48 protein-coding genes and 7 pseudogenes (1 of these 55 running past the window's edge) are annotated in these 57,671 nt (G+C 38.5%); 36 read left to right on the top strand and 19 right to left on the bottom strand.

What is annotated here, in order from left to right:
* Window positions 1-192 precede the first annotated feature (192 nt).
* The 5 genes and pseudogenes from G6069_RS00865 to G6069_RS00885 all read right to left on the bottom strand — a co-directional run bounded on the left by G6069_RS00865 (window position 193) and on the right by G6069_RS00885 (window position 5,231).
* A complete protein-coding gene (locus G6069_RS00865) occupies window positions 193-1,071 on the bottom strand; it encodes a YihY/virulence factor BrkB family protein (RefSeq protein WP_197293086.1) in 879 nt (292 codons plus the stop codon).
* Entirely contained in the window at window positions 1,071-1,919 is an 849-nt protein-coding gene (locus tag G6069_RS00870; RefSeq protein WP_197293087.1) for a biotin synthase, read from the bottom strand. Before G6069_RS00870 ends, G6069_RS00865 begins: the two co-directional genes overlap by 1 nt.
* 166 nt (window positions 1,920-2,085) lie before the next feature.
* Window positions 2,086-2,510 (bottom strand): annotated as a pseudogene (locus G6069_RS00875) (CAAX protease); the annotation flags it as partial.
* A pseudogene (locus tag G6069_RS00880) lies at window positions 2,498-2,773 on the bottom strand (restriction endonuclease subunit S); the annotation flags it as partial. The pseudogenes G6069_RS00880 and G6069_RS00875, both read right to left, overlap by 13 nt.
* Window positions 2,774-2,780: 7 nt before the next feature.
* Entirely contained in the window at window positions 2,781-5,231 is a 2,451-nt protein-coding gene (locus G6069_RS00885) for a type I restriction-modification system subunit M (RefSeq protein ID WP_197293088.1), read from the bottom strand.
* Window positions 5,232-5,300: 69 nt separating this feature from the next.
* Here G6069_RS00885 and G6069_RS00890 point away from each other — a divergent pair, with 69 nt between their 5' ends.
* Window positions 5,301-8,264 (top strand): type I restriction endonuclease subunit R, encoded by a 2,964-nt coding sequence (locus G6069_RS00890; RefSeq protein ID WP_197293176.1) that lies wholly within the window; start codon window positions 5,301-5,303, stop codon window positions 8,262-8,264.
* Window positions 8,264-8,971, top strand: coding sequence for a YgjP family zinc-dependent metalloprotease (locus tag G6069_RS00895; RefSeq protein WP_197293089.1), 708 nt, complete (start codon window positions 8,264-8,266; stop codon window positions 8,969-8,971). Before G6069_RS00890 ends, G6069_RS00895 begins: the two co-directional genes overlap by 1 nt.
* 91 nt (window positions 8,972-9,062) lie before the next feature.
* Here G6069_RS00895 and G6069_RS00900 read toward each other — a convergent pair whose 3' ends face one another.
* The 3 genes from G6069_RS00900 to G6069_RS00910 form a co-directional block, all read right to left on the bottom strand.
* Entirely contained in the window at window positions 9,063-11,588 is a 2,526-nt protein-coding gene (locus G6069_RS00900) for a TonB-dependent receptor family protein (RefSeq protein ID WP_187232036.1), read from the bottom strand.
* A 349-nt stretch (window positions 11,589-11,937) separates the two neighbouring features.
* Window positions 11,938-12,906: an arginase gene (gene rocF, locus G6069_RS00905; protein WP_197293090.1), complete on the bottom strand. Its 969-nt coding sequence runs from the start codon at window positions 12,904-12,906 to the stop codon at window positions 11,938-11,940.
* Window positions 12,907-12,918: 12 nt separating this feature from the next.
* A complete protein-coding gene (locus G6069_RS00910) occupies window positions 12,919-14,346 on the bottom strand; it encodes an amino acid permease (RefSeq protein WP_197293091.1) in 1,428 nt (475 codons plus the stop codon).
* A gap of 199 nt (window positions 14,347-14,545) precedes the next feature.
* On the opposite strand from G6069_RS00910, the gene G6069_RS00915 reads away from it, so the two are divergent.
* Window positions 14,546-15,688 carry an alanine dehydrogenase gene (locus G6069_RS00915; protein WP_197293092.1) on the top strand — a complete coding sequence of 381 codons (1,143 nt, stop codon included), beginning with the start codon at window positions 14,546-14,548 and terminating at the stop codon, window positions 15,686-15,688.
* Between the two features lie 118 nt (window positions 15,689-15,806).
* On the top strand, window positions 15,807-17,537 hold the full coding sequence (locus G6069_RS00920) for a DUF262 domain-containing protein (protein WP_197293093.1): 1,731 nt from the start codon (window positions 15,807-15,809) through the stop codon (window positions 17,535-17,537).
* A gap of 10 nt (window positions 17,538-17,547) precedes the next feature.
* Here G6069_RS00920 and G6069_RS00925 read toward each other — a convergent pair whose 3' ends face one another.
* On the bottom strand, window positions 17,548-18,276 hold the full coding sequence (locus tag G6069_RS00925; protein WP_197293094.1) for an outer membrane protein: 729 nt from the start codon (window positions 18,274-18,276) through the stop codon (window positions 17,548-17,550).
* A gap of 186 nt (window positions 18,277-18,462) precedes the next feature.
* On the opposite strand from G6069_RS00925, the gene G6069_RS00930 reads away from it, so the two are divergent.
* The 7 genes and pseudogenes from G6069_RS00930 to G6069_RS07905 all read left to right on the top strand — a co-directional run bounded on the left by G6069_RS00930 (window position 18,463) and on the right by G6069_RS07905 (window position 24,053).
* Entirely contained in the window at window positions 18,463-19,317 is an 855-nt protein-coding gene (locus tag G6069_RS00930; RefSeq protein ID WP_231627790.1) for an NAD(+)/NADH kinase, read from the top strand.
* 14 nt (window positions 19,318-19,331) lie between these two features.
* Entirely contained in the window at window positions 19,332-20,906 is a 1,575-nt protein-coding gene (locus G6069_RS00935) for a DNA repair protein RecN (protein ID WP_197293096.1), read from the top strand.
* The gene (locus tag G6069_RS00940) at window positions 20,903-22,210 is read left to right on the top strand and encodes a putative RqcH family protein (protein WP_197293097.1); all 1,308 of its coding nucleotides are present in this window, start codon (window positions 20,903-20,905) and stop codon (window positions 22,208-22,210) included. Before G6069_RS00935 ends, G6069_RS00940 begins: the two co-directional genes overlap by 4 nt.
* An 18-nt stretch (window positions 22,211-22,228) precedes the next feature.
* Window positions 22,229-22,525 (top strand): hypothetical protein, encoded by a 297-nt coding sequence (locus G6069_RS00945; protein ID WP_000539097.1) that lies wholly within the window; start codon window positions 22,229-22,231, stop codon window positions 22,523-22,525.
* A 319-nt stretch (window positions 22,526-22,844) separates the two neighbouring features.
* Window positions 22,845-23,080 (top strand): annotated as a pseudogene (locus G6069_RS00950) (hypothetical protein).
* Window positions 23,070-23,660, top strand: coding sequence for a hypothetical protein (locus G6069_RS00955; protein ID WP_197293098.1), 591 nt, complete (start codon window positions 23,070-23,072; stop codon window positions 23,658-23,660). The pseudogene G6069_RS00950 and the gene G6069_RS00955 overlap by 11 nt, the downstream one beginning before the upstream one ends.
* Before the next feature lie 69 nt (window positions 23,661-23,729).
* Complete coding sequence (locus tag G6069_RS07905; protein ID WP_231627791.1) at window positions 23,730-24,053, top strand: hypothetical protein; 324 nt, start codon at window positions 23,730-23,732, stop codon at window positions 24,051-24,053.
* Between the two features lie 220 nt (window positions 24,054-24,273).
* Here the strand turns inward: G6069_RS07905 and G6069_RS00965 are convergent, their stop codons facing one another.
* Both G6069_RS00965 and rpe read right to left on the bottom strand, forming a co-directional pair.
* On the bottom strand, window positions 24,274-25,137 hold the full coding sequence (locus G6069_RS00965; protein ID WP_187869028.1) for a 3'-5' exonuclease: 864 nt from the start codon (window positions 25,135-25,137) through the stop codon (window positions 24,274-24,276).
* Window positions 25,115-25,768 carry a ribulose-phosphate 3-epimerase gene (gene rpe, locus G6069_RS00970; RefSeq protein ID WP_197293099.1) on the bottom strand — a complete coding sequence of 218 codons (654 nt, stop codon included), beginning with the start codon at window positions 25,766-25,768 and terminating at the stop codon, window positions 25,115-25,117. Before rpe ends, G6069_RS00965 begins: the two co-directional genes overlap by 23 nt.
* A 70-nt stretch (window positions 25,769-25,838) precedes the next feature.
* On the opposite strand from rpe, the gene G6069_RS00975 reads away from it, so the two are divergent.
* The 3 genes and pseudogenes from G6069_RS00975 to G6069_RS07910 all read left to right on the top strand — a co-directional run.
* Window positions 25,839-26,711 carry a class 1 fructose-bisphosphatase gene (locus G6069_RS00975; protein WP_197293100.1) on the top strand — a complete coding sequence of 291 codons (873 nt, stop codon included), beginning with the start codon at window positions 25,839-25,841 and terminating at the stop codon, window positions 26,709-26,711.
* Window positions 26,711-26,914 (top strand): hypothetical protein, encoded by a 204-nt coding sequence (locus G6069_RS00980; protein ID WP_001900028.1) that lies wholly within the window; start codon window positions 26,711-26,713, stop codon window positions 26,912-26,914. Before G6069_RS00975 ends, G6069_RS00980 begins: the two co-directional genes overlap by 1 nt.
* A gap of 12 nt (window positions 26,915-26,926) precedes the next feature.
* A pseudogene (locus G6069_RS07910) lies at window positions 26,927-27,010 on the top strand (type II methylase); the annotation flags it as partial.
* A gap of 7 nt (window positions 27,011-27,017) precedes the next feature.
* Here G6069_RS07910 and G6069_RS08080 read toward each other — a convergent pair.
* A pseudogene (locus G6069_RS08080) lies at window positions 27,018-27,425 on the bottom strand (restriction endonuclease subunit S); the annotation flags it as partial.
* On the opposite strand from G6069_RS08080, the pseudogene G6069_RS00990 reads away from it, so the two are divergent.
* A pseudogene (locus tag G6069_RS00990) lies at window positions 27,388-27,783 on the top strand (DNA/RNA non-specific endonuclease); the annotation flags it as partial. The pseudogenes G6069_RS08080 and G6069_RS00990 sit on opposite strands and share 38 nt — an antisense overlap.
* 356 nt (window positions 27,784-28,139) lie before the next feature.
* Here the strand turns inward: G6069_RS00990 and G6069_RS00995 are convergent.
* The 4 genes from G6069_RS00995 to G6069_RS01010 are packed head-to-tail and all read right to left on the bottom strand — an operon-like array spanning window position 28,140 to window position 32,346.
* Entirely contained in the window at window positions 28,140-28,967 is an 828-nt protein-coding gene (locus G6069_RS00995; protein ID WP_197293101.1) for a prephenate dehydrogenase, read from the bottom strand.
* 8 nt (window positions 28,968-28,975) lie between these two features.
* The gene (gene lon / locus G6069_RS01000) at window positions 28,976-31,465 is read right to left on the bottom strand and encodes an endopeptidase La (RefSeq protein WP_197293102.1); all 2,490 of its coding nucleotides are present in this window, start codon (window positions 31,463-31,465) and stop codon (window positions 28,976-28,978) included.
* Window positions 31,466-31,507: 42 nt separating this feature from the next.
* The gene (locus tag G6069_RS01005; protein ID WP_001237306.1) at window positions 31,508-32,170 is read right to left on the bottom strand and encodes an outer membrane protein assembly factor BamD; all 663 of its coding nucleotides are present in this window, start codon (window positions 32,168-32,170) and stop codon (window positions 31,508-31,510) included.
* Between the two features lie 35 nt (window positions 32,171-32,205).
* On the bottom strand, window positions 32,206-32,346 hold the full coding sequence (locus G6069_RS01010; RefSeq protein WP_000034895.1) for a hypothetical protein: 141 nt from the start codon (window positions 32,344-32,346) through the stop codon (window positions 32,206-32,208).
* Window positions 32,347-32,564: 218 nt separating this feature from the next.
* On the opposite strand from G6069_RS01010, the gene fliW reads away from it, so the two are divergent.
* Window positions 32,565-32,954, top strand: coding sequence for a flagellar assembly protein FliW (fliW, locus tag G6069_RS01015; RefSeq protein ID WP_001880140.1), 390 nt, complete (start codon window positions 32,565-32,567; stop codon window positions 32,952-32,954).
* Here the strand turns inward: fliW and G6069_RS08085 are convergent.
* Window positions 32,915-33,119, bottom strand: a pseudogene (locus tag G6069_RS08085) (flavoprotein oxidoreductase). The gene fliW and the pseudogene G6069_RS08085 sit on opposite strands and share 40 nt — an antisense overlap.
* Window positions 33,120-33,136: 17 nt before the next feature.
* On the opposite strand from G6069_RS08085, the gene fabZ reads away from it, so the two are divergent.
* From fabZ to mreC, 5 genes are read left to right on the top strand one after another with little or no spacing between them, the layout of a single operon-like run.
* Complete coding sequence (fabZ, locus tag G6069_RS01020) at window positions 33,137-33,616, top strand: 3-hydroxyacyl-ACP dehydratase FabZ (protein WP_078265916.1); 480 nt, start codon at window positions 33,137-33,139, stop codon at window positions 33,614-33,616.
* A gap of 3 nt (window positions 33,617-33,619) precedes the next feature.
* The gene (gene lpxA / locus G6069_RS01025) at window positions 33,620-34,432 is read left to right on the top strand and encodes an acyl-ACP--UDP-N-acetylglucosamine O-acyltransferase (protein WP_078271809.1); all 813 of its coding nucleotides are present in this window, start codon (window positions 33,620-33,622) and stop codon (window positions 34,430-34,432) included.
* Between the two features lies 1 nt (window position 34,433).
* The gene (gene clpX, locus G6069_RS01030) at window positions 34,434-35,774 is read left to right on the top strand and encodes an ATP-dependent protease ATP-binding subunit ClpX (RefSeq protein ID WP_001006283.1); all 1,341 of its coding nucleotides are present in this window, start codon (window positions 34,434-34,436) and stop codon (window positions 35,772-35,774) included.
* A gap of 42 nt (window positions 35,775-35,816) precedes the next feature.
* Window positions 35,817-36,860 (top strand): rod shape-determining protein, encoded by a 1,044-nt coding sequence (locus tag G6069_RS01035; protein WP_197293103.1) that lies wholly within the window; start codon window positions 35,817-35,819, stop codon window positions 36,858-36,860.
* A gap of 3 nt (window positions 36,861-36,863) precedes the next feature.
* A complete protein-coding gene (mreC, locus tag G6069_RS01040; RefSeq protein ID WP_197293104.1) occupies window positions 36,864-37,610 on the top strand; it encodes a rod shape-determining protein MreC in 747 nt (248 codons plus the stop codon).
* 31 nt (window positions 37,611-37,641) lie between these two features.
* Here the strand turns inward: mreC and G6069_RS01045 are convergent, their stop codons facing one another.
* Together G6069_RS01045 and G6069_RS01050 are read right to left on the bottom strand one after the other, a co-directional pair.
* Window positions 37,642-40,581: a DEAD/DEAH box helicase family protein gene (locus G6069_RS01045; RefSeq protein WP_197293105.1), complete on the bottom strand. Its 2,940-nt coding sequence runs from the start codon at window positions 40,579-40,581 to the stop codon at window positions 37,642-37,644.
* 9 nt (window positions 40,582-40,590) lie between these two features.
* Window positions 40,591-43,044, bottom strand: a complete 2,454-nt coding sequence (locus G6069_RS01050) for a site-specific DNA-methyltransferase (RefSeq protein ID WP_197293177.1) — start codon at window positions 43,042-43,044, stop codon at window positions 40,591-40,593.
* A 246-nt stretch (window positions 43,045-43,290) separates the two neighbouring features.
* On the opposite strand from G6069_RS01050, the gene G6069_RS01055 reads away from it, so the two are divergent.
* The 15 genes from G6069_RS01055 to G6069_RS01125 all read left to right on the top strand — a co-directional run.
* Entirely contained in the window at window positions 43,291-44,154 is an 864-nt protein-coding gene (locus tag G6069_RS01055) for a DNA-methyltransferase (RefSeq protein ID WP_039088259.1), read from the top strand.
* Entirely contained in the window at window positions 44,141-44,923 is a 783-nt protein-coding gene (locus tag G6069_RS01060) for a DNA methyltransferase (RefSeq protein ID WP_197293106.1), read from the top strand. The genes G6069_RS01055 and G6069_RS01060 overlap by 14 nt, the downstream gene beginning before the upstream one ends.
* 15 nt (window positions 44,924-44,938) lie before the next feature.
* Window positions 44,939-46,210, top strand: coding sequence for a restriction endonuclease subunit R (locus tag G6069_RS01065; RefSeq protein ID WP_197293107.1), 1,272 nt, complete (start codon window positions 44,939-44,941; stop codon window positions 46,208-46,210).
* 82 nt (window positions 46,211-46,292) lie between these two features.
* Window positions 46,293-46,934 carry a copper response regulator transcription factor CrdR gene (gene crdR, locus G6069_RS01070; protein ID WP_197293108.1) on the top strand — a complete coding sequence of 214 codons (642 nt, stop codon included), beginning with the start codon at window positions 46,293-46,295 and terminating at the stop codon, window positions 46,932-46,934.
* Entirely contained in the window at window positions 46,900-48,102 is a 1,203-nt protein-coding gene (gene crdS, locus G6069_RS01075; RefSeq protein WP_197293178.1) for a copper-sensing histidine kinase CrdS, read from the top strand. The genes crdR and crdS overlap by 35 nt, the downstream gene beginning before the upstream one ends.
* A gap of 2 nt (window positions 48,103-48,104) precedes the next feature.
* Window positions 48,105-49,499 (top strand): NAD(P)H-hydrate dehydratase, encoded by a 1,395-nt coding sequence (locus tag G6069_RS01080; protein WP_197293109.1) that lies wholly within the window; start codon window positions 48,105-48,107, stop codon window positions 49,497-49,499.
* A gap of 10 nt (window positions 49,500-49,509) precedes the next feature.
* Window positions 49,510-50,976: a replicative DNA helicase gene (locus tag G6069_RS01085; RefSeq protein WP_197293110.1), complete on the top strand. Its 1,467-nt coding sequence runs from the start codon at window positions 49,510-49,512 to the stop codon at window positions 50,974-50,976.
* Window positions 50,973-52,286, top strand: a complete 1,314-nt coding sequence (locus G6069_RS01090; RefSeq protein ID WP_197293111.1) for a ComEC/Rec2 family competence protein — start codon at window positions 50,973-50,975, stop codon at window positions 52,284-52,286. The genes G6069_RS01085 and G6069_RS01090 overlap by 4 nt, the downstream gene beginning before the upstream one ends.
* A gap of 70 nt (window positions 52,287-52,356) precedes the next feature.
* A complete protein-coding gene (gene mqnP, locus G6069_RS01095; RefSeq protein ID WP_230078011.1) occupies window positions 52,357-53,199 on the top strand; it encodes a menaquinone biosynthesis prenyltransferase MqnP in 843 nt (280 codons plus the stop codon).
* Window positions 53,192-53,686 carry a hypothetical protein gene (locus G6069_RS01100; RefSeq protein WP_197293112.1) on the top strand — a complete coding sequence of 165 codons (495 nt, stop codon included), beginning with the start codon at window positions 53,192-53,194 and terminating at the stop codon, window positions 53,684-53,686. Before mqnP ends, G6069_RS01100 begins: the two co-directional genes overlap by 8 nt.
* A gap of 12 nt (window positions 53,687-53,698) precedes the next feature.
* Window positions 53,699-54,205 (top strand): DUF6115 domain-containing protein, encoded by a 507-nt coding sequence (locus tag G6069_RS01105; protein ID WP_000953115.1) that lies wholly within the window; start codon window positions 53,699-53,701, stop codon window positions 54,203-54,205.
* Window positions 54,199-55,002, top strand: a complete 804-nt coding sequence (locus G6069_RS01110) for a phosphatidylserine decarboxylase (protein ID WP_197293113.1) — start codon at window positions 54,199-54,201, stop codon at window positions 55,000-55,002. Before G6069_RS01105 ends, G6069_RS01110 begins: the two co-directional genes overlap by 7 nt.
* Window positions 54,992-55,996 (top strand): quinolinate synthase NadA, encoded by a 1,005-nt coding sequence (gene nadA / locus G6069_RS01115; RefSeq protein WP_197293114.1) that lies wholly within the window; start codon window positions 54,992-54,994, stop codon window positions 55,994-55,996. The genes G6069_RS01110 and nadA overlap by 11 nt, the downstream gene beginning before the upstream one ends.
* A complete protein-coding gene (gene nadC / locus G6069_RS01120; protein WP_197293115.1) occupies window positions 55,996-56,817 on the top strand; it encodes a carboxylating nicotinate-nucleotide diphosphorylase in 822 nt (273 codons plus the stop codon). Before nadA ends, nadC begins: the two co-directional genes overlap by 1 nt.
* A gap of 24 nt (window positions 56,818-56,841) precedes the next feature.
* Window positions 56,842-57,671: the beginning of a type ISP restriction/modification enzyme gene (locus tag G6069_RS01125; RefSeq protein ID WP_197293116.1), read on the top strand. Its footprint extends 2,632 nt past the window's final position; the window shows 830 of its 3,462 coding nt (coding positions 1-830); the start codon lies at window positions 56,842-56,844; the stop codon falls past the right edge of the window.

A 57,671-nucleotide genomic window follows, 5' to 3' on the forward strand; every position in this document is an offset into this window, starting at 1 on the left:
TATTCTTTATTCTTTATTCTTTATTCTTTATTCTTTATTCTTTATTCTTTATTCTTTATTCTTTATTCTTTATTCTTTATTCTTCCGCTGGTGTTGTTTTTTATTGCTTTTGTTTTTAACTTTTTTAGTTGGGGTTGTTATGGGGTTTGTGTTTTGGATTTTTAGAGCCGATCTAAAAGAAAACTTTTTTCATCAAGTTTCTTTTTTAAAAAAGCCTAAAAATTTCTTAAACACTTCTTTAGGATCGAATGTGTCGCACACCTTGCACCCATACATGCCAATTAAAATCACAAGCCAGCTCACATACACCCAGCTCATCAAAAACCACAAAATAGAAACGCTCCCATAAAGCTCATGGTAAGTGCGGTTATACAGCACATAATAAGTGAAAGCCCATTTTAACACATGCCAAGAAACGCTCGTAAAAAACACCCATAAAAACACCCAAAAATAATGTTTAAACACCTTGTTCGTGGGAATGGTAAAAAGGATCAAAAAAAACGCGTAAGTGCCTATCCATCTTAAAATATGCAACAAATTTGAATCTTTATCTTCAAAAAACACTTGAATCTTAATATCAAAAAACACCACCAAAGGCAGAGCGAATAAAAACACTAAAGTCGTGCCAAAACCCCAAAATAAAAAGATTTCTTTACCCTTAAAATGCGCGTAATCTCTGGGCTTTGCATCAAAAATTTTTGACGCAATGGAGCGGTAATTTTCACAAAAAAGCACCAACGCCACCACAATGGACACCTCTTCAAGCGTGCCTAAAGTCATGTCTGTTTTTTTAAAATTTTCTAAAAAATCCTTAATCGCGCCAATGAGTTTAGGAGCGTTAGGGAAAATCAAGGCTTCCATTTCACCGCTGTGTGCTTGCAAGTAATGAGACACAAAAAGACTAAACACAAACAACAAAATAGGCGATAAAGACAAAATCGTATAAAAACTCAAGCTGGAAGCGTAGTAAAACAATTCGCTCAAGCCCAAAAAGGCGTTTTTCAGATGCTTGGGGAAAATCATTCTAAGAAGGCGCAAAAACCCTCTAACGCTTTTAAAAAGTTCTCTCATTAATGACAGCTTGTCGCCATTGTCAAGCCATAAGAGAGCAGTTTTTCTATATCTTTTTTAGGGGCTTTGCCTTTGGTGGTTAAATAATCCCCCAACACCACCGCATTGATGCCGTATTCAAAAAGCTTGGCTTCCTTTTTGTCGTTATCTTTAAACACCACTTCACGCCCCCCAGCCACCATAAGCCTAGCGTTAGGCAAAAATTCCTTAGCCAAAAGCACGCATTCTAGGGCTTCATCCGCGCTTAAAGTCTCTGCATCAATGGGCAATACCGGGTTTTTAATGAAAAAATTAATCGGCGTGGTGTGCGGGGAGAGCGAAGCTAACGCCATAAGCATTTCAATCCTGTCTTCCCAGCTCTCATTAAGCCCAAAAATCCCCCCACTGCACAAGCCTAACCCCGCCCTTAAAGCGTTTTCGCATGTGATAAACCTTTCTTCCCATGTGTGCGTGGAACAAATTTTAGGGAAGAAATTTTGCGAAGTCTCTAAATTATGGTTATAACTATGAATGCCCGCCTCTCTTAAAAACTCCAGTTGATCTAAATCCGCACGCCCGCAGCATGCGATTAAATGCAGGCCCAATTCTTCTTTGTTGATGGCTTTAGCTAATTTAGCGATGTATTCGCATTTTTCATCGTCTAATTCACGCCCTGAAGTAACCAGACAAAACCCTAAAGCCCCCAATTCCCTTAACGCTCTAGCCTCTTGTAAAACCACTTTTTCATCTTTAAATTTATAGCGCTTGATCGCTCCTTGGTGGTGTGAGCTTTGCGTGCAATAAGCGCAATCTTCCTTGCAATCCCCACTGCGCACATTGGAAATAGAACATAAAAAAATCTCTTGCATAATCATTCCTTTATTTTAAAAAAGTTGGTTTTTTGAGACTGATTATAGCAAAGAAAAAGAAGCGCTTTTGATTTTAAGGGCTTTATTCCATTAAAAAATTTGATTTATTTTGATTTTTGAGTTATAATATGCTTACATTCAATGGGCTAACCGAAAGCCCACCTTTTCACAAACCACTTAAATTTTCCAAGTCTTTATTCCCAATGCTTTTAATTAAATCATCTAAAAACAAGACGATTTTACTTAGTTCTACACTTATATTCATAGGCATTTTTGCCCTATCATTGTCTTTTAACCCAGTGAAATAAGTCGTAATGCGTGGGCGGTTGTTTGGTTTGGTTTTGAGTAAGTTTTCCCAATGATACGTGCGATTTCTAATCGTCCATAGCAAGTTTAAAGCAATATGAACCTTTGAGGCACTAGATAATGGATTTTTTTATTGTTGATAAATAATGCATTTTTATTATTGGGATAATAGGATTTGAAATTGATGCGCTTTAAATCTAATATTACCCCCTCTAATTTATAACAAAAAATAAGCTTAATCACTGCCCCTAAAGACATTTTAGATAAAATCAAAGAATGGCACAATCTCCAATGCTAGCACGACTTGTCAATAAGATTGTTCCTATAGGTAAAAGTTTAGTGCTTGACTTTTTTAACCCTAATGGCGTGATTGTTCGCTGACTTTTATAAACATATTTTGTTATGCCTATTTCTGTAGGCGTAAACCAATTAATACTGCCATTCCAAAATGATGTTATTTGAGTGCTAGGTGTGCCTCCGCCAATAATTTCGGCAATATCCCCAAGCCTCACTCTTTGCCAATTTAAGGGCGTTGTTAACGCGTCCATGCGTTTATCACCCCATTAACCCCAAATCTTTCAAATGCTCTAAAACTTTTGATTCGCTCTCTTTGACTTCTTTGTCTAGTTCTAACAAGCTGTTAGAGTAGCTTGAAATGATTTCATTAAGGGTGCTAGTCAAAGCGTTGATGCGTTTTTGGATCTTGTTTTCTAGGGCGTTTTTCAAGCTGTTAAGCCATTTGTCTTGGATGATGAGATCCTTAATTTCATTGATTTCAAGGTTTTTATACTGGTGGAACGCTTTTAATTCCAGCTCCTCATGGGCTTTATTTTTCATTTTTAGCGCCTTGTTTTTAGCTTCTAGCCATTCTAAAGCGGTTTTTAGGATTTGTTTATCTTCTGGGTCTGTGGCGTTTTTTAACTCTTTTTTCAAAACGCTTTCATTGATTTTCAATCCATCAAAAAGCCCTTCTTCGTTAGAATGCTCTTCTATAAATTCATCTAAAAGAGCCTCTTTTTCATTGAGGGCGTTTTCTAATTCTTCTAATTCTTTCGTTTCTTTTTCAAAAAAGCGTTGTTTGATTAGGTTTTTAGGGATTAGATCGCTTTTATAATAGGTTTTTTGAATGATAAAATCCGGCTCTTCTAAATAGTTGGCTTTTTTGTTCTTGTCTTTTAGGGGGGTTAATTTCCTTAATTCTTTAGCACTTTCAAAGCCATTGAATGAAAGAAGGAACCAATCGTCTTGCAAAACTTCGTTATAGTAATCTTTGAAGAGCTGATACACGCCGTATTTGTCTAAAATTCCCACTTTTTCAAATTCTTTTAAAACCTTTTGACAAACGCTTTCTATGAGGGTTTTTGGGTTAAAACCTGGCTCTAAATCATTAAAAGTTGTGGGTAGTTCCAATCGGTCAAAAGCGCTCAAAACAGAAGCGTGGAAGGTTTGGTATTCTAAGCTTTGGGTGATTAATTCTTTAATGTTTTCGCATTCTGTTTTTAAAGCGTAATAGCCCTCTTTATCGCTCTTTTTAAACAGCGTGTTTTTAAGCTCTTTAAACACTTGAAAATAAGGGGCGTAGGCTTTTATTTCGTTTTTGGGCAAATAACTGGCCTTGTGGCTGTTGATTAAAGCGAACAAGTCTTTTTCCAATTCTTGCTTGGCGGCAATGTAGCGCGGGATATTCAAGTTATAGTCGTTAGCGCTAATTTCTTCTAGGCTCACCATTTTGGAATAATAGGGGATTTCTTTGTAAGCGTTAAAAGTGTCTATCATTTTTTGGACATCTTGATCCCTTAAGCGGTTTTTATTGCCGTCTTTTTTAAAATCCTTGCTCGCATCAATCACAAAAACGCCCTTTCTTGCATGCGCGTTTTCTTTGTCTAAAACGATCACGCATGCAGGAATGGAAGTGCCATAAAAAAGGTTAGGGGCTAGGCCTATCACGCCTTTAATATAGCCTTTTAGTAAAAGATTTTTTCTAATTGCACCCTCAGCATTCCCCCTAAATAGCACCCCATGGGGTAAAATCACTGCCCCTTTGCCTGTGGGGTTTAAGGATTTGATGATATGGAGCAAAAAAGCGAAATCGCCGTTTTTTTCAGGGGGCGTGCCGTCTTCAAAACGATTGAAACGATCGTTAATGACTTGCTTGCTTTTAGGGTCTATGCTCAGCCCGTCAGTCCAGTTTTTCAAGCTAAAGGGAGGGTTAGCCACGACATAATCAAAGGTTTGCAGCATGCCATTTTTAATAAAAAAGGGGTTAGAAAGGGTGCTAGAACCCCCCTTAGCAATATCAGCATCAGCACTATTGTGTAAGATCATATTCATTTTACAAAGGGCTGTGGTGGAAATGTCTTTTTCTTGATCATAGATAGTTAAACCCTTTTTGCCGGCCAAGCTAGAAGCTTTTAATAATAACGAACCGCTCCCGCAAGCGGGATCATAGATGCTTTTATCCTGTCTGGTGTTTTCATCAATGCCAAGCAAAAGGGATAACAAAAGCGAAACTTCGCTAGGGGTGTAAAACTGCCCTTTGGATTTACCGGATTCGCTGGCGAAATGGCGCATTAAATATTCGTATGCATCGCCTAGTAAATCATCGTCTAAAGCCCCATGCGCGCCCAAACTTAAATCCGCAAAGATTTTAACCAAATTAGAAAGGGTGTCGATCATCGCTTTACCCTCGCCTAGCTTGGTGTTATCGTTAAAATCCACGCTGTCAATCACGCCTTTTAAATCGTTTCGCTCTGCGATCTTGGCGATGATTTTATTGAGCTTGTCGCCTATTTCTTTATCGCCCTCTAAAGCGAGAATGTCTTCATAAAAACACCCTTGTGGCACTTCTATTTCGCTAAAGTTATTGTTTCTGGCTTTATCGCTGATGTATTTTAAAAAAAGCAGGTTCAAAACATAGTTTTTATACTCGCTCGCATCCATTCCGCCCCTTAAGCTGTCCGCTCCAGCCCATAAAGAGCTATACAATTCGCTTTTTTTGATCGCCATTTTAACCGCCCTATTTTGTTTTTAGGATTATAATATAAAGCGGTAAAAAGCGTTCTTAAGGGGTTTATGATGAAAACAGAAAAAGAAGTTCAAAATCAAGTCATAGAAACTTTTAAAAGCATGGGCTATGCGTATTTGGGGGATTTAACAAAGAGCGATAATGAAAACATCAATAAAGAAAGCCTGAAAGCATGGCTAATTAAAAATCAAAAAATTGAGCCTGAAAGGTGGCATAAAATTGAGCAGAAAATCCATAACGCTTTAAAAAACGACTTATACGAAGCGAATCAAACATTTTACGATCTTTTGATTTATGGCGTGAAAACTAAAATAAGCCAGAATGAAAACAAACAAACGACTTATCTCATTGATTGGAAAGACGTTTCTAAGAATGAATTTAGCGTGGCTGAAGAAGTGAGCGTTAAAGGGCCAAACATGAAGCAGCCGGACATCGTGCTTTACGTTAATGGGATCGCTTTAGGGGTGCTAGAATTGAAAAAATCCAGCGTGAGCGTGGAAAGCGGTATTAGACAAAATTTAGACAACCAAAAGAAAGAGTTTATTAGAGATTTTTTTAAAACGATCCAATTGGTTATGGCGGGCAATGAAAGTCAAGGGCTAAGATATGGCGTCATAGAGACTGAAGAAAAATACTACCTTTCTTGGAAAGAAGAAGGCGTTCAAAAAAATTTGTTTGAAACGATTGAATGCTTTTTGGATAAAAAAAGGTTTTTAGAATTTATCCAAGATTTTTTGATTTTTGATAAGGGGCAAAAGAAATGCGCCAGGTTCCACCAGTATTTTGCAATTAAAAAAACGCAAGAATTTATCAAAAGAAAAGAAGGGGGGATTATCTGGCACACGCAAGGCAGCGGTAAGAGCCTTACCATGGTGTGGCTTACTCAATGGCTAAGAAAAAATATCCAACAAGCAAGGGTTTTAATCGTTACGGACAGGAGGGAATTAGACGCTCAAATTCAAGGCGTGTTTGAAGGAATAGGCGAGACTATTTATCGCGCAGACAGCAAGAAGGATTTGTTGAGCGTGCTGTTTGAAAATAAGAAATTTTTGGTTGGCTCGCTTGTGCATAAGTTTGATGACAACGACTTAAAACAACCTGTTTTAAAGGAATGGGTTGTTTTAGTGGATGAATGCCACAGAACCCAAAGCGGCAAATTGCATAAAGCCATGAAAAGCCTGCTCCCTAATGCGATTTTTATCGCCTTTAGCGGCACGCCTTTATTGAAGCAAGATAAAAAGACAAGCCAGGAAGTGTTTGGGAATTATATCCATTGCTATAAATTCAATGAAGCCGTTAGCGATAGGGTGGTGCTAGATTTAAATTATGAAGCCAGGAGCGTGGAACAATATGTCAGTAGCCCTGAAAAGCTGGACGAATATTTTGAATTAAAAACCCAAGGCTTGAACGATATAGCTAAAGCAGAGCTTAAAAAGAAATGGGTTAATTTGCAAAAGGTTTTTTCCACTAAAGACAGATTGAAAAATATTGTGCAAGATATTGTATTGGATATGGCAAAACTCCCACGATTAAGGAGTGAAAAAGGGAATGCCATGCTAGTGGCTGAAAGCGTGTATAACGCATGCCAGTATTTTGAACTCTTTTTAGAAACAGAATTAAAGGATAAGGTGGCTGTGATCACAAGCTATGAACCCAATATCGCTGATCTGAAAGATTGCGGGAGTAATGAGAGCGAAGAGAGTTACAAATACCGCGCTTATTGCAAAATGCTGCAAAACTTTTTTAATGAAAAAGATGAGAAAAAAGCCCTTAATCAAATTAAAGAGTTTGAAGAAAAAGTTAAAGAGCGTTTTATTAATGAGCCTAATAGAATGAAGCTGTTGATCGTGGTGAAAAAGCTATTGACCGGTTTTGATGCGCCAAGTCTCACTTATTTATACATGGATAAGGAAATGCAAGATCATGAGCTTTTTCAAGCGGTGTGTAGGGTGAATAGATTAGATAGCGAAGATAAGGATTTTGGCTGTATCATAGACTATAAGGATTTGTTTGATAGCTTACAAAAAGCGCACAGCGATTATACTAATAAAGCGTTTGAAAACTATGAAAGAGAAGACATTCAAGGGTTTATCTCTGACAAATCCCAAAAGATTAAGAAAAGATTAGAAGAAACTAGAGATCAGTTGAAATCGCTTTGTGAAAGCGTGAAAGAGCCAAAAGATGAAATGGATTATATCGCTTATTTTTGTGGGAATGATTTAGAAAAAAACGCTCAAAAAAGGCGGTTGTTTTACCAGCTTGTTGGCGCGTTTTTAAGAATGTTTGTGGAATTGAATAATTTAGAAAAGCCCATTTATTCTAAAGAAGAAATGCAAAAAATCAAACAAGAAGCGGAATTTTACAGGCATTTACAAAAGGTGGTTGGCTTGAGTAGTGGGGATAGCGTGGATTTAAAAAGCTATAGCGAAGACATGCGCCGGATCTTAGACGCTTACATTAAAACCACGGATAGCGAGACGCTAATCCAAATAGAAGATCAAGGGCTGTGCGAAGTTTTAGCCCAAATGAATGTTAATGATTTTAATAAGGCGTTATCTCAAGCGTTTAAAAATGAAAGCTCTATGGCAGAAAGCATCGCTAACAACACTAAAAAACGCATTATAGAAAAAGAAGCGAGCGATCCTAAGTATTACGAAAAATTATCTTCGCTTTTAAACGATTTGATCAACCAGTTTAGGGAAAAGAAATTAACCTATTTAGAATACTTGCAACAAATCCACGACCTAGCCAAAAAAGTTATTGATAAAGAAAATAAAAATTACCCTAAAAAGATCAACACTAACGCTTTAAAAACCCTCTATGATAATTTAAATGAAAATGAAGCCTTAGCCCTAGAAATAGACGCATGCATAAGGGGTAATAAAAAAGATGGTTGGGTGGGGCATAATCAAAAAGAAAAAAACCTTAAAATCGCTTTAAAGGAAATCATAAACGATGAGGTTTTGTTAGAAAATATTTTTAATTTAGCCAAACACATAAAGGAGTATCACTAATGAACGCTTATTGTTTGACTTTAAATAATACCAACATCGCTATAGAAAAAAAGGATATTAAGCATTTACACATTAGCGTTTGCCCGCCTGATGGCTCTGTGCATGTGTCTTGCCCCCTAGCTTTAAATGATGAGAGCCTCAGGCTTTCTTTGATTAAAAGACTCCCTTGGATAAAAGAACAACAACAAAATTTTTTAAACCAAAACAGACAAAGCCAAAGAGGAATGCTAGAAAGAGAAAGCCATTATCTTTTTGGGAAACGCTATTTGTTAAAGATTGAACACACTATAAAAAAACACTTCGTCCTCCAAAGCCCTAAATATTTAATCTTGCATGTCCATCAAAAGACAAGCTTAGAAAACCGCTTAAAAGTGTTAGAAAACTACTGCAGACAAGTTTTAAGAGAAAAAATACAAACCTACATCAACCAATACGAAAAGATTTTAAACGAAAGCATACAAAGCTTTAGAATCCAAAAAATGAAACGGATATGGGGGAGTTGCAACATTGCTAAACGCACCCTACTTTTTAATTTGGAATTGGCTAAAGCACCTAGAAAGGGCATTGAATATGTGGTTGTGCATGAATTATTGCATTTAAAAGTGCACCACCATAACGAATATTTTAGGGATTTGCTGAGTTTGTATTTGCCTGATTGGCAAAGGGCTAAGGCCAGCCTCAAAGAGGCTTATTTGGAATATTCTTAAATGAAGATTTCATTACCTCAATGAAACCGCTAAGCGGCTAACTTTAAGCGGCTCATCATAGCGCAATAATCCCCCCTCCTTTTAAAAGCCTTTAGAAAGTGTAGTTCAAATACGCTGTAACTGATCTTCCAGGCGCGGGTTGCAAGCCTGCAGGGCTAGAGCCAATCCCAGTGAAGTAATACTTCATGTTGAAGATGTTATTGATTTGCAAACTTCCTGTAACTCTGTGTCGTCCGTTTTCCCAGAAAATTTGGCTCACTTGGATATTCCACACCCAATACCAAGGCAAGAGCCCTTCATGCTGGGTCATACACCAAGCTTCGCATTGATAACCGCTATTAAGAACGCTTTCATAGTTGTTCCCCCCACTATAATATTGCATCCCATAATAGCCTCCTGCTGCGCTGTTGCTAATCCCGCTATAAGCGCGGCTGTAAAAATAGCTAGAAATACCAATGGTGGTTTTACGCCAATTGTAACGAGCGTCAAGAATGAACTGGAAAGGGCTTACAAAAGGGAAATGCTTGTTATAGCTAGTCCCTTTTAGCACATCTCCGTTCAAGTCTGTTAAAGGGCCATGGCTAGTTACACGAGTGTCAATGTAGTTGAAAGCGGCATGGAATTGCAACCCTCTAATAGGCCTGTAATACAATTCTAACTCCACGCCTTGAGAATAGCCATTAATGGGGCGCACATTACCTTTCATGGGGCCACTCGTATAGACTGAATACTGCCCGGTGGCAAAATCGCGCGCCCAAATCCTAAAATAGTCCGCATTGAAGCTAAATTTATCCTTATAGGTGTAGCGCGCTCCTGCTTCCACAGTGTCAAAGTGTTGGGTAAAATACTCCGCTCCTCCATAGCTCAAAACATCTAATTGAGGCGGAACAAAAGAGCGTTGGTAGTTAAAGTAGGTAAGCACATTGTGATCGCCTTGCACAGGGATAAATCCAATGTTGGTTGAGGGCATCCAATTGTTCATGTGCTTGATTTTTCTTAAATCCTTCTCAGGGATTTGCGCCCAGTTAGCCGCATTTTCGTTGTTGTATTGCACAAAAGCGTAGCGCAAACCAGGCACAATAAAAAAGCGCCCGTCCCAAGCTTCAATGCGATCGCTCAAATAAACTGCTGTGTAATTGTTACGCCAGTTATTCCAGTTTCTATAAACGCCATGCTTGATGTGGGGTTTCCAACCGCTCATCACGTTAGCGCCCTCACACAAGAAGCCTGCCCCCTCACCGCTCGTTTTGGTGGCGCATTCATTGGTGTTTAAGTATTGGCGCTGTAAAAAAGTGGTGGTCATGAAACGCAAGCCCATGATAAAGGTTTGCTTGACTTTCCCGGTATTGACGATCAGATTCACTTTAGGCTCAAAAGCGTTGTTAATGGAACGCACAGGGTTTTCTACTTCTGCCCAACCATTGTAGTTAGTGGCATAATAAGGCACAGCCAAGTTATACCCTGCCGGAAGTCCTGCCGCCCTGCATGCCGCTTCGCTAAAACAAGTAACCATGTTAGCGCTATTGTAGCTAGAACTCACCTGAAAGTCCCTAGTCATCAACTGCCCATAGTAGGTGAAGCTAAAAGTCCCGCCCACTCTGTCTAAATCCCCGAAGCGGTTTTCATACACAGCCCCAAAGCGTTGTGAGCGCCCGCCTTTTTGGTTTAAGGGGCGCAAATTAGCGAAGCGGTTTATTTTGTAATCTTGCTCGCTGAGTGATCCCGGTTGAGCGATAGCAAAATCGTAGTATTGGTAATAGGCTTTAATCCCATTGCTTTCATTGATGTCATAGATCCCATCTAGCCAATAGTTTGAAATGCTAGAGGGGCTGTTGTCCCTAAAGCCTTGGCCTCTAACCCAGTTAGCTTGCGCTTGGATACCCACATGCTTATTGATCATCCCTCCGCTTCTCACATAGGTGTTATAGAGGAGGTTGTTGCCTAAAGACTTGATAAAAGAAGGATCGCCGGTTTTATCAGGGGGAGCGGCAAACCCGGCGTTTCTAGCCTTAGCCCAATAAGTGATCCTTTCAGCCGCTTGGTTTTCCCATTGAGTAGGGATAGGCTTAGTGATGATATTGACAATACCCCCATAAGTGTTAGGCCCATATTGCACGCTGCCTCCACCCTTAATCACATCAATGCGATCAATGGCTTGGAAGGTAACAGGGAAAATGTCTAGCTCAATGTGGGCGTAGGGGGCCATATAAACAGGAATACCATTAACTAACATGAGCGTCGCATCGCTATGCCCTGAACCCCCCGCTCCAAAGCCACGGATTTGGATAGTAGGCATAGCCCCCACACCTGTCGCATTCCTAATTTGCAGACCGGGGACATTCTGTAAAGCTTCTTCAATGCTTTGGTTAGCTTGTTGGGTGAGCGCTTTATTAGAGATCACCGTGCGGCTTCCTGTGTATTTTTTCACTTCTTCATCTTGCCAACTCTTAGGTGCGGTAATCCCGCTATAACCCAAATTGACCTGCCCAGAATAATCGGATCTATCCTTTTTACCGGCAGTAGAAACCTTGCCCAAAGTGTAGTCTTTTTCCTTAGCGAACAAAGACTCTTGGCAAATCAAGCTGGCAGTTAAAGCCAACAGAACTTTTTTATGCAACACCAACTCCTTGCGTTTTGAGAGATTTAAAAGTTGTTTAAACTTTTTAAGTAAAATCACACCAACGAAAATAGCAGTCGTAGGTAATAAAAACTAAAAAAACTTAATAACATTCAGGATTTTATGATAAAATTCTTAAATTTTTATTAATCCCACCCATGAAAATCTTTTTTTTTTGATTTTGCTGATTTTACTCAATCTCTAGTGAAAAATCCCCATTTCTGACACACGACGAGCCTATATGCGTTCTCAAAACGCACAAGACATTTTTTGACGCTCAAAGCGGTTTAACTTTTCATCTAAACACTGCCCCTTTTTTCAACTTTTTATCGTTTGGTTTGAAAAGCGATCAGTAACTCCTTGCAAAAGATCGCTCCTTGTCTTTAATCTTGCAGCGATTAATGATGAGATCCAAGATTTCTAAAACCTGCCTTTCTTCTTCGTTATTGTGTTTGGTGCTCACCGTGGGGTTGTATTCGGTTACCTCAACGGCCCCTAATCGGTCTTTAAAATTTTCTAAAAGCAAGCCCAGTAATTGCTTTAATTCATCAAAACTCAGTCCGTTATTTTCACGCACGCCGGTAGAAGTGAAAAGCTTGCCATCCATAATGTCTAAATCCAAGCTAAGGTAAATAATATCCACCGCTTTTAACAATTCTTTGGTTTTTTGAACCACTTCTTGCATGTTTTCTCTTATCGCGCCCACGCTAAATAAAGGGATTTGCAATTCCTTAATCACATCTCTTTCGCTCTGTTCGGTGCTTCTTACCCCAAAATACACCAAACATTTAGGATCAATTTCTAACCCTCCCTTTTCTAACCCCAAAGAGCAGAGCTTTTGCCATGCCTTTTCTTCGCTCTCGCTCATGCGATTAACCCCGCTATGGACACGATTTAAAACCATGCCTAAAGGCATGCCGTGAATGTGCTTTGTATCACTGTCATAAGCCGTATGAATATCCGCATGCGCGTCTAAATACAAAATCCCTATTTTTTTGTCTTTATGAACGCTCCTAAAGGCTTGGAAAATCCCAAACATGTTCGCATGCTCTGAGCTTAAAATCAAAGGGAATTCTTTTTTCTCAAACACTTCTTTCATGCAAGGGATCAGATTTTCTTTACAAAAAAGGTAGTAATCTTCAAAATTCTTAGCGTATCTAAACTCCTTATAAAGCACGCACCGCTCTTGAGTGATCGTTTGCATGCCTTTAATCACATCGCCATGCGTTTCGCTCAAAACCTCTCTCAAACGCCTAACCCCTTTATCAGTGCCTCTTTTTGACGCTCCTAATTCCGCTTCCAATCCTACTAAAATCATTTTATAACTCCTTTAAATTCCTTTTTCTTGCTGATAGCCCCATTTGTCCTTACTCAAATAATACGCCCCATAGCAAAGCCCCATAAACACTAGCGTAAGATACCCTCCAATGCGTTCATTCGCATCCATATACGCCCCTATAAGCCCCACCAAGCACCCGCTGATGCCAATGATTTGGATTAAGGGATTAAGGGGGGCTTTATAAGGCAGATCTTTTAAGGATTTCCCCAAAGCCAGATACTCTTTCCTGAAGCGGTATTGCGCTACGCTGATGCTGATCCATACAATAATCACCATAAAACTCACCACATTGATCAAGCTTGCCATGATTTTTTCTGGTGCAAACGCTTCGGTGAGCATGCCAATAAGTGTAACCCCTAAAGATAAATATAAAGCATAAGTGGGCGTGCCAGAGGCGTTAAGTTTAGCAAAAAGAGGGAAAAACATCTTTTTTTGGCTTAAGCCATAAATCATCCTCCCTGAAGCGTATAACCCAGAATTAGCGGTGGATAAAATCGCAGTGACGATGACAAAATTCATAATATCTGCTGCATAAGGGATACCCACGCCCAAAAAGGGTAAGGGGATTTTTTCTAAAGCGCTCACAAAAGGGCTTTGCGTCAAACCGCTATCCGTCATGGGCAAAAACACCGATACCACAAACACCGCCCCTAAAAAGAAAAACACGATCCGCCATAAAGTCGCCTTAATCGCTTTAGGCATGACTTTTTTCGCGTCTTTAGTTTCTCCTGCTGCAACGCCGATAATCTCTGTGCCCGTGTAAGCAAAAATCACCGCTAAAATCGCCCCAAAGAACGCCCCCACTCCTTTAGGGAAAAAGCCTTTTTCTAGCCCTTGAGTCTCCCCATTAAAATAGAAATTAGCAAACACGCCTTCAAATCCATGCAAATAAAACGAATAAACAATGCCAATGCACCCGAGCATGATAAACACAAAGACCGCTAAAACCTTAATGGTGCTGAGCAAAAATTCGCCTGTGGCAAAAATTTTAACCGAAAAGAAATTCAATAGAAATAAAAGCGCAATGCATGCGATGACCCACACATACACAGGAACAGTCGGAAACCATCGTTGCATAAGCAAGCCTATGGCAATGTATTCCACTGCCACGGTTAAAACCCAGCTCAGCCAATACATCCAAAAGACCATATACCCGGTGCTTGGGTTAATGAAACGGCTCGCATAATCCCCAAAACTCCCTGTAGTGGGATACACGCTCGCTAATTCCCCTAAAGATAAAACAATAGAATAGACAATAATCCCTCCAATCAAATACGCTAAAAGCGTGGCTAAAGGGCCCGCACTAGCGATATTCCCCCCTGTGCCTACAAAAAGCCCAGTGCCAATCGTCCCCCCTAAAGCGATCATCATCAATTGGTTGAAGCCAATGTCCCTACTTAAGGTTGTGTTGTCTTTCATAAACGCATCCTTTAATCGTTAAGTGAATTATATTTTAAATCCCAACCAACGATTACAAAATAATAAGAAAATGAATAACAAACAAAATTAATTTCATTGTGTAAAAGAGTAAGACTATTTAGCTTTTTAAAAGAAAGATACCCAATCGTTTAATGGAGTGAGTATAATCATAGCTGACACTACTATTTAAAGGATTAACATGACTATTGGGCTAGTTAAAGAAAGCATGGATTTAGAATCACGAGTGGCTTTGGTGCCTGATGATGTGGCGCTAATCATTCAAAAGGGCGTGGAGGTTTTAGTGGAAAATAAAGCCGGTGCTAATAGCGGTTATAGTAACGAAGCGTATGAAAGCGTGGGGGCTAAAATCGTGGATTCTAAAACAGCGTGGGGGCAGGATTTGGTGGTCAAATGCAAAGAGCCTTTAGAGCATGAATACCCTTTACTAAAAGAAAAAGCGGCTCTGTTTAGTTATTTGGATTTAGCGTATCAAAAAAGCTTGTGCGAAATGTTTATAGATAAAAAAATCACTTCTATTTGCACTGAAACCATTGCCGGGCCTAAAAACGACTACCCTATTTTAGCGCCTATGAGCGTGGTGGCTGGGAGGTTGGCCGCGCATTTAGTCCAGCATTATTTACTGGCTTTAGAGCATGTTAAAGGGTTTATGGGTAAGGGGGTCATGCTAGGGGGTTTATCGGGCACGCAAAGGGCTAAAATTGTCGTGGTTGGGGGCGGTGTGGTTGGTATGGAGAGCGCGAAAGTCTTAAGCCAAATGGGGGCTAAAGTAACGATTTTAGAATTAGACTACGCTAAATTGCAAAACCACCCCTATTACCATTTGTATGATTTAGAAGTTTTAAGCGTGAATGAAGCCAATATCATTCAAGCTTTAAATGGAGCGGTGGGGCTAGTGGGAGCGGTGTTAGTTACAGCGAGCCAAACCCCTAAAGTGATCTTAAGAAGGCATTTAAAATACATGCAAAAACAAGGGGTAGTGATAGATGTGGCTTGCGATTTAGGGGGGTGTATAGAGACCATACGCCAGACAAGCCATTCTGACCCGGTGTATGTGGAAGAGGATTTGTTGCATTATGGCGTGCCGAACATGCCAGGGATTGTCGCTAAAACGAGTTCTACGGCTTATAGCCATGCGAGCGTGCCGTATTTGTTGTATTATTTAGAGCATGGCTTAAAAGGTTTTTTAACAGCCAACGCTAAAATCGTGGCAAACACCCTTGGAGGCTTGAGCGCTTATAACGGCTATATCACTCAAGAAGGCATCGCTAAAACTTTCAATCTGGCGTTCAAATCGCCTTTAGAGATTTTAAAGGAGCTTTGAAGCGAGCTTTAAAAAGAGCATGGCGATAAACCATGCGTCTTAATGTGTGGAAATATTTCAAAAAAAAAAAAACACTTTTTAATGTTATAATCTACCCTAAACAATACAAGGGGTTTTTATGGCAAAAATTGAAAGCAACGATCTCAACCTAAGGGATATTTTAAAAGACGAACTCTACTATCAAATCCCAATCTACCAACGCCCTTATCAATGGACAGAAGAAAACTGCGAAAAGCTTTTAGACGATTTGTTTTTCAATTATGAAGATGACAGAGAAAGCGATTATTTTTGCGGCTCATTAGTTTTAATTCTAATCAGCGAAGATCCTAAAAAAGCCAAAACCTATGATATTGTGGATGGCCAGCAACGCTTAAGCACTTTCATTCTGCTGGCAAAAGTTTTAGCCACCCTCTATTCTGAGCGTTTAACCGAAGAGAGCAAAGACTATTTGCAAGAAAGCTTGATTACTAAGTATGGGAAAAAAGATCGGTTGAATTTTAACGCTATGGGGTTTAATTCTAAAAAAGATTTTCAATACGCCTTAACTTCTTTCAATGATGTTCCCATAAGCAACAATAAGAATAATTACCTAAAAAATGCGATCTGTTTAAAAAACTACCTTAGAAAAAAAGAAATTGAAGACATTAACGATTTCATTGAGTGGTTGTATTTTAAGGTCGTCTTTATCACCATCACTTGCCCCGATGCAGACAAGGCGTTAAGGATTTTTAATGTTTTAAACGCTAGGGGTTTGGCTTTGAATGCGACGGATATTTTTAAGGGGGAATTGTTAAAACACGCTAAAGAGCATGAGCGAGAAGAATTTGTGTCTCGTTGGAATGATCTGCATCAAAAATGCTCGGACAATGATTTAAAGATAGAAACCTTATTCAGCTGGTATTTAACCTATCTCAATCCGGTAACTTCTAAAGAAAAAACGGATAAAAGGCTTGTTACTTGGTTTAACAAGCTTAACAAAACCCCCTTAGAATACCTTAAGGGCGTAGAAGATTTTTACAACGCTTATTGCGAAGTATTGGAAATGCAAGATCGGCATGCTCATTTGCTCTCGTATAAAGACGATGATTATTTATATGTTATTTTGTGTACCAGTTTGTTACACCGCTATAGCGATCAAGACATAAAGGCTTTAAAGGAATTGTTAGTCAAGTTTTACTACCAAGATTGGGTTGCAGGGCAGACAAGCTCCACACGCAGCCAAACTTGTTGCAACATCATTAAAGCCTTAAAAGAGAATGAAAGCGTGGAGAGCATCGCTTCTATTGTAAAAAAATATTTAGATAATAATAATGTAACACAACACTTTAAGGAAAACCTAGAAGATGACCATTTATACACGAAATTCTACTTTATCAATGGTAAAACGGCTAAAAAAAATTCATGGGTCAAACCCATTCTTATTTTAGTGGAATATTTCATGAGCGATAACGCCAACCCCGCTTATATTAAAATGGATGACGATTTGCATGTTGAACGCATTTTGCCCCAAAACCCCGATCCTTCAAGCCAGTGGGTGAAAGACTTTAGCGAAGAAGAAAGAGAATTATACACGCATTCTTTAGCCAACCTCACGCTTTTAGGGGTCAAGAAAAACACCAAAGCTTTAAGCCAAGCTTTAAACCAAGCTTTAAACCAAGATTTCAAAGAGAAAAAAGAAATCTACATGGGGAAAACTATCATGCTAGACAATAAGAAAACTTTTAAGGTGATGACTTGCTATGATATGACTAAAAACGATGTGTGCCGCTACACAGAATGGACGCCCAAAAGCTTAGAAAAAAGAAAAGAAGAGTTGATTCAAAAAATTGAGAGCGTGCTAGCACTCTAGGGATATGCCCCTAGAAAGTGAACACGTAATTCACATACCACGAATACACGCGCCTAAACCCTATATCCAAATTTTTTGCAGTGATATAGGGGTTTTTCTTTAGCATGGGGAATTTCACGCCCGCTTCAATGCTGGAATGTTTTAAGATCCTTAAACGAGCCCCCACATTGAATAAAAATTGGAAAGAAGTGGCTTTTTTACTCACCAAAGCTTGCTCCACTAAAATGCCTTCAAAGCTTGGCGTCGCCATAAGCCATGAATTACCGGCTAATTGCACCCCACCAAAAGCCCCCAAACTCATGATGCCGTTATTGATGACATTAACCATTAAATCCATAGCCCCCCCATAAGTGAGCATGTTTGGCTCAAAGGTTTTAGGATCAGCAAGGCTCGTTAAGCGATTGATTTCTTGTTTCCCAAGAATTTGACCCGCCAATTGCGCCGCTTCACTGTTATAATTAGGGTTTTTAAGCCTAATAGAATTAGCATGAGCGTAGTCAAAAAACCCATAAAGGCGTAAGCCAAAGTATTTCCCAAAGAAAAACTGATACCCTAAAAGCGCATCAAAGCCCTTGATAGTAGCGTTAGTGGCTTGTTTTTGAGAATTAATATCCGCATGCATTTGCGCTTGTCCTTGCAAATAACCCGCTCCTATAAACACGCCATTGCCATCCATGGCTAATAGTGCGTTCATAGAAGCAATCAAAGCTAATAAAGATTGAGAAAAAAATTTTTTCATGTGTGATTCCTTAAAAATAATTTTTTGTTACTTAAAAAGAATACCCAAAAAACAATTAAAAAAGTTTAAAAAATGAAACATTAACCACAATAAAAACTTTTCATGAACTTTACACAAGATGATAAAAAAGCAATTAAAACCCCCTTTTTTAAAATTTTGTTTCAAGCTTTAAGCTACAATATACACATGAAAGATTCACATCAAACTATCGGCGTGTTTGTGCGGCCCACCCATTATCAAAACCCTCTTTTTAACGAGCTAGAGCAGGCTAAAGAATGGGTTTTAAAGCTTTTAGAAGATGAAGGGTTTGAAAGCTTTATGATTGATAGCCTTGATGGGGCAAAAGATGCACGATTGATAGAAAAAGCTGATGCGTTTTTGTGTTTAGGGGGCGATGGCACGATCTTAGGGGCGTTAAGAATGACGCATTCTTACAACAAGCCATGTTTTGGGGTGAGAATTGGGAATTTAGGGTTTTTGAGCGCGGTTGAATTGAACGGTTTGAAAGATTTCTTACAAGATCTCAAGCAAAACAGGATCAAATTAGAAGAGCATCTGGCTTTAGAGGGCCGTATTGGAAAAATCTCTTTTTATGCGATCAATGAAATCGTGATCGCTAAAAAAAAAGCTTTAGGGGTTTTAGACATCAAAGCATGTGCGGGCCATACGCCCTTTAACACCTATAAAGGCGATGGGCTTATCATTGCCACGCCCTTAGGCTCGACCGCTTATAATTTGAGCGCTCATGGGCCTATTGTGCATGCCTTAAGCCAGAGCTATATTTTAACGCCCTTGTGCGATTTTTCTTTAACGCAACGCCCTTTAGTGCTAGGAGCGGAATTTTGCTTGAATTTTTGCGCTCATGAGGACGCTCTTGTAGTCATTGATGGGCAAGCCACCTATGATTTAAAAGCCAACCAACCTCTATACATTCAAAAAAGCCCCACCACCACCAAACTCTTGCAAAAAAATTCAAGGGATTATTTTAAAGTGCTTAAAGAAAAGCTATTATGGGGGGAAAGCCCTAGCAAAAAAAGATAAAAGGGTAAAAAACAATGCGAGATTTCAATAACGCTCAAATCACACGCTTAAAAGTGCGTCAAAACGCTGTTTTTGAAAAATTGGATCTAGAGTTTAAAGATGGCTTGAGCGCGATTAGTGGGGCTAGTGGGGTGGGAAAAAGCGTTCTTATTGCGAGCCTTTTAGGGGCGTTTGGGCTTAAAGAGAGCAACGCTTCAAGCATTGAAGTGGAATTGATCGCGCCTTTTTTAGACACGGAAGAATACGGCATTTTTAGAGAAGATGAGCATGAACCCTTAGTCATCAGCGTGATTAAAAAAGAAAAAACGCGCTATTTTTTAAACCAAACGAGCCTGTCTAAAAACACGCTCAAAGCGTTATTAAAAGGTTTGATCAAACGCTTGTCTAACGACAGATTCAGCCAGAATGAACTCAACGATATTTTAATGCTCTCCTTATTAGATGGCTATATCCAAAACAAAAACAAGGCGTTTAGCCCCCTTTTAGGCGTGCTTGAAGAAAAATTCACCCATTTAGAGAAGCTAGAAAAAGAAAGGCGATCGTTAGAGGATAAAAAGCGTTTCCAAAAGGATTTAGAAGAGCGTTTGAATTTTGAAAAAATGAAATTAGAGAGGCTGGATTTAAAAGAAGATGAATACGAACGCCTTTTAGAGCAGAAAAAATTGCTCTCTAGTAAGGAAAAATTGAACGATAAAATCGCTCTGGCATTAGAGGTGCTAGAAAATACCCACAAAATCACGCATGCTTTAGAGAGCGTGGGCCATAGCGCGGAGTTTTTAAAAAGCGCTTTATTAGAAGCGAGCGCTCTATTGGAAAAAGAGCAGGCTAAATTAGAAGAGTGCGAGCGTTTGGATATTGAAAAAGTGCTAGAAAGGCTTGGCATGCTAAGCGGGATCATTAAGGATTATGGGAGCATTATGCATGCTAAAGAACGATTAGGGCATGTTAAAAACGGATTGCATAACCTAAAAGAAATTGACCATCATTGCGAAACTTACCACAAAGAAATAGAGCGATTGAAAGCCGAATGCTTGAAATTGTGCGAAGAAATAAGCGGCTTTAGAAAAGAGTATTTAGCCGGTTTTAACGCTCTTTTAAGCGCTAAAGCGAAAGATTTGCTCTTAAAAAGCCCTAGTTTGGTTTTAGAAGAAGCTCCCATGAGCGAAAAAGGCGCTCAAAAACTCGTTTTACATTTACAAAATTCCCAATTAGAGACTTTAAGCTCTGGGGAATACAGCCGTTTGAGGCTGGCGTTCATGCTTTTAGAAATGGAGTTTTTAAAGGATTTTAAAGGCGTGTTGGTGTTAGATGAAATGGATTCTAATTTGAGCGGTGAAGAGAGTTTGGCGGTCTCTAAAGCCCTTGAAACCTTGAGTAGCCATTCGCAAATCTTTGCCATTTCGCACCAAGTCCATATCCCAGCGCTCGCTAAAAACCATATTTTGGTGTTTAAAGAAAACCACAAAAGCCTTGCAAAAACCCTTAGTAACGAAGAAAGGGTTTTAGAAATCGCGCGCATGATAGGGGGGAGCGAGAATATAGAGAGCGCAATTTCTTTCGCTAAGGAAAAATTAAAGGCGCAAGAATGAAATTTTTTCTTTTAAAGAAATTCAGCGAATTTTTAAACGCTCAAACGCATTTTAGCCTCAAACGCTTGAATGCGTCTAGCTTTTTATTAGAGACTTTTTCTAAAGAAAAACACGCCTTTGTTGTAGATTTGAATGCGCCTTATATCGGTTTGTCTAAAAAACCCCCAGAGAGCGTTTTAAAAAACACCCTATCGCTAGATTTTTGTTTGAATAAATTCACTAAAAACGCCAAAATTTTACAAGCAAGCATCATTGATAATGATCGGATTTTAGAAATCAAGGGCGTTAAAGATTTAGCCTATAAGAGTGAAAATTTTATTTTGCGTTTAGAAATGATCCCTAAAAAAGCCAATCTCATGATTTTAGATCAAGAAAAATGCGTGATAGAAGCCTTTCGTTTTAATGACAGGGTCGTTAAAAACGATATTTTAGGGGCATTGCCTCCTAATATTTACGAGCATCAAGAAGAGGATTTGGGTTTTAAGGGATTGTTAGACATTTTAGAAAAAGATTTTTTATCCTATCAGCACAAAGAATTAGAACACAAAAAAAATCAAATCATCAAGCGATTAAATATTCAAAAAGAACGCTTGAAAGAAAAATTAGAAAAACTAGAAGATCCTAAAAATTTACAGCTGGAAGCGAAAGAATTGCAAACTCAAGCCTCATTGTTGCTCACTTACCAGCATTTAATCCATAAGCATGAAAGTCGCGTGGTTTTAAAGGATTTTGAAGATAAGGAGTGCGCGATTGAAATTGATAAGAGCATGCCCTTAAACGCTTTTATCAATAAAAAATTCACTCTCAGTAAAAAAAAGAAACAAAAATCGCAATTCTTGTATTTAGAAGAAGAGAATCTAAAAGAAAAAATCGCTTTTAAGGAAAGTCAAATTAATTATGTTAAAGGAGCGCAAGAAGAAAGCGTTTTAGAAATGTTTATGCCCTTTAAAAATTCTAAAATCAAACGCCCGATGAGCGGGTATGAAGTGCTGTATTATAAGGATTTTAAAATCGGTTTAGGGAAAAACCAAAAAGAGAATATCAAGCTTTTACAAGACGCAAGAGCGAATGATTTGTGGATGCATGTAAGAAATATTCCTGGATCGCATTTGATCGTTTTTTGCCAAAAGAATACGCCCAAAGATGAGGTCATTATGGAATTAGCCAAAATGTTGATTAAAATGCAAAAAGACGCATTTAATAGTTACGAAATTGACTACACGCAACGAAAATTTGTCAAAATCATCAAAGGAGCTAATGTCATTTACTCAAAATACCGAACTATTAGTCTAAAGGACACTTAAACACTTAAGGAGGTTAGCATGGGTGTTTCCGCTTTAGGCAATGTAACTTATATCAACCAAAACGCTCCTTTAAATTCTGCTATCCAACAGGGTGCAAGAAGTGATATGTTGGATTTAGCGCAAAGCTTTCAAAGTAAGCTTGAATTAGCCCAAGAAACAAGGGCGTTAGAAAACATGCAAGCCATTAGCGATAAAGACCCTAAAGAAGGCTCTAAAAACCGCTATCCAAACAGCCAAAGGGCTAAGGCGTTTGGCTTGGAAGAAGAAGAAATTGAATTGTGGCATGAAGAGCATTTGCTGGATATTGTGGGGTAGGGTCAAACTAAAGGGTCAAGATAACTTAAGCGGATTTTTCTAATTTGGTTTAAGTAAAACTTGGTGTAGGTTTTACTTAATTATTGTATTTATACTTTTTTTCTGCTATTAAAATAATTTAAACAATAAAAATATTTTTTATGTTGACTTACTATTATATTTATGATATTGTAGAACCTATGTCAATGGAAGCTATAACTTTAAAAGCGTATAGCAAAGGCTCTCTAAAGGGGACTATGAAACGCTCTTTTGGGATAAAAAAGACAGAAATTCAATTGACAATTCCAAATTAAACATACTAGACTTAAAGGATAACAAGATGAAACAAGCGTTACAAGAAAAAAGTATCAGCCCATGTTTAGTGGATGATTATCGCTATCTAAACAAAGGCATACCGAATTTTTTTGATTATAAAAAAGTCAAAGCCGATGAGAGTGAAAAAGGATACGAAAAGAGACACAAGGCAAACGCTATACCGATGTAAATGGATGGGTAAGATTTAGAGATAGCATAAGCCTTGAAAAAAATTTAAAAGGAGTAAAATATGGGATTTAATTTTAATGCAACAACTAACTATAATTGGCATTTTAATTCAGAGATAACTAATAAACCAATCGCAGGTTTCTTAACGCATCAAAAATATTTAGATAATTTACTCACTGCAGTCAATAACACTAGTGAAACTTTACTAGTAGGGCAACCGATAACACTCAAAATCAGTGCCACACTAAAAAGCAGTTTGGCAAGAATAGATCAAGATATATTAGAGATTAGTGAAACGCCTATAGAAACAAATGAGATTCTAAATGGTATTTTTATTGGCAAGCTTGCTACAAATGAAAATGGAACATTGCACCCAACGCAGACAAGCTATGTAGCCGAAATAGGCAGCGGCGTGGAATTATTCTTACCATGCGATTTAAGTTTTCTAGGGCAAGCAAGTAGGCAATTTATCAGTTGGGATAAAACCAATCAGTACTACACTTTAGAAACGACTGGCGTGGAAAGTCTTGGTTCGCAAAAAGTGTCTTTAAGAAGCAATGTAGTGGAGGGCAAGCAGATCGTATTTGATACAAATAATCCAACGCAGACAATCTTTAAAGACTGCTATGTTACGAGCAACCCCCCATGTTAATATGGCTATTTAGGCACTAATTTAGCTTGTGTAGCAAAAGAGAGCAAAACAACAGTGGAGGAGAACGAAATGAAAATTAAAGCGATTTGTTTAGGTTTAGTAGTAATGGGGGCGTTAGCGTTTGCTAGCGATTATATTTTTGGTTATACAACAGAGGGTGAGCCCATTTACAAAAAAACAATTGTTGAGGCCATTATCAATACGGATAAAAGAATAAAAGAGGTAATGAATGCTATGGTAATGATGACCAATGAAATTAAAAAGAACCACGAAATGTCTACACTAAATTCGGTTATGATAAAAGAAAGTGGCGATACTATTTTGGCACTAGTGAAGAAAGTTAAAAAGCTAGAAAAAGAAGTAGCACAGCTAAAAGCCAAGCAAAAGAAGTAGAACCAATAATCCCACACCAACAAGGGCTTATCTTGGTATAATCGTTGCATGAGTATGAAAGATTTAAATAACAATGAAGTCAATGTTATACAAGAATACAAAAAGATATACGATGAGTGCGAAGTAGCCGATAAAGTAAAGATATTAGGCAATATTCAAAAGTATCAAATAGATATACTTAAATTTCGCCCCTAACCAAGCCCCATTAAACAGCTTTCGTTTAACTGGTCGCTTTTATGATATTGAACAAACCCTTTGTCCTTTCAAAAAGAGAAAACGGCGGTGGAGTCTCTTGGTGTCTGGCTCTTGGGGGTCTTTTGATAAGAGTGTTAGCGCATTTGGAAAAATCAATCAAATCCATTGTGGTTTTGATGTAGCTGGGCAAGTTTAACAGGCATATTTCAAAGAGTTTATAACTCGCTAAAGCGTCCGCATAGGCTCTGTGGCTGACTTCTATGCCAAACCCTAAAAGCTCTTTTAAAAAGCTCAAAGAATAACGCATGGACAAAATGGCGCGTTTGGATAAATCCAAAGTGCAAAGCTTTAAATTTAATAAGGGGCAATGCAATTTTTCTACAAAATAACGCCCCAAAAAGTTGTAATCAAAATTAGCGTTGTGGGCCACAAACACGCTATTGCCTAAAAAAAGCCGCAATTCTTGCAAAGCTTCATGCGCGCTTGGGGCGTTTAGGGTGTCTTCATAAGCGATGCCTGTAAGCTCAGCGATATAATCAGGAACGCTTTTGACTTTCACAAGGGTTTCAAAACGATTAATAATTTCCCCCCCCTTCACTTGCACGGCCCCGATTTCTAAGATCTCATGTTTTAGGGGGCAAGAGCCGGTGGTCTCTAAATCAATAAAGGAAAAAACCTCATCTTTAAGGGGGGTTTTAAGGTTTTTGAGCGTGATTAAATTTTCGCTCGTTTCTATGAAATTAAGCCCGCATGCTTTTAAATATTCCAAATTGATTTCATCATAAATAAGGCGAGAGAGCGATTTTTCTAGCATGCCCAAGCTTAAATCCTGGTGCTTTAAGCGAGCGATTAGGGCTTGAATGTCTTTATGCAAGAGATTTATTGGCATTCTGTAAGCCTTTAATAGCCAGCTTACGATCTTTAGATTTAAAAATATAACTCCCTGAAACCACCACATCCACGCCCGCTTGTTGGAGTTCAAAGATATTTTTATCATTCACGCCCCCATCCACTTCTAAAAGGCAGCTCGGGTTGTAGCGTTTGATCAATTCCTTGACTTTCAGGCATTTTTCTAGCACCAGATCTAAAAACTTCTGCCCACCAAAGCCTGGATTCACGCTCATTAAAAGCACTAGCCCCACGCTTTCTAGTAAGTATTTAATACTCTCTTCATGCGTGTGGGGGTTTAGAACAACGCCTGGCGTGATGCCTGAATTTTTAATGAGTTGCAACACCCTGTGGGGGTGTTTTTCATTTTCTGCATGAATGCTGATGATTTGCGGTTTTAAAGGGGCGAATAATCCCACAAAAAAGCTCGCGTTTTCTACCATTAAATGCACGTCTAAAGGCACTTGGCTCATTTGAGTAACATTCTCTAAGATCACAGGCCCCATGGTTAAATTAGGCACATAATGCCCATCCATCACATCCACATGCAAAAAATCAGCGTTACTCACGCTCTCTATCTCTTTGGCTAAATGCATAAAATCAGCGCTCAAAAGGCTCGGAGCTACTTTCAAAATACTTCCCTATTTTCAATGTTTTGAAGTAAAATATTAGCATCTTTAATCAAATCATAAAAGGGTTTTTATGGATTACAAACATTTTAAATGCAAGCATGCGAACATCGTTATAGAAATCATCAATCTTTTAGAAAAAGGGGTTAAAAAAGCCCAAGAGATTTTAGAAAAGCCGGACGCTGGGAGTTACACTAAGTTAGAAAACAGCAGCGGGGATACGCCTATTAAAGCGGATTTAGCCCTGGATAAATTTTTAGAAGAGACCTTTTTGAGTTTAGAGAATGTCAAAAGCGTTTTTAGCGAAGAAAAAGAAATGCCCGTTACTAAAGAAAACGGCTCTTATCTGATCGCTTATGACCCCTTAGATGGGAGTTCAGTCATGGAAGCGAATTTCTTAGTAGGCACGATTATAGGGGTTTATGAAAAGGATTATAAGGCGCAAAATCTAGTCGCAAGCCTTTATGTGGTTTTTGGGCATAAAATAGAATTAGTGGTGGCTTTAGACAAGGTTTATCGTTACGCTTTTTATCAGAACAAGTTCCATTTTATAGAAACCATCGTTTTAGAAAATAAGGGTAAAATCGTCGCTAGCGGAGGCAATCAAAAGGATTTTTCTTTGGGCTTAAAAAAGGCTTTAGAAGGGTTTTTTGCAGAAAATTACCGCTTGCGATATTCAGGATCTATGGTGGCTGATGTCCATCATGTGTTGGTTAAAAAGGGCGGAATGTTTTCCTACCCGCAAAAGAAATTGCGAAAGCTTTTTGAAGTCTTTCCTTTAGCCTTGATCATTGAAAAAGCTAAAGGGGAAGCGTTTTATTTTGATAAGGGGGTTAAAAAGCGTTTGCTAGAACAAAGCGTGGAAAGCTACCATGAAAAAAGCGAATGCTATTTAGCCAGCCCGCATGAAGCTCAGATTTTAGAAAAATATTTAAAGGGAGAATGATGCAAAATAGCGCTAAAAAATTAGAATATGAAGAGCGTTTTAATGACGCTCTTTTGAAATTACAAGCATGCCAAGAAGAAAAGCAAGTAGCGAGTTGCTTGAAATGCGAGAAGGTTTTAAAATGCGAGATCCGCAACAGCTATGTGGATGCGGCTTATGAGAGCATGAGTTTAGGCGAAGCTGGCGGGTTTGATTTCAACTAAAATGGGATTAAAATGGCTAGTAATGCTACCTTGCAAAAGAATTTAGACGCTTTTTACACCCACCCCAAAATCGCGCGATTTTGTTTGGATTTATTAAATAGTTGGCAATATCCCCAAGTCTCACTCTTTGCCAAGCTTGATTGAAGCCTTTCAAGCGTTTTCTTTGGCTCAATAGTTCAAAGCTTAAAGCTTTTTTAACACTCTCTTTTTTAAGAATGAGGGCGTCTAAATTATAAAGATAACGATCCAAATCGCTTAAAATGTTAGCTATAGCGATTTGTTCGTTTAGAGGGGGTAGGGGGATTAATAAATTTTTAATTTTGTTTGGGCTAACTTCTAAAAAAGTGCTACCACTTGCCAACTTTAATAATTTATTTTTTAGTGTTAAAATTAAATAGTATAAAAATTCATTATTGATTTTTTCTAATGGTATTAGCGATTGAAAACCTTGATTTGTTGTAGCTATCTCTTTAAGAATGACTAATATCACCCCTGAAGCCAAAAACACCAACAGGCATTCTGTTTTATTGGTAGAAAAAGAGGGCCGTAATTTGGCTAGGAAATACCATCAAGTTTTAGTAGAAGAACTCACCATCATCAAACAAGGTTATAGGACTTTTAGTTCTAAGAATATCGCTATCCCTAGCGGATTTTGGTACCACTATGATACAAGCCTAACGGATAGCTATGAAAACGCTAAAAGCGAATGCTTTTATATCCCTAATGATAACCAAAACTATCCCTTACAAGAAATGAGAAGAGATTGTAAAGAATATGAGCGGGTTGAAAAGCAAGTGGTTTTTAAGAACAATAAAAACACTGAGTTGAATGAATTGCCTAAGTATCTTAACAACGCTAAGAAGTATTGAAACTGCCCTTAAAATACCAATATAAAATACTCGTAAAAACACCGGTATTTTGGATAAAAGGTTTAAGAAAACAAATTTCTAAACGGCTAAAATTGGTTTTTTATTAGAAGCGATAAGGGTTTTATAGGCGTTGGAGAAATGAGATGAAATTATTATTACAATTATGGCAAACACAACAATAGATCTGGGTTTAAGATGATCTCTTAGGGTTGTTTGCTGGTTTGCTGGGTAAATCCATGCTGTCCATATGAAACAGCCTATAATTGAAACAGCCTATAATCCATAAAAACAATCCAAATACCCCATTTCGCTTCTCGCACCCCTAAAAACAACAATATGCAAAATTTTAAATTATTTTACATGAACTCCTGGAGTTTGTTCGCTTGCGCCATCCATTCTGCAAGGCTTTCATAATCGTTATTTTCTATCCAAGCCTTAGCTTGCGCGATTTCTTTTTCGCATTTTTCAATCGCTTCTAAGACATTGTCTCGGTTTTGTTTGAAAATATCTTTCCACATTAAAGGCGAGCTTTTAGACAGACGGCTCATGCCCCTAAAACCCCCACCCGCTAAAGATAGAATCATCTCTGGATCGTTTTGCTTTAAAACGCTATTGGCTAACGCATAGCTCAAAACATGGGGTAAATGGCTGATATAGGCCACATGGGTGTCATGCTCGCTAGATTTCATTTTAATCAAGCGCGCCTTAATGCCTAAAAAGATTTCTTTAGCGATCTCTACTTGCTTGGTCCCTGAATCTTCTAAATCGCACAATATCACCAAAGCGTTTTCATACAGCCCCTTAACGCTCGCTTTAGGGCCATAAAACTCTGTCCCGCACATGGGGTGCGCGGCGATGAAATTTTGACGGATGCTTTTAGGGATATTGTGAATGATTTGCGCTTTTGCCCCCCCTAAATCAATAATCGTTGCACTTTTTTTAACAGAAGTCATTTTTTTCAAACATTCAATGATGCCCTCAACTGGAATGGCTAAAAAAATCACATCGCATTCTAAAATCTTTTCAAATTCCACGCATTCATCTACAAGCCCCAAAGTCAAAGCCAATTTAGCATGCAAAGCGTTATGATCATAGCCTGTAACGCTTTTAAAACGCCCCCATTCTTGCAAGGCTAGCCCTAAACTCCCCCCCATAAGCCCTAAACCAATAATGCCTGCTTTCATGCCAAATTCTAAAGTAAGGTTTTTTCTAACACTTCAGCGATGTTTTTCACCGCAACGATGTTTAAATTCTCTCGCACTTCATTAGGGATCTCGTCCAAATCCCTTTCGTAATTTTTAACAGGAATGAGAGCGGTTTTAATGCCGGCTTTAAAAGCGGCGATCAATTTTTCTTTCAATCCCCCTATGGGTAAAACTTCCCCGCTCAAAGTCAATTCGCCCGTCATCGCCACTTCGCTTCTTGTAGCTCGGTCGCACAAAATGCTCGCCATCACGCTCGCCATAGCGATCCCAGCGCTTGGGCCGTCTTTAGGCGTAGCCCCCTCAGGGACATGCAAGTGCAAATCATAAGCGTTATAAACTTTCAGCGCTTTTTTCTTTTTCTTATTCTCTGCATCGGCCTCGCTAGGGATTTTGGGTGCTTTTAAGGTTTCGTTATCCAACAAGACTTTGACAACAGAAAAGGCAATAATGGCGGATTCTTTCATCACGTCGCCCAAACTCCCGGTGAGTTTCAATTCCCCCTTACCCCTGATCTTGACCGCTTCAATTTTAAGCACATCACCGCCCACTGGAGTCCATGCCAAACCATTGACGATACCGATTTTATTTTCTTCATCTATGGGGTCAATTTCAAACACCATGCGTTCTAAATACTCTTTAAGGTTATCAGGCGTGATAGAGACGCAAAAATCTTTACTCTCACCTCTTTTTTCGTTTTCTTCATTTCCGCCTTTTTTATCTTCGCTTTTTTTGGTTCGCCCTTTTTTGTGCGGGTTATCTTCTAGGTATTTTAAAGCCACTTTACGCATAATCGTTGCGATCTGTCTTCGTAAATCCCTAACGCCCGCTTCTCTGGTGTATTTTTCAATAATGAGTTTCAAACACTCATGGCTAATATCCACTTCGCTAGGCTTTAAGGCATGCTTTTCTAATTCTTGGGGGATGAGGTAGTTTTTAGCGATCTCTTCTTTTTCGCTAGGCGTGTAGCTGGACACGCTGATAAATTCCATTCTGTCTCTTAAAGGAGCCGGAATCCTGTCAATATTGTTAGCGGTAGCGATAAAAATCACTTGCGACAAATCAATGCTAAAATTCGCGTAATGATCCCTAAAGGCGATATTTTGCTCAGGGTCTAAGATCTCTAATAAAGCACTCGCTGGATCGCCCCTAACGCTCCGATCCACCTTATCAATTTCATCTAAAACCATGACTGGATTCATCTTTTTGGCTTCAATAAGCCCTTGGACAATGCGCCCGGGCATGGAGCCTATATAAGTGCGTCTGTGCCCTCTTAATTCATTCACGTCTTCTAATCCTCCTAAAGCGATCCGAACTAAAGGGCGCTCTATCGCTTTAGCGATGGAATTAGCCAAACTCGTTTTACCCACGCCAGGAGGCCCATAAAAGCATAAAATCGTGCCTTTAGCTTTGTCTTTTTTTTCTGGTTTTTTCTTGTGGCGCATTTCTAAAAGCTGCATGGTGGCAAAGTATTCTACAATACGCTCTTTAGGCCTTTTTAAGGAATAATGATCGTTATCTAGTTGCTCTTTGACATGCTTAATGTCAAGCGCTTTTTTTTCATATTGCCCAAAAGGCACATCTAACATGGTTTCAATGTAATTTTGTAAAGTCGCGCTATCAGAGCTATCCGCATGGGTTCGGCTCAGTCGGTCAATTTGCTTTTTGATTTCCTTAAACGCTTCTTCTTTCAAAAAAGGCTTGATGCTTTCTAGTTTTTGGTAGTATTGGTTTAAATCTTCATCTCGCTGTTTGTCTGTGCCAAGTTCTTTTTGGATTTGTTTGAGCTGCTCTTTTAAGAAATATTCCTTATTGGTTTGCTCCATTTTTTGATGGACTTTGGACTTGATTTCTTTTTGGAGCTTTTGGGTTTTAGTCTCTTCTATCACAATATCAATCAAATCCAACAAGCGCTGTTCGGTGTTGTTGTTGGCAAAAAGAGAATACGCTTGATCTTTTTTTAAATGCAAAGCTGCTGCGATTAAATCAGCGATGCGGTTAGGATCGTCATTGTCTTCTAAAGCCTTAATCAAATCCGGAGGGAAGAGTGAGCTCACATTGGCTAGAGTGATCACCTTTTCTTTTAATACTTCCACGATCGCTTGAATGTTTTCTTTATCGTATTCTAAATATTCAATGGGGCTTATTTGAGCTTCTAAAAAGCCTTGCTCGTTTTCTTTGGCAGGCTCTAAAATACGCCCCTTAGCGATGCCATTAAAGAGCAATTTCACGCGCCCATTAGGCATGTTGGCTTCACGCATGACAGAGCCTATCACCCCCACATCATAATAAGGGGCTTCATTATCGTTCAATTTGTCTTTTTGGCATGCAATAAAGACTAATGATTTGTTGTTTTTAGCGTAAGCCACCGCCTTGATGCTCGCATTATTTTGTAAGAAAATAGGGGCTATCATAAAGGGGTATAAAAAAGTGTCTTCTTCTACCAATAAAGGCAGAATTTTAGGAAAATCTTCAGTCATTTTTCATCTCTCTGTTATAAATTTGTATGGTTTTGAAATATCCTACCAATCAAAAATTAACACATACCAAGGCATGTGCGATGGTTTGGGTTTAGTCTCTTTTTCTAAAGTCTCATCTATCCTTTCTAAATAGCGTTTCACGCCCTCAGGCTTGTGGCGTTTTTTATAGACATTCGCGATCGCGCGATTGAGCTCGTTTTGCCCTAAAATGAATTTGATTTGCATGTATTCCACATAGGGGCGGTAACGGCTGTTAGGGTATTTTTCTATAAATTCGCCTAAACTCACAATAGAATTAGAGATAAATTCCTGGTCTTTAGAATGGTTTTTGAAAGCGTAATAATGCGATTGCAATTTCAAAAAGGTCAAATAATCCACATTGTCTTTCGTCCCAAAGCGCTTGATGTATTCATCAAAGTAAAAAGACGCTAAAACATACTCTTTCTTTTTCATGTGCGCTTGCCCTAAGGCTAGCATCGCCTCTGGGACAAGGGGGGAATTGATGTGTTCGCTCTGTAAAGAAGAATAGTAATTGTCCGCTGTTTCTAAATTAGCAAAAAGGATTTCTCTCAAAATCCCTTGATACCAAAAGATCGCCGGTTTGTTGTATTCGTCTTTTTTTTTCTTTTTGTTCGCACAACCGGTGCCTATCACAATCACCGCCATTGCGATAAAAAGGAATGTCTTAAAATGTTTTAAACGCATGCCGCCTGTCTTATAAAGTTAAATTTTTGAACCACTCATGGTTGTTTTTTCTTATTCTTAGCCCCACCCAATAGCGTAAGCACCATTTCTCCAATCATACACACCGGGCACCACCCATTACTATAATTAGATTTGCTGGGATTGTTTTTCTTGATTTGTGGTTTTATTTTACTCATCTCTCACTCCTTAGTTATATTTTGATAATTATTCAGTTAAACTTTCATCGTTATTCAGTCATTGAATTATACCCAAAACTAGCAAAAATTGATTTTACCAAAATTGTTTGATATAATACAGATTTTTAGTTTAGAAATCATTGAGCGCTGGTTTTAAGGCGGTCTTTTATTCTTTAAGGAGAAGATCTTGTGCTTTTTTAAAGGGAATGCAATCGCCTATGATTTTTGATGTGAAAGCGCCTATCTTAGGGTTTGAAACCATTCATAAAATGCGCTTGCAAAAGATTGATGAAATCTTTTTGCGTTTGAATAGCGCAGAAGATGATTCCGTGGTGTCTTTCACGCTGGTCAATCCCTTTGCTTTAAGAAAATACGAATTTGAAGTGCCTACCCCCTTAAAAATCCTTTTAGAATTAGAGGGAGCCAAGAGCGTTCTGGTCGCTAATATCATGGTCGTTCAAACCCCCATTGAGCTTTCCACCGTGAATTATTTAGCCCCTTTAATTTTCAATTTGGACAAACAGCTCATGGGGCAAGTGGTTTTGGATTCTAACAAATACCCACACTATCATTTAAGAGAGAATATTCTGAGCCACACGCATGAATGATATATGAATAATGCATGAGCGGTGTCTGTGTAAAGCGTTTCTTTAAGCTTATGGCGCAATGCATCGGTGTTTTTGCAAATGCAAGCGAGCGGTTTTCTTATGGTATAATAGCGGTTATTTTTATAGGATAACCAACGCTAAAAATAGCACTTTAGTTGAATCCAAAACAAGGAGTTTATTTTATGGAACAAAGCCATCAAAACTTACAATCTCAATTTTTTATAGAGCATATCTTACAGATTTTACCACACCGCTATCCCATGCTCTTAGTGGATAGAATCATAGAGTTACAAGCCAATCAAAAAATTGCCGCTTATAAGAATATCACTTTTAATGAAGACGTGTTTAACGGGCATTTCCCTAACAAACCCATTTTCCCGGGCGTTTTAATCGTAGAAGGCATGGCGCAAAGCGGAGGGTTTTTGGCTTTCACTAGCTTGTGGGGGTTTGACCCTGAAATAGCCAAAACAAAAATCGTGTATTTCATGACGATTGATAAGGTTAAATTCCGCATTCCTGTAACCCCAGGCGACAGATTAGAATACCATTTAGAAGTCTTAAAGCATAAGGGCATGATCTGGCAAGTGGGCGGCACGGCTCAAGTGGATGGCAAAGTGGTCGCTGAAGCCGAATTAAAAGCCATGATCGCAGAGAGAGATTAGAAAATGAGTAAGATTGCAAAAACAGCCATCATTTCTCCTAAAGCAGAGATTAATAAGGGCGTAGAAATTGGGGAATTTTGCGTGATTGGAGATGGCGTCAAACTAGATGATGGCGTGAAACTCCACAACAATGTAACCTTACAAGGGCATACTTTCATTGGGAAAAACACTGAAATTTTCCCTTTTGCCGTGCTAGGCACACAGCCTCAAGATTTAAAATATAAGGGCGAATACAGCGAACTGATTATTGGAGAAGACAACCTTATTCGTGAATTTTGCATGATAAATCCCGGCACTGAAGGGGGGATTCAAAAAACCCTTATTGGGGATAAAAACCTGCTCATGGCTTATGTGCATGTCGCCCATGATTGCGTGATTGGCAGCCATTGTATTTTGGCTAATGGCGTAACTTTAGCAGGGCATATTGAAATAGGCGATTATGTCAATATTGGCGGTCTTACCGCAATCCATCAGTTTGTGCGTATCGCTAAAGGGTGCATGATAGCCGGTAAGAGCGCTTTAGGCAAAGACGTGCCGCCTTATTGCACCGTAGAGGGCAATCGCGCTTTTATTAGGGGGTTAAACCGCCACCGGATGCGCCAATTATTAGAGAGCAAGGATATTGATTTTATTTATGCACTTTATAAAAGGTTGTTTAGCCCTGTCCCCTCTTTAAGAGAGAGCGCTAAATTAGAGTTAGAAGAGCATGCCAATAACCCTTTTGTGAAAGAGATTTGCTCTTTTATTTTAGAGAGTTCTAGGGGCGTGGCGTATAAGTCAAGCGAATATTCTAGCGAAGAAAAACAAGAGGAATAACATGAACGAAACGCTTTATTGCAGTTTTTGCAAAAAACCAGAATCCAGAGATCCCAAAAAACGCCGCATTATTTTTGCGAGCAACCTGAATAAAGATGTGTGCGTGTGCGAATATTGTATAGATGTGATGCATGGGGAATTGCACAAATACGACAATTCTTTATTAGCGCTCAAAAGAGACCGATTGAGGCGAATGGAATCTAGCGCTTATGAAGAAGAGTTTTTGCTCTCTCACATTCCAGCCCCTAAAGAGCTTAAGGCAGTTTTAGACAATTATGTGATAGGCCAAGAGCAGGCCAAAAAGGTTTTTTCCGTAGCCGTGTATAACCATTACAAACGCTTATCTTTTAAAGAAAAACTCAAAAAACAAGACAACCAAGACAGCAATGTGGAGTTGGAGCATTTAGAAGAAGTGGAGTTGAGCAAGTCTAATATTTTACTGATCGGCCCTACAGGTTCAGGCAAAACTTTAATGGCGCAAACTCTCGCTAAGCATTTGGATATTCCTATCGCTATTAGCGATGCGACTAGCTTGACTGAAGCGGGCTATGTGGGCGAAGATGTGGAAAATATCCTTACAAGATTGTTGCAAGCGAGCGATTGGAATGTCCAAAAAGCCCAAAAAGGCATTGTGTTTATTGATGAAATTGATAAAATCAGCCGTTTGTCAGAAAACCGCTCCATCACTAGAGACGTTTCTGGCGAGGGCGTTCAGCAAGCGTTGTTAAAAATCGTTGAAGGCTCTTTAGTGAATATCCCCCCCAAAGGCGGTAGAAAGCACCCTGAGGGCAATTTCATTCAAATTGACACGAGCGACATTTTATTCATTTGCGCCGGAGCGTTTGATGGGTTAGCTGAAATCATTAAAAAACGCACCACGCAAAACGTGTTGGGTTTCACTCAAGAAAAGATGAGCAAAAAAGAGCAAGAAGCGATCTTGCATTTAGTCCAAACCCATGATTTGGTAACTTATGGGCTTATCCCTGAGCTTATCGGCCGTTTGCCGGTTTTAAGCACGCTAGATAGCATCAGTTTGGAAGCGATGGTGGATATTTTACAAAAACCTAAAAACGCCCTAATCAAGCAATACCAGCAACTTTTCAAAATGGATGAAGTGGATTTGATTTTTGAAGAAGAAGCCATTAAAGAAATCGCTAAACTCGCATTAGAGCGAAAAACCGGGGCTAGGGGACTAAGGGCGATCATTGAAGATTTTTGTTTGGATATTATGTTTGATTTACCCAAGCTTAAGGGATCGGAAGTGCGTATCACTAAAGATTGTGTTTTAAAACAGGCTGAACCTTTGATCATTGCTAAAACGCATTCTAAAATTCTTCCTTAAGGAACACGCTTATAAATTTAACGATAAAGGATTAGAAAGGGCATGATTTTTAGCAAATTGATCGGTTTGTTTTCGCATGATATTGCCATAGATTTAGGCACGGCTAACACGATCGTGTTAGTCAAAGGGCAGGGCATTATTATCAATGAGCCTTCTATTGTGGCGGTGCGCATGGGATTGTTTGATTCTAAAGCTTATGATATTTTGGCAGTGGGGAGCGAGGCTAAGGAAATGCTAGGCAAAACCCCTAACAGCATCAGAGCGATTCGCCCCATGAAAGATGGCGTGATTGCCGATTATGACATTACCGCTAAAATGATCCGTTACTTTATTGAAAAAGCGCACAAACGAAAAACATGGATCCGCCCGCGCATCATGGTGTGCGTGCCTTATGGGCTGACAAGCGTAGAAAGGAATGCGGTTAAAGAGAGCGCTTTAAGCGCTGGGGCTAGAGAAGTCTTTTTGATTGAAGAGCCTATGGCAGCCGCGATCGGGGCAGGCTTACCCGTGAAAGAGCCGCAAGGGAGTTTGATTGTAGATATTGGCGGTGGCACGACTGAAATTGGCGTGATCAGCCTTGGGGGGTTAGTCATTTCTAAAAGCATTAGAGTGGCTGGGGATAAACTGGATCAAAGCATCGTGGAATACATCCGCAAGAAATTCAATTTATTGATAGGGGAGCGCACCGGCGAAGAGATTAAAATTGAAATCGGTTGCGCGATCAAATTGGATCCGCCACTTACGATGGAAGTGTCAGGGAGGGATCAAGTGAGCGGGTTGTTGCACACGATTGAATTGAGCTCTGATGACGTGTTTGAAGCCATTAAAGATCAAGTGAGGGAGATTTCTAGCGCTTTAAGGAGCGTGCTTGAAGAGGTGAAACCGGATTTAGCGAGAGACATTGTGCAAAATGGCGTGGTGCTTACCGGCGGTGGGGCTTTGATTAAGGGCTTAGACAAGTATTTGAGCGATATGGTTAAACTCCCTGTGTATGTGGACGATGAGCCTTTATTGGCGGTAGCCAAAGGCACAGGGGAAGCCATACAAGATTTGGATTTACTCAGCCGTGTGGGTTTTAGTGAATAATGCATGCGTTTTTATTTCAAATTCCTTTGGCTTTTAGGGATTTTTCTTATTTTTTATTTTTTAGACATTAAAGGCAGCTCTTCTTATATCAGCGACCGGATTAAAAACGCCTTGATGAGCGCGAAAAACAGCTTACTGGACAATGTTCAAGCGTATTTTTTTCAAGCCCAAAACATTAAGGAATTTCAAAAAGAACGCCTAGTTTTAGAAGCTTTAAAACTAGAAAACGCCGATTTGAAAGAGCGTTTGAATAGTATTTATCCTTTAGAAAATCCAAAAATGACTTACACCCCCACTTTCATGACTTCATTCATCAGTTTAGAAGACACGCGCAGCGTCTCTCTCAACCCTATTGTGAATTTAGAAGAAAACAAGATTTATGGCCTTGTCTCTCACAACCAAGCCATAGGCATTGCCGTGCTAGAAAAAGGGCGCTTGAACGGGTTTTTGAACGCTCACAAGCGGTGTGCTTATAGCGTGATGGTAGGCCAAAATCAAGTTTTAGGCTTTATAGGGACTAATTTCAAGCAAGAATTAATCGTGGATTTCATTGTCCCAAGCGCTGAAATCAACATAGGCGATCAAGTGCTAACGAGCGGGCTAGACGGGATTTTTGGAGCGGGGGTGTTTGTGGGCGAAGTTTCAAGTATTGAAGATCATTACACTTATAAAAGCGCGGTGTTGAAAAACGCTTTTTTAAGCGAAGCCAAACTTTTAAGGCATGTGTTTTTAAGCGGTGTGAAAAACTAACGCTCTATTCAAGGCTGATTCAAGCGCGTTTTTAACCCCTTTCAATGAAATCAGGCCAATCCTTTAAATCCAGAAAAAAATATTCTAGTTTCCCTTTTTCAATCCAAAGATCCCTGTAACGCTCCCCCACATCATCCTTATCCCCATAAAATTTTAAAACCACTTTGATTTTGAGATTGGGATTGTCTTTTGGGTTAAAAACCTTATCTTTAAAAAGTTCATACGCATCTGCCTTATGTTCGTAATCAGTGTGTTTGCTCCCTTTAGGATCAATGAAGCAAATGATCTGCGTGCCGCCTTTTTGCAGCCAAAAGATAAAATCAGGGAAAAAGCGCCTTTCTGTAGCGTTGTTTATATAAGGGATAAACAAATTGTCTAAATGCTCATCAATCTTGCTGAACGCCCAAAAATCATAGTTTTCTTGCAGCGTTTCGGTAATCTTTAACAATTCTTCTAAAAAATCGCTCTCGCTCTTTACTTTAACCACATGCTTAAGCCAATCGCAGTTTTTGGCTTTAATGAGTGGGGTGTAGTAATGCTCTTTGAGCTTTAACAGCTCTGCATCACCAACTTTGAACGTTCTGTCTTGTTTGTGTTTGTCTGTATCATAAGGATCGATCTCGCCTTGCACGATTTTCATTCTTAGAGTTTCTTTATCCAAAGGCGCATACTCTTTCACTTCTTGGATGGTTTTCATTAATGCTTCTTTTTTACCCGCCTTAACTTGAATCCTTTTAAAATGCACGATTTTCTCATTATCTAGGGCGTTAAACTCGTCTTTAGGCACTTTTTGATTAGGGTATAGCTTGCCTTTAATTTCAGAAATCATGTAATCTAAATCTTTATAATGCCAGGTTGATACCTTTTTAAAATGCGCTGTTTGTATCATGTCTTTTAACAGCTCGTAATCTTTAGGGTTATAAATTTCATGCTTTAAAATAAAATGCTTTTCACTCATTAAATGAAAATGCTCTTTTAAATCCTTAAAATTTTTTTCGCTCATCTTAAACGAAGCACTTGGAGAAATTTTAAGAGCGTTGGTTTGTTCTTTTCGGTAGCAAGGCACGAATAATGCGTGTTTTATGGGCGTTTTTTCTAATTTGATTTCACGCCAAGAACCTCTATTCTCACCCTTATTTTCGCTCTCTTTTTGGAACTTTAAAATCGCTTCAAGGCTTGCATGGTTAGTGGGTATCACAAAAAGCGTTTCCAACATTGCAGCGTGTGGTTTCAAGTCTTTTTTAATAGCTTCATCTATGTCTAAATACGCTAACCTTTGGCGTTGGTTTTTGACGCTTTCAATCCTTACGCCCCTGCCAAAAGATTGTTTCACCAGCTTTTTAGCGTCATCATCAAGCCCTATATTTAAAAATAAAATCACGCTAGGCCTTGTGCTATCCCACCCGGTGTCAAAAGTGCGAGACCCCACTAAAATATTGATACTGCTTTTATCAATCTGACTGAAATAGCTCTCTTCTTTAAAGCTCAAATTCTTGCTCACCACCTTCACGCTCTTTAATTTTTCACAAATCCATTCGGTAATATCGCCAATTTTGATCAAGCAAAAGACTTTGTCGCTCGTGTTGAGCTTGAAAGCGATTTCTTGGTTGTTTTTAGGGTTAATAATCACTTCAATATGCCCATTACTGGCATAAAAAACCTCTTCTTTTAAGACTTTAAAATCCATGCCCTTTAAACCCTCTTCAAAAACCTCAATTTTATATTTTTGATATTTTTGATCTTTATCATCGCTAAAAAGGAATTCCGGATTCTTTAATTCCTCTAATAAATCGTCTTTAGCCTTTGAAAAATCGCTCTCATCGTCATTTTCAATCACGCGCGCTAAAGTTTTAAAAAAGATTTCCGCATCGCTGTTTTTAACATTCACAGAATGCGTGAAAACGAGCATTAAAGGGTCGTAAAAATAGCCTTCTGTTTTATAGCGTTTTTGCATGCCCAAAAGCAATAACGCTTTTAAAAGAGCGATTTCTTTTTCCCTATCGTTTAAATCTTTTAATTCCTTAAAAGCGTTTAAATTGTTTTTCTTCAATAAAACAGACTCTTTACCATAGCCAAGCTTCACCCACTCGCCCACGCTTAAATTATACACCGCAGTGATGAGATCGCTTTCTTCGGTGAAAGTGGCGCTGAAATTGAATAAAAACCCTTTTAAAGACAGCAGACTAAAAATCGCTTGCCTTTTGCTTTCAGACTTGTTCCCCTTATGCGCTTCATCTAAAATCACATAGTTTTCCCCATTATCCCAATAATCCTTATAATTTAAAAGGTTTTCTTTGCTTTCTTCATCATTCATTAAATCCGCGCGGTAATAAAAAAGAGCGATTTTTTCTATGAAAGAATTTTTTGGAGCGTGGTAAAAATCCTTATTGGTAACGCTTTTAAGGCTTTTGAAATCAATTTGTTTAAAATAGTCTTTACTCCGGTTGTATTTTTCAATTTCTTTTTCAAATTGCTTGATTAAATGCTCGTTCGCGCTAAAAAACATGATATTTTTCTTAGGGATTAAACCCATTCTTATAGCCACGCTTAAAAGCTCTACCAGTTTGATAATGACAATCGTTTTACCGCTCCCTGTGGCCATGTAAAAGGCTAAGCGGTTGATAAAATTTTCAAAACTCACGCAATGATTTTCTACCTTAAAATGGCTCTTTAACAAAGGGTTGAGTTTCTTTTTAGCGAAATCGCAATTAGCGAATGAATAATGTTTTTGATAAAACGCGTAAAATTCTTTTTTATTTTCTTTGAAATCCCTAAAATAAGCGACAAGCACTCTAAAAGCGTTAATCAAGGCTTGCTGTTGGTAATCTAAAAGCTCCTTATTATTATCAAAGCTTTTAAAGTCTAGCATTTCTAACGGATCGTTAATTTCGTTAGCGTTCAATTCCTCTTCAGCGAGTTTTTGAGCGACAAAAATTTCATTATCGGTGGTTAAATCTTTTTTCTTTGCCATGATTCTTCCTTACCAAATGAGCGCTTCTTTTAACGCTTTTAAAATTTCTACTTCTTTATCATTCCCTTTAAATTTCACCACTTTTTCATTGAAAAACTCCACTCCAACGCCGTGTAAATTTTCCAAAGTCTCTTTAATATCCACGCCCATTTTTTCTAGCGCTTCAATATTCAGCGTGTAAGACTCGTTTTTACACTCCACTAAATCGCTGTATTGTTCATCATAAGCTAGGGGTTTGTCATTGTCTTCATACTTGATTTTTCTTAAAATCTCTTCATAGCTTTCTAATTCATAAACTTTCACCACCCCACCTCCATCAAATTCTTTAGCCGCACCGCTTTTAAAACCGCCTATAACCTTTTTAAGGCGAGGCAAAATCACGCTCTCAAAATGCTCCCCCATTTCAATACCAATATACTTCCTTTTCAACTTGTGTGCCACCGCGCAAGTCGTCCCGCTTCCGGCAAAAAAATCACACACGAGATCGTTTTCTTGGGTAGAAATTTCTAAAATGCGTTGGAGTAGGGCTTCGGGTTTGGGGGTGTCAAAAAGTTTTACATTATTAAAGAGAGCTAGCAATTGTTTTGTGGCGTCTTGATTATGTCCTACTTCTGTATATTTCCATATTGTTAAAGGTGTTGTGCCTTGCTTGACTTCACTTAAAAAGCGTTTCAAACTAGGAACATTGTCTCCATTTCTTCCAAAATAAATACGATTATCATCTACAAGTTTTTGAAAATTTTCTTTTGAAGTCATCCAACACCGCCCTTTTGGTGGCGTTACAACTTTTCCACTTGGCGTAGTGATAGGATAATCATAACTTGCCATATAAGTTTTTACCAAACAATCACTAGGTTTCCACGCACCCCTTTCATCGTTATCTAAATTTTTATAGCGTGCATTCATCTCGCTTGTGCGTGGTAATAAATTAGGTCGCCAAATTCCTTTATCTTTGGCATATAGTAAAATAAAATCGTGATTATCAGAGAACCATTTCGCATCATTTTGTGGAGAATACTTTTTTTCCCAAATAATCGTATTTACAAAGTTATCACCCCCCCCATTAAACACTTCGTCCATCAACACTTTCAAGTAAGCCTGTTCGTTATCATCAATGCTCACAAACATCACGCCTTTATCATTCAATAGAGCGTGCGCAAGCTCCAGGCGGTTTTCCATCATAGTAAGCCAACTGGAGCGCTTGAAATTATCCGCATAAACAAATTCATTGTTTTGCGTGTTGTAAGGCGGATCAATATAAATGCAATCAATGGCTTCTTTATAGCGGTTTTTAAGGGAGTTTAGGGCTTGATAATTTTCGCTTTTAATGAGCGTGCCGTTGATTTCATCTTCGCTGAATAAGCTTTTAACCTCTTTTTCTAAATCTTTAAAATAGATAGTGTCTAGGGGCAAGAACTCGTTTTCTAAAAGATTGTCTGTGGTTTTTAAATTCAAGTCTTGCCATTCTTTAACTTGTTTGGGGTAGTTTGGGTGGTTTGTGATTTTACTCAAATCGTAGTTTTTGGCTTTGAGTTTGTCTAAACTTACAATGAAATGCGAGTTTAACACCAAGCGGGGTTTGTTCCAAATCTTACAGAGTTCGTTTTCAAATTCGCTCACTAATACAATCACTTCTAAAGCCACTTCTTTAATAATGTTGATCTCATTAAGGCGTTTTAAATCAAATGCTGTCATTTCTTTAAAAAGGTATTCAAACAGATACAAATCCAACTGCTCTTTTAAAAACCCTTGCGCGTTTTTATGGATGAAATAATCCATGCTGCCTTGCTTTTTGAATTTGACAAACGCTTTTTTTAAAATTTCTTCATCAAGTTTGACGCCTTGATTGGAGCATTTTTTTAGGATTTCATTCGTTTTGGTTTGAGTCCCCTTACTGCTAAGAGTAACGCTAAAATTCAGGGTGTTAGTTTTTGTGTCTATATCTTTTAAATCAAAGACTAAATCCACTTTTTCATTATACTTTTTGCTTTCTAGTAAAGAAGTGTCAAAATTAAAAAGAATGCCCTCTAATTCAAAGCAAAAATCCTTATAGATCGTTTCGCTTTTCACGTAATAAAGATCTTTAGTTTTATAAAATAAGGTGGTGTCTTTTTTAAGGGAGCATTTTTCATAACCGCTTTTGGTATAAAGATTATCGTAAAGGGGCGTGTCGTTGAAATAAATCCCTCCATTAGCGCTGAAATAACGCTTGAAAAAGCTATAGAGTTTGTCAAACAATTCTTCTTTGAGATCGTTGTTGTTTTGGCATTTTAAATTGATGAGTTTTTCTAATTCTTGTTTTTTGCTTTGATAATACTGGCTTTTAGCCTTCATGAGGTTGATCATGCCGTTTTTCATTGCTCTAGGGCTAGAATCTAAAAGGCTTTCTTGTTGGTCTTCAATCTTAACGCCTATAAAAAGGTTTTCTAAAACTTCATAAAATTGCACTTCGTTCGTTTTCATCATCACGCTCCTTAAAAACATAGGAAGTATTATAACAAAGCCCACCCATTAAGCGCTACAATACCCCCATGCAAAAAAAGATTTTTTTACTAGAATACGATTACCTTTTAAGCGAGAGCGTTAGGGAGTTTGACTTGTTGAAAATTTAGATTGCCTTGACTGACTCATTTTTTTAAAATACCCCTATTTCATTGTAAAATTATCTCTGTGAAACCCATTGAAGTTTAATAAAAGGTAAAAATAAGATTGAATATCAATAAAGTGTTTTATCACAGCAGCACCAACATGAATGAAGTGCCAGATAATAGCGTAGATTTGATCATCACAAGCCCGCCTTATTTCAACATCAAAGATTACGCAAAAAACGGCACACAAGATTTACAGCATTCAGCCCAACATGTTGAAGATTTGGGGGCGTTAGAAAAATATGAAGATTATCTTTTAGGTCTTTTAAAAGTTTGGCTTGAGTGCTATAGAACGCTAAAACCCAATGGTAAGTTATGCATTAATGTGCCTTTAATGCCCATGCTTAAAAAGGTTTTAAACACGCACTATAACCGCCATATTTTTGATTTGCATGCTGATATTCAGCATTCCATTTTGCATGATTTAAATAATACGCTAAAAAACAAGCCTAAAATGTTCTTACTAGATGTCTATATTTGGAAACGCGCAAATCCCACTAAAAGATTGATGTTTGGGAGTTACCCTTATCCTAGAAATTTTTATGCGCAAAATACTATAGAATTTATCGGCGTGTTTGTCAAAGATGGCAAGCCCAAACAACCCACAGAAGAACAAAAAGAACAAAGCCAATTGACTCAAGAGGAGTGGGTGGAATTTACCAAACAAATTTGGGAAATCCCAATCCCTAATAAAAACGATATTGCTTTTGGTAAGCATGCGGCTTTAATGCCGGCTGAATTAGCAAGGCGTTTGATTAGGTTGTATAGTTGCGTGGGCGATGTGGTGCTAGATCCATTTAGCGGGAGTGGGACAACCTTAAGGGAAGCAAAGCTTTTAAAAAGAAATTTTATAGGTTATGAACTCTATGAAAATTATAAGCCCTTGATTGAGCAAAAATTAGGAAACTTGTTTGATTTTGAATAAGATTTATATAGAAGATGTTTTCACCTTTTTAGACAAATTAGAAGATAAAAGCGTTGATTTAGCCATTATTGATCCCCCCTATAATCTTAAAATTGCTTCATGGGATAGTTTTAAAAATGATGAAGAGTTTTTAATATTTTCTTACGCTTGGATTGATAAAATGCTGCCCAAAATCAAAGACACAGGGAGTTTTTATATCTTTAATACCCCCTTTAATTGCGCTTTATTTTTAGCGTATTTGCACCATAAAAAAGCGCATTTTTTAAATTTTATCACTTGGGTTAAAAAAGATGGGTTTGCCAACGCCAAAAAGCGTTATAACCACGCGCAAGAAAGCATTTTATTTTATAGCATGCACAAGAAAAACTATACCTTTAATGCCGATGAAGTGCGCATTGCTTATGAATCCACCGAACGCATCAAGCATGCTCAAAGTAAGGGGATTTTAAAAAACAACAAACGCTGGTTCCCTAACCCTAAGGGCAAATTGTGCCTTGATGTGTGGGAAATCACTTCACAAAGGCATGTTGAAAAAGAGAAGGGTAAAATCCTTAAGCCAAAACACCCTAGCATCAAACCTAAAGCACTCATTGAACGCATGATAAAGGCTAGCTCTCACAAAAACGATTTGATTTTAGATTTGTTTAGTGGCAGTGGCATGACTAGCTTAGTGGCTAGAAGTTTAGGGCGTAATTTTATAGGGTGTGAGATCCATGCTGAATATGTGCATGAGAGTTTGGAAATATTTAGGTATAATGAATACAGATAAAAAAGGATATTTAACATGCAAAAATTAGAAAAAATTTTGCTAGAAATCACACAGCTTGACCCTAGCAAGGAGTGTTTGAAATTCTTAGCCAATCGCATAAAAAGCTCTGATTATAGGGGCTTACACTTATCCCAACACCATCGTTACGATCAAAATAAGATTAAAATCATTATTCAAGCTATTTTTAATGAAGTAGGAGAGGATTTTTTACAGATTCGCACCACCGATATGAGCAAACGCCCTAGCAATATCATAGGCGAAGAGGTTTATACAAAAGTGGTTGATAGTATCTGCAAGTCTGAAATATCTCAAGATAATTTAGGAAAAAAGAATCAAGTAACCCAAGATAGCTTAAGGAAAAATCTTTTTGTAGATATGCATAGAATGGGGTTGATTGAACGCTACAATAAAAATAAGGAACCTACAAACCCCTACATTCAAAGCAATATTAAATATATCAGTTTAACTCCCTTAGCTATAGAATTTTTAAACGCACAAGATTTGTTAAGAAAAAATTTTTGTTACACGCAAGCTTTAGAAAATCTTTTACAAGGTTTTGGGGCAGAATGCAGAGAGATGATGATAGAGCTTGAAAATCATTATTTAGACATTGAAGAAATGATGTTTTTTGTTACATTTTTAAATATTGAAAATTTTACTAGAAGTGAAATCATAGAATATGTTAGAGAATATAGGAGCTTAAGCCGTATCCAAAAAGAAAAATTAAAAGAGTTAGCACAAAATTATTGCAACCCTAACCATTTTAACGGGAACAAGTTAGAAAAGAGAGATTATCATAATTGGAAAAATCAAGCCCAACAGATTTTTAGCTTGCTAGAACAAAGCGTGTTTTTTGAAACCAATAAAGAAAGGCTTATTTTAAAAACGCTCAATGAAGAAAACAAACAAAACGATAAAAAACTCAAACGCTCTATTAAAGAGAAAACCCTTTATTTTGAAAAACATGGCGTTAAAAAAGAAAAGGGCTTTGAATTGCACCATATTGTGCCTTTATGCTTGGCTCGCTCTATAGAAGAATTTGATCTTTTGGATAAATGGGAAAATTTAATCTATATTGACGCTTTTAACCATGCAAAAATATCTCAAACGCAAAATAAACATATTTGTTTGTATTTTAAAAATTGCGATGTGGTTTTATCTAAAGGCTTAAAAGAAGAACAAGAAAGCCTTTATTTTACTTATATTGAAAATGTGTTATATAAACTTGATTTACAAAATGCCATGTTGGAATACAATAAAGATTTATTGCATTCTAAAAACGGCTGATGAAATAAGGCGGTGTCTTTTTTAAGGGAGCGTTTTGCATAACCGCTTTTGGTATAAAGGCAATTAGCGCTACAATACCCCCATGCAAAAAAAGATTTTTTTACTAGAAGACGATTACCTTTTGAGCGAGAGTATCAAGGAATTTTTAGAGCATTTGGGCTATGAAGTGTTTTGCACTTTTAACGGGAAAGAGGCTTATGAAAGGCTCTCGGTTGAGCGCTTTAACCTCTTGCTTTTAGACGTGCAAGTGCCTGAAATGAATAGCTTGGAATTGTTCAAGCGCATCAAAAACGATTTTCTAATCTCTACGCCTGTGATTTTTATCACCGCCTTACAGGATAACGCTATTTTAAAAAACGCCTTTAATTTAGGAGCGAGCGATTATTTGAAAAAGCCCTTTGATTTGGACGAATTGGAAGCGCGTATTAAAAGATTTTTCAATGATGATCCCATAGAAATCATGCCTAACATTTTTTACCACCAACACGCTTTGAACATTAAAGGGAAAAAGGAAATCCTAGCGCCCAAAACCGCCCAACTTTTAGAATACTTTTTAGAGCATAAAGGGCAAATCATCAGCTCTCAAGCGTTAGAAAACAACTTATGGGAGCAAGCGATTGATGATTCCACCTTACGCACTTATATTAAAGTGTTGCGCAAGCTTTTGGGTAAAAATTGCATAGAAACGCATAAGGGGGTGGGCTATCGCTTTAACCCACTATGAAAAAAAATCCCTCAAGCTCTTTTTAGGGACTTATTTAGGCTCTTCGTTTGTGTTAATGCTAGTGATTAGCGTTTTAGCGTTTAACTATGAAAAAAACGAAAAAATCAAAATAATACGCATGGACATGGACAAAATGGCTTCTAAGATCGCTAGTGAAGTGGTTGCATTGCACATGCAAACGCATGGGGATTATCACAACGCTTTAAACGCTCTGATTTCACGCTATAAAGACGCTTCCATAGCGCTTTTTGATAGTAAAAAGCGTGTTTTATATTCTAATATCCCTGAAAGCGCGGATTTGATCAAAACCCATAAAGAGGCGGGCTTTTTTAATTTTAAGGGGGAGTATTACCTGTTTAGCGATGAAACTTTCGCCCATTTAGGCGTGGTTAAAATGCTTTTTAAAAATTCTAAACCCCTTCATTTTTCTTCTTTGTATCGTAACATTGTTTTAGTGTTTGTCATAGCGTTTTTATGCGTGATAGGGGTTTCTGTGTTTTTGGGGCGTTTGTTTTTAAAGCCCATTAGGAATGAAATCACGCGCATCGATCATTTTTTAAAAAACACCACGCATGAATTAAACACCCCCATGAGCGCTTTAGTCTTGTCTTTAAAAACCTTAGAAGACAACCAACAACACCGCCGCATTAAAATCGCTATCCAGCGCATGAGTTTTTTATACCGCTCGCTCTCTTATTTGGTGATGCAAGACATTGAGCGCGAGTCTTTTGTGCTTTTAGACTTAAAAGCCCTGATTATTAAAGAAAATACGCTTTTTAGCGAGATGATAGACTACCACAAGCTGGAATTTAAAAGCGATCTAGTAGAGGTGGCGTTTAAGGCTAAAGAGCAGGATTTCCTTTCGCTTTATAGCAATTTGCTCATGAACGCGATCAAATACAGCGTCATGCATGGGTATATCCACATAGAGCTAACATGCGAGTTTTTGAAAGTGAAAAATTTAGGGTATGAAATCCCTAAAGACAAGATCACCGAATTAAGCGTTCGTTACGCGCGTTTCAATTCTAGCGTGTTGGGTTATGGTATAGGGTTAGATTTAGTGAAAAAAGTGTGCGAAAAGTATAAAATGCGTTTAGAAATTCATAGCGAACCCTCTTTAAAAGGAACGTTTTATGAAAATTCGTTTTGCGTTCAATTTCAAGGATAAAGATGCTTTCAGTGTATGAAAAAGTGAATACCCTAGACAAAAGGGCGCTTGAAGAATTGTTTTTAAGCGAAGACATTTTAATGGAAAACGCCGCTATGGCTTTAGAAAGGGCGGTTTTACAAAACGCTTCTTTGGGTGCTAAAGTCATTATCCTTTGTGGGAGTGGGGATAATGGGGGCGATGGTTATGCTCTAGCTAGGCGTTTAGTGGGGCGTTTTAGAGTGCTAGTTTTTGAAATGAAATTAGCCAAAAGCCCCATGTGCCAATTGCAAAAAGAAAGGGCTAAAAAAGCAGGGGTAGTCATCAAAGCATGGGAAGAAAAGAATGAAGATTTAGAATGCGATGTGTTAATAGATTGCGTGATAGGGAGCGCTTTTAAGGGCGAATTAGAGCCGTTTTTAAACTTTGAAAGCCTTTCTCAAAAAGCGCACTTTAAAATCGCTTGCGACATTCCTAGCGGGATCGATTCTAAAGGCAGGGTGGATAAGAGGGCGTTTAAAGCGGATACGACTATCAGCATGGGTGCTATCAAATCATGCTTATTAAGCGATAGGGCTAAAGACTATGTAGGGGAATTGAAAGTGGGGCATTTGGGGGTTTTTAATCAAATCTATGAGATCCCAACAGACACTTTTTTACTAGAAAAAAGCGATCTCAAACTGCCCTTAAGGGATAGAAAAAACGCTCATAAAGGCAATTACGGGCATGCGCATGTGCTTTTAGGCAAGCATAGTGGGGCGGGGTTATTGAGCGCATTAAGCGCGTTAAGTTTTGGATCTGGAGTGGTGAGCGTTCAAGCGTTAGAATGCAAGATAACTTCTAATAACAAGCCTTTAGAATTGGTCTTTTGTGAAAATTTCCCTAACCCATTGAGCGCGTTCGCTCTTGGCATGGGGTTAGAAAATATTCCAAAGGATTTTAATAAGTGGCTTGAATTAGCCCCATGCGTTTTAGATGCGGGCGTTTTTTATCATAAAGAGGTGTTACAAGCCTTAGAAAAAGAAGTGATCTTAACCCCTCACCCTAAAGAGTTTTTATCGTTGTTAAAATTAGTGGGGATCAATATAAGCATGCTAGAATTACTAGACAATAAACTAGAAATCGCAAGGGATTTTTCTCAAAAATACCCCAAAGTGGTTTTGCTTTTAAAGGGGGCTAATACCCTGATCGCTCATCAAGGGCGAACTTTTATCAACAATTTAGGGAGCGTGGCTTTAGCCAAAGCTGGGAGTGGCGATGTGTTAGCGGGGCTGATTGTAAGCCTACTTTCTCAAAATTATACGCCTTTAGACGCCGCTATTAACGCAAGCCTAGCGCACGCCCTAGCGGGTTTGGAATTTAAGAACAATTACGCTTTAACGCCCCTAGATTTGATAGAAAAGATCAAACGATTATAAAAGGATAAAAATGGATCATTTAAAGCATTTGCAGCAATTGCAAAACATTGAAAGGATCGTGCTTTCAGGCATTGTGTTGGCCAATCATAAGATTGAAGAGGTCCATAGCGTTTTAGAGCCTAGCGATTTTTACTACCCGCCTAACGGCTTGTTTTTTGAAATCGCTTTAAAACTGCATGAAGAAGATTGCCCCATTGATGAGAATTTTATCCGCCAAAAAATGCCTAAAGACAAGAAAATCGAAGAAGAAGATCTGGTCGCTATTTTTGCGGCAAGCCCTATAGATAATATTGAAGCCTATGTGGAAGAGATCAAAAACGCCTCCATTAAACGAAAACTTTTTGGCTTGGCTAACACCATTAGAGAGCAAGCCCTAGAAAGCGCGCAAAAATCCAGCGATATTTTAGGCGCTGTGGAGCGAGAAGTCTATGCGTTATTGAATGGCAGCACGATAGAAGGCTTTAGAAGCATTAAAGAAGTGCTTGAAAGCGCAATGGATCTTATTACAGAAAACCAAAGAAAAGGGAGTTTGGAAGTTACTGGCATACCGACTGGCTTTGTCCAGTTGGATAATTACACGAGCGGTTTTAATAAGGGGAGTTTAGTCATTATAGGGGCAAGGCCGTCTATGGGTAAAACCAGTTTGATGATGAACATGGTCTTAGCTGCGCTCAATGACGATAGGGGGGTAGCGGTTTTTAGTTTAGAAATGTCTGCGGAGCAACTCGCTTTAAGGGCGTTATCGGATCTCACTTCTATTAACATGCATGATTTAGAGAGCGGGAGGCTTGATGATGATCAATGGGAAAATTTAGCCAAATGCTACGATCACCTTTCTTGCAAAAAACTCTTTTTCTACGATAAAAGTTATGTGAGGATAGAGCAAATCCGCTTGCAACTACGAAAGCTTAAATCCCAACACAAGGAATTGAGTATCGCTTTTATTGACTATTTGCAACTCATGTCAGGAAGTAAAGCCACTAAAGAACGCCATGAACAGATCGCTGAAATTTCAAGGGAGCTTAAAACCTTAGCCAGAGAGTTAGAAATCCCTATCATAGCACTAGTCCAACTCAACCGCAGCCTAGAAAATCGAGACGATAAACGGCCCATTCTTTCGGACATTAAAGACAGCGGGGGGATTGAACAGGACGCTGATATTGTTTTATTTTTATATAGAGGCTATATCTATCAAATGAGGGCTGAAGACAACAAAATAGACAAACTCAAAAAAGAAGGCAAAATTGAAGAGGCGCAAGAGTTGCACCTAAAAGTTAATGAAGAAAGGCGTATCCACAAGCAAAATGGCAGTATTGAAGAGGCTGAAATCATCGTGGCTAAAAACAGGAATGGGGCTACAGGAACGGTTTATACGCGCTTTAACGCTCCTTTCACGCGCTATGAAGACATGCCCATAGATTCCCATTTAGAAGAAAACCAAGAAACTAAAGTGGATTATGATATAGTTACAACTTGAAAGATAAAACCTTTCAGGGGGCGTTTGATTTGCTTTCAACCCCCAAAGAATACTTATGGTGTGGGGTTGTTTTAAGCCTTTTATTGGCGATCAACCTTTATTTAGAATACTTGAATCACCAAAAGCTTGATTTTTCAAAACCTACAAGCCTGAACGCTCAAATCTTATTACAATACCCTAAAACTAAAGATCAAAAAACCTATTTTGTCTTAAAACTCCAATCTAAGGGCATGATCTTTTACACCACCATTAAAGAGCCTTTAAAAAACCTCCAATACCGCCACGCGCAATTTTTTGGCAAGATCAAGCCTTGTTCGTTCTTAGAGTCTCTAAAATCATGCTTTTTTCAAACTTATTCTTTTTCTTTAACGCGAAAACAAGATTTCAAATCGCATTTGCGCCATTTCATTGACAGCACCCATTCCAACGCTTTGGTGGGCAATTTGTATCGAGCGCTCTTTATAGGGGATAGCTTGAATAAAGACTTAAGAGACAGGGCTAACGCGCTAGGGATCAACCACTTACTAGCCATTAGCGGGTTTCATTTAGGGATTTTGAGCATGAGCGTGTATTTTCTTTTCTCTCTTTTTTATACCCCCTTACAAAAACGCTATTTCCCTTATAGGAACGCTTTTTATGATATAGGGGTTTTGGTGTGGGTTTTTTTGCTAGGGTATTTATTACTATTAGATTTTTTACCCTCTTTTTTCAGGGCGTTTTTAATGGGCTTATTAGGGTTTTTGGCATGCTTTTTTGGGGTAAGGATTTTGAGTTTTAAACTTTTGATTTTAGCGTGCTGTATCGCCATAGCGTTACTCCCTAAATTGCTTTTTAGCGTGGGGTTTTTGCTTTCTGTTTGTGGGGTGTGGTATATCTTTTTGTTTTTAAAACACACTCAAATTTTTTTTAAAGATTCTTCTTTTTTAAAGCGATCGTTTCAAGCGATCGCTTTAAGCGTGTTAGTGTTTTTGAACATGCTCATTATCGCGCATGCCTTTTTCCCTATGTTTTCGCCCTACCAGCTCTTTAGCATTCCTTTAGGCTTGATTTTTATCGTGTTTTTCCCTTTGAGTTTGTTTTTGCATGCGGTGGGTTTAGGGTCTTTGTTGGATCATTTTTTAAGCATGCCTTTAACCATCCCTACGATTTCGGTTCCTTCGCCCTTATGGCTTTTGGGGGCACATTTATTTTTAACGATTTTAAGCGCGCGTTTTTTTAAGGTTTATTTAAGCATGAATGTTTTAAGCATGGGCTTTTTCTTGTATTGTTGCTATCAATATATTATAATGCCTAGCTCAATTGTGGGTTAGAAAAGTCATTTTATTAGGGATCAAATAATTGCTTAAAAAAATCACGCACCAAATCAAAGCTTTAAGCGAATTGGTCGCATTAGAGCATACGATATTTTCTAGCATGTTTTTACTCATGGCTATGGTCATAAGCTCCTATCAAAAAAATCAAACGCTCTTTTTTGGCTTAGAAACCTTAATCCTTTGTTTTTTAGCCTTATTAGGGGCGAGAAATTTCGCTATGGGGTTTAACCGCTTGGTGGATAGAGACATTGATAAGGATAACCCAAGGACGAAAAACCGCCCGAGCGTGGATGGCAGAATCAGCGTTAAAGGCATGGTGATTTTTAGCGTTTCAAACGCTCTTTTATTCGTGGGAGTGAGCTATTTCATTAACCCTTTAGCTTTCAAACTTTCGTTACCTTTTTTGATCATTTTAGGGGGGTATTCGTATTTCAAGCGCTTTTCTTCTTTGGCGCATTTTGTCGTGGGCTTGGCTTTGGGTTTGGCCCCCATTGCAGGAAGCGTGGCGGTTTTAGGAGCGATCCCTTTATGGAATGTCTTTTTGGCTTTAGGGGTGATGTTATGGGTGGCTGGGTTTGATTTGCTCTATTCTTTACAGGATATGGAGTTTGATAAAGAAAGGGGCTTGTTTTCCATTCCTAGCCAATTAGGGGAAAAATGGTGCTTGAACCTTTCAAGGCTCTCGCACCTTGTGGCGCTGATCTGCTGGCTTTGTTTTGTGAAATGCTATCATGGGGGGCTTTTTGCGTATCTAGGTTTAGGGGTTTCAGCCTTGATTTTACTCTATGAGCAGATTTTAGTGGCCAGAGATTATAAAAATATCCCTAAAGCCTTTTTTGTGAGTAATGGCTATTTGGGGGTGGTGTTTTTTATTTTTATCGTCCTTGATGTGGGGTTTAAGCATGCATGAGTTGGTTTTAAGATCCCAAGCTTTAGGGTTTGAAACGCGCTTAGTCCAGTGCGATTTATCGTTTTCTTATGAAAGGTTTATTTCTAAAAGTAAACGCTCTTTAGCGGTGTTAGAAGAATTTGATTGGTTAAATTCTGGCTTTGATTTTTCACGCTTGAACGTTGAAAATGACACTCTGGAATTGCTCAAAGCGCTGTATTTTAAGCTAGAAAAATTAGAAAGCCTGCTTTTAAAAGAAAATCTGCTTGAATTGGAGCAAAATAACCGCATCATCGCTTTAGGGCATGGGCTTATTTGCTTAAAAAAACAAAGCCTGATAGCGTCTCAAACTTACTATGGGCGTTGCGTGTTAGAGGGGAAAATCCTAGCCTTTTTTGGCGTGGCTAGGGATAAAGATTTTTTAGAAATCACTCGCATGCATGCCCTAGACATTAAGCGTTATGATTCTTTCATTGTCCATAGCGAAAGAAAAGGCTTGAAATTATGAACGGGAGCGGTAATGTTATCTTCTAATGATTTGTTTATGGTCGTTTTAGGGGCGATTTTATTGGTGTTGGTGTGCTTGGTGGGGTATTTGTATCTTAAAGAAAAAGAGTTTTACCACAAAATGAGGCGTTTAGAAAAAACCTTAGACGAATCCTATCAAGAAAATTATATTTATTCTAAGCGTTTGAAAGAATTAGAGGGGCGTTTGGAAGGTCTTTCTTTAGAAAAAAGCGTTAAAGAGGATAGCTCATTAAAAACGACCCTTTCACACCTTTATAACCAGTTGCAAGAAATCCAAAAATCCATGGACAAAGAGCGCGATTATTTAGAAGAAAAAATCATTACTTTAGAAAACAAATTCAAAGACATGGGGCATTATGCCGTTAGCGATGAGATCAATGAAAAACAGGTTTTAAAAATGTATCAAGAGGGTTATAGCGTGGATTCTATTTCTAAAGAATTTAAAGTGAGTAAGGGCGAGGTGGAATTTATATTGAACATGGCAGGGTTAAAATGGTAGCTTTAAGCAACGCTCTTTCAAGGGTTTTTGGCTCTGTGGCTGGCTATAAATTCCCTTCTTTTATCCAAAAAGGCATCAACGCCCTTTACGTTAAGATCTTTAAAATTGATTTGAGCGAGTTTGAGCCTTTGGAAAATTATAAGAGTTTGAACGCCCTTTTCACGCGCTCTTTAAAAAAAGAACGCCCCTTTGACAAAGCCCCTAATATTTGCATCGCGCCGTGCGACGCTTTGATCACCGAATGCGCTTTTTTAGACAACGATACCGCCTTACAGATTAAAGGCATGCCCTATAAAGCGCATGAATTAGTGGGCGAAATCAACCCCTTAAGGCTTTCTTTTTTCTATGTGAATTTTTACCTTTCGCCCAAAGATTACCACCACTACCACGCCCCTTGCGATTTAGAAATTTTAGAGGCTCGTTATTTTGCGGGGAAATTACTACCGGTCAATAAACCCTCATTAAACAAAAACAACAATCTGTTTGTGGGCAATGAAAGGGTGGTGCTTGTTGCAAAAGACATTCAAGGCAATAGGTTGTATTTTGTAGCGGTGGGGGCGTTAAATGTGGGTAAAATGCGTTTCAATTTTGATAAGAATATCCAAACTAACGCTAAAGTCCGTTTCACGCAAACCTACTCTTATAACCCCCCCATTAAGGTTAAAAAGGGGGATAATTTAGGGAATTTTGAAATGGGCTCTACGATCGTTTTATTCATTCAAAACACCGCTTTTAAAGATTTGAAAGAAAAAAGCGTGAAGTTTGGGGAAAGTATAGGGGAATTTCATGCCAACTGATTTAAAAACTTCTATTGTGGAATTATTGAACGATTTAGACGCGCTTTTAGTGGCTCATTTCTATCAAAAAGATGAGATTGTAGAATTAGCCCACCACACAGGCGATAGCTTGGAATTAGCTAAAATCGCAAGCCAGAGCGATAAAAACCTCATCGTGTTTTGCGGGGTGCATTTCATGGGCGAGAGCGTGAAGGCCCTAGCCTTTAACAAACAAGTGATCATGCCCAAACTCTCATGCTGTTCTATGGCGAGAATGATAGACAGCCATTACTACGATAGGAGCGTTCATTTATTGAAAGAATACGGCGTTAAAGAATTTTACCCTATCACTTATATCAATTCTAACGCTGAAGTGAAGGCCAAAGTCGCTAAAGATGACGGCGTGGTCTGCACCAGCAGGAACGCTTCTAAGATCTTCAATCACGCTTTAAAACAAAATAAAAAAATCTTTTTTTTACCGGATAAATGCTTGGGGGAAAATCTGGCCCTAGAAAACGGCTTAAAAAGCGCGATTTTAGGCGTAAATAGCCAAGAAGAAATCAAAAACGCTGATGTGGTTTGTTATAACGGCTTTTGTTCGGTGCATCAGCTTTTCAAATTAGAAGACATTGAATTTTACCGCCAAAAATACCCGGATATTTTAATCGCTGTCCATCCAGAGTGCGAGCCTAGCGTGGTTTCTAATGCTGATTTTAGCGGATCAACGAGTCAGATCATAGAATTTGTAGAAAAGCTAAGCCCCCATCAAAAAGTCGCCATAGGCACTGAAAGCCATTTAGTCAATCGCTTGAAAGCCAAGCGTAACCATCAAAACACTTTCATTCTTTCTAGCACGCTCGCTCTCTGTCCTACCATGAATGAAACGACTTTAAAAGATTTGTTTGAAGTCTTAAAGGCTTATAAAAACCACAGGGCTTACAATGCGATTGAATTAAAAGATGAGGTGGCGCGTTTAGCCAAACTCGCTTTAACTAAAATGATGGAGTTATCCTAATGGAGATTAAAACTTTTTTAGAATGCGCCTTAAAAGAAGATTTAGGGCATGGGGATTTGTTTGAAAGGGTGTTAAAAAAGGATTTTAAAGCCACAGCCTTTGTTAGGGCTAAACAAGAGGGCGTGTTTTCAGGCGAAAAATACGCTTTAGAGTTGCTTCAAATGACCGGGATTGAATGCACTCAAACCATTAAAGATAAAGAGCGTTTCAAGCCTAAAGACACTTTAATGGAGATTAGGGGGGATTTTAGCATGCTTTTAAAGATTGAGCGCACCCTTTTAAATCTTTTGCAACACAGCAGCGGGATCGCCACTTTAACGAGTCGTTTTGTAGAAGCTTTAAATTCTCATAAGGTGCGTTTGTTGGACACGAGAAAAACCAGACCCCTTTTAAGGATCTTTGAAAAATATTCCGTGCTTAATGGGGGGGCGAGCAACCACCGCTTAGGGCTAGATGACGCTTTAATGCTTAAAGACACGCATTTAAAGCATGTGAAAGATCTCAAAAACTTTTTAACGCATGCCAGAAAAAACTTGCCTTTCACGGCTAAAATTGAAATTGAATGCGAGAGCTTTGAAGAAGCCAAAAACGCCATGAGCGCGGGAGCGGATATTGTGATGTGCGATAACATGAGCGTTTTAGAGACGAAAGAAATTGCCGCTTATAGAGAGGCGCATTACCCTTTTGTTTTACTAGAAGCGAGCGGGAACATTTCACTAGAGACCATCAACGCTTACGCCAAAAGCGGCGTGGATGCCATTAGCGTAGGGGCTTTAATCCATCAAGCCACTTTTATTGACATGCACATGAAAATGGCTTAAGAACTTTAAAAAGGGGTTATTAGCATGCTAAAAGAATATTTAGAAAGCATTAAAGATCTTACGCCTGAAAAGAATGAACTCACGCACCGTCGCCCTTTAGAAAACTTGCTTATAAGTTTAAAAGACAATTTCAATAAGGAATTTAAGATTGAACATGAGCCTAAAAAAGACAAACAATGTGGTCAGCCTGATTTTCGCATCTCTTATCAAGGGCTTAACATCGGCTATATAGAAAATAAAAAGGTAGGGACTGATCTTAACCAGCTCTTAAAAAACAAACAAATCCTTAAATATTTAGAATTGAATCCCAACCTCATGCTCACCGATTACCTTAATTTCGTGTGGGTAGGAAAAGATGAAGAGAATAAGCCTTCAATTAAAAGACAAATTTCTATCGCTAGCCCTGATGAACTCTCTAAACCCCTAAAACCCAACCCGCAAACCGAGTGCGATCTGATTGAATTGTTCAAAAGCTTTTTCAATCACGAAGCGGCCCCTATCACTAACGCTAAAGATTTCGCAACGCATTTAAGCACGCCTACCAAGTATTTAAAAGACGCTTTAATCCAATACCAAAAAGACACGCAAGTTTCTAGCATTTTTAAGAATTTTAAAGAATATCTTTATGAAGAATTGAGTTTTGAAGACTTTAGCGATGCGTTCGCTCAAACGCTCACCTACAGCCTTTTTATAGCCAAGCTCAACCACCCTTTTGAAAAAATTAATTTGGATAATGTGAGAAGCTCCATTCCTGAAAATTTCGCTGTGATCAGAGAAATGGCGGATTTTTTAAAGAAGCTTGATGCAATCCAAGAGATCCAATGGCTTTTAAATGAAATTTTAAACTTGATCAA

The organism is Helicobacter pylori (genome assembly GCF_017594925.1).
In the GTDB taxonomy this organism is placed as follows: Bacteria; Campylobacterota; Campylobacteria; order Campylobacterales; family Helicobacteraceae; genus Helicobacter; species Helicobacter pylori_DP.

Bases quoted from the DNA above. Each gene is read 5' to 3' on its own strand.
- G6069_RS00865 (WP_197293086.1), bottom strand. From the start codon at position 1,071: ATGAGAGAACTTTTTAAAAGCGTTAGAGGGTTTTTGCGCCTTCTTAGA.
- G6069_RS00870 (WP_197293087.1), bottom strand. From the start codon at position 1,919: ATGCAAGAGATTTTTTTATGTTCTATTTCCAATGTGCGCAGTGGGGAT.
- G6069_RS00885 (WP_197293088.1), bottom strand. From the start codon at position 5,231: ATGGCGATCAAAAAAAGCGAATTGTATAGCTCTTTATGGGCTGGAGCG.
- G6069_RS00890 (WP_197293176.1), top strand. From the start codon at position 5,301: ATGAAAACAGAAAAAGAAGTTCAAAATCAAGTCATAGAAACTTTTAAA.
- G6069_RS00895 (WP_197293089.1), top strand. From the start codon at position 8,264: ATGAACGCTTATTGTTTGACTTTAAATAATACCAACATCGCTATAGAA.
- rocF (WP_197293090.1), bottom strand. From the start codon at position 12,906: ATGATTTTAGTAGGATTGGAAGCGGAATTAGGAGCGTCAAAAAGAGGC.
- G6069_RS00910 (WP_197293091.1), bottom strand. From the start codon at position 14,346: ATGAAAGACAACACAACCTTAAGTAGGGACATTGGCTTCAACCAATTG.
- G6069_RS00915 (WP_197293092.1), top strand. From the start codon at position 14,546: ATGACTATTGGGCTAGTTAAAGAAAGCATGGATTTAGAATCACGAGTG.
- G6069_RS00920 (WP_197293093.1), top strand. From the start codon at position 15,807: ATGGCAAAAATTGAAAGCAACGATCTCAACCTAAGGGATATTTTAAAA.
- G6069_RS00925 (WP_197293094.1), bottom strand. From the start codon at position 18,276: ATGAAAAAATTTTTTTCTCAATCTTTATTAGCTTTGATTGCTTCTATG.
- G6069_RS00930 (WP_231627790.1), top strand. From the start codon at position 18,463: ATGAAAGATTCACATCAAACTATCGGCGTGTTTGTGCGGCCCACCCAT.
- G6069_RS00935 (WP_197293096.1), top strand. From the start codon at position 19,332: ATGCGAGATTTCAATAACGCTCAAATCACACGCTTAAAAGTGCGTCAA.
- G6069_RS00940 (WP_197293097.1), top strand. From the start codon at position 20,903: ATGAAATTTTTTCTTTTAAAGAAATTCAGCGAATTTTTAAACGCTCAA.
- G6069_RS00945 (WP_000539097.1), top strand. From the start codon at position 22,229: ATGGGTGTTTCCGCTTTAGGCAATGTAACTTATATCAACCAAAACGCT.
- G6069_RS00955 (WP_197293098.1), top strand. From the start codon at position 23,070: ATGGGATTTAATTTTAATGCAACAACTAACTATAATTGGCATTTTAAT.
- G6069_RS07905 (WP_231627791.1), top strand. From the start codon at position 23,730: ATGAAAATTAAAGCGATTTGTTTAGGTTTAGTAGTAATGGGGGCGTTA.
- G6069_RS00965 (WP_187869028.1), bottom strand. From the start codon at position 25,137: ATGCCAATAAATCTCTTGCATAAAGACATTCAAGCCCTAATCGCTCGC.
- G6069_RS00975 (WP_197293100.1), top strand. From the start codon at position 25,839: ATGGATTACAAACATTTTAAATGCAAGCATGCGAACATCGTTATAGAA.
- G6069_RS00980 (WP_001900028.1), top strand. From the start codon at position 26,711: ATGCAAAATAGCGCTAAAAAATTAGAATATGAAGAGCGTTTTAATGAC.
- G6069_RS00995 (WP_197293101.1), bottom strand. From the start codon at position 28,967: ATGAAAGCAGGCATTATTGGTTTAGGGCTTATGGGGGGGAGTTTAGGG.
- lon (WP_197293102.1), bottom strand. From the start codon at position 31,465: ATGACTGAAGATTTTCCTAAAATTCTGCCTTTATTGGTAGAAGAAGAC.
- G6069_RS01005 (WP_001237306.1), bottom strand. From the start codon at position 32,170: ATGCGTTTAAAACATTTTAAGACATTCCTTTTTATCGCAATGGCGGTG.
- G6069_RS01010 (WP_000034895.1), bottom strand. From the start codon at position 32,346: ATGAGTAAAATAAAACCACAAATCAAGAAAAACAATCCCAGCAAATCT.
- fliW (WP_001880140.1), top strand. From the start codon at position 32,565: ATGATTTTTGATGTGAAAGCGCCTATCTTAGGGTTTGAAACCATTCAT.
- fabZ (WP_078265916.1), top strand. From the start codon at position 33,137: ATGGAACAAAGCCATCAAAACTTACAATCTCAATTTTTTATAGAGCAT.
- lpxA (WP_078271809.1), top strand. From the start codon at position 33,620: ATGAGTAAGATTGCAAAAACAGCCATCATTTCTCCTAAAGCAGAGATT.
- clpX (WP_001006283.1), top strand. From the start codon at position 34,434: ATGAACGAAACGCTTTATTGCAGTTTTTGCAAAAAACCAGAATCCAGA.
- G6069_RS01035 (WP_197293103.1), top strand. From the start codon at position 35,817: ATGATTTTTAGCAAATTGATCGGTTTGTTTTCGCATGATATTGCCATA.
- mreC (WP_197293104.1), top strand. From the start codon at position 36,864: ATGCGTTTTTATTTCAAATTCCTTTGGCTTTTAGGGATTTTTCTTATT.
- G6069_RS01045 (WP_197293105.1), bottom strand. From the start codon at position 40,581: ATGGCAAAGAAAAAAGATTTAACCACCGATAATGAAATTTTTGTCGCT.
- G6069_RS01050 (WP_197293177.1), bottom strand. From the start codon at position 43,044: ATGAAAACGAACGAAGTGCAATTTTATGAAGTTTTAGAAAACCTTTTT.
- G6069_RS01065 (WP_197293107.1), top strand. From the start codon at position 44,939: ATGCAAAAATTAGAAAAAATTTTGCTAGAAATCACACAGCTTGACCCT.
- crdR (WP_197293108.1), top strand. From the start codon at position 46,293: ATGCAAAAAAAGATTTTTTTACTAGAAGACGATTACCTTTTGAGCGAG.
- G6069_RS01080 (WP_197293109.1), top strand. From the start codon at position 48,105: ATGCTTTCAGTGTATGAAAAAGTGAATACCCTAGACAAAAGGGCGCTT.
- G6069_RS01085 (WP_197293110.1), top strand. From the start codon at position 49,510: ATGGATCATTTAAAGCATTTGCAGCAATTGCAAAACATTGAAAGGATC.
- G6069_RS01100 (WP_197293112.1), top strand. From the start codon at position 53,192: ATGCATGAGTTGGTTTTAAGATCCCAAGCTTTAGGGTTTGAAACGCGC.
- G6069_RS01105 (WP_000953115.1), top strand. From the start codon at position 53,699: ATGTTATCTTCTAATGATTTGTTTATGGTCGTTTTAGGGGCGATTTTA.
- G6069_RS01110 (WP_197293113.1), top strand. From the start codon at position 54,199: ATGGTAGCTTTAAGCAACGCTCTTTCAAGGGTTTTTGGCTCTGTGGCT.
- nadA (WP_197293114.1), top strand. From the start codon at position 54,992: ATGCCAACTGATTTAAAAACTTCTATTGTGGAATTATTGAACGATTTA.
- nadC (WP_197293115.1), top strand. From the start codon at position 55,996: ATGGAGATTAAAACTTTTTTAGAATGCGCCTTAAAAGAAGATTTAGGG.